The 56,604-nt window shown below is 70.4% G+C and carries 54 protein-coding genes (1 of these 54 only partly in view); 26 read left to right on the top strand and 28 right to left on the bottom strand.

The features are described 5' to 3' along the window. Together mrdA and lpdA are read left to right on the top strand one after the other, a co-directional pair. A protein-coding gene (gene mrdA / locus ABD899_RS12155; RefSeq protein ID WP_345206274.1) for a penicillin-binding protein 2 crosses the window boundary here: on the top strand, positions 1-294 show its 3' portion. 1,701 nt of this gene lie to the left of the window's left edge; only the last 294 of its 1,995 coding nucleotides appear in the window; the start codon falls outside the window, past its left edge; the stop codon is at positions 292-294. 32 nt (positions 295-326) lie between these two features. After that, entirely contained in the window at positions 327-1,724 is a 1,398-nt protein-coding gene (gene lpdA / locus ABD899_RS12150; RefSeq protein ID WP_345206271.1) for a dihydrolipoyl dehydrogenase, read from the top strand. Between the two features lie 122 nt (positions 1,725-1,846). On the opposite strand, the gene ABD899_RS12145 is transcribed toward lpdA, so the two are convergent. After that, positions 1,847-2,128 (bottom strand): type II toxin-antitoxin system Phd/YefM family antitoxin, encoded by a 282-nt coding sequence (locus tag ABD899_RS12145; protein ID WP_345206268.1) that lies wholly within the window; start codon positions 2,126-2,128, stop codon positions 1,847-1,849. An 88-nt stretch (positions 2,129-2,216) separates the two neighbouring features. Here ABD899_RS12145 and ABD899_RS12140 point away from each other — a divergent pair, with 88 nt between their 5' ends. Together ABD899_RS12140 and ABD899_RS12135 are read left to right on the top strand one after the other, a co-directional pair. Beyond that, positions 2,217-2,831 (top strand): SOUL family heme-binding protein, encoded by a 615-nt coding sequence (locus ABD899_RS12140; RefSeq protein WP_345206266.1) that lies wholly within the window; start codon positions 2,217-2,219, stop codon positions 2,829-2,831. After that, positions 2,824-3,084, top strand: a complete 261-nt coding sequence (locus ABD899_RS12135) for a hypothetical protein (RefSeq protein ID WP_345206263.1) — start codon at positions 2,824-2,826, stop codon at positions 3,082-3,084. Before ABD899_RS12140 ends, ABD899_RS12135 begins: the two co-directional genes overlap by 8 nt. A gap of 56 nt (positions 3,085-3,140) precedes the next feature. Here ABD899_RS12135 and ABD899_RS12130 read toward each other — a convergent pair whose 3' ends face one another. Continuing rightward, complete coding sequence (locus ABD899_RS12130) at positions 3,141-3,521, bottom strand: VOC family protein (RefSeq protein WP_345206261.1); 381 nt, start codon at positions 3,519-3,521, stop codon at positions 3,141-3,143. Positions 3,522-3,694: 173 nt separating this feature from the next. Between ABD899_RS12130 and ABD899_RS12125 the strand changes: the two genes are divergently transcribed. Continuing rightward, positions 3,695-4,138: a VOC family protein gene (locus ABD899_RS12125; protein WP_345206259.1), complete on the top strand. Its 444-nt coding sequence runs from the start codon at positions 3,695-3,697 to the stop codon at positions 4,136-4,138. A gap of 47 nt (positions 4,139-4,185) precedes the next feature. On the opposite strand, the gene ABD899_RS12120 is transcribed toward ABD899_RS12125, so the two are convergent. After that, complete coding sequence (locus ABD899_RS12120; RefSeq protein ID WP_345206256.1) at positions 4,186-4,689, bottom strand: SRPBCC family protein; 504 nt, start codon at positions 4,687-4,689, stop codon at positions 4,186-4,188. Between the two features lies 1 nt (position 4,690). Further along, entirely contained in the window at positions 4,691-5,020 is a 330-nt protein-coding gene (locus ABD899_RS12115) for an ArsR/SmtB family transcription factor (RefSeq protein WP_345206255.1), read from the bottom strand. Between the two features lie 230 nt (positions 5,021-5,250). Here ABD899_RS12115 and ABD899_RS12110 point away from each other — a divergent pair, with 230 nt between their 5' ends. The 7 genes from ABD899_RS12110 to ABD899_RS12080 all read left to right on the top strand — a co-directional run bounded on the left by ABD899_RS12110 (position 5,251) and on the right by ABD899_RS12080 (position 12,829). Next, a complete protein-coding gene (locus tag ABD899_RS12110) occupies positions 5,251-7,068 on the top strand; it encodes a polysaccharide biosynthesis protein (RefSeq protein WP_345206253.1) in 1,818 nt (605 codons plus the stop codon). Continuing rightward, positions 7,065-8,357: a Vi polysaccharide biosynthesis UDP-N-acetylglucosamine C-6 dehydrogenase TviB gene (gene tviB / locus ABD899_RS12105; protein WP_345206251.1), complete on the top strand. Its 1,293-nt coding sequence runs from the start codon at positions 7,065-7,067 to the stop codon at positions 8,355-8,357. The genes ABD899_RS12110 and tviB overlap by 4 nt, the downstream gene beginning before the upstream one ends. Continuing rightward, positions 8,354-9,511, top strand: a complete 1,158-nt coding sequence (locus ABD899_RS12100) for a DegT/DnrJ/EryC1/StrS family aminotransferase (protein WP_345206248.1) — start codon at positions 8,354-8,356, stop codon at positions 9,509-9,511. The genes tviB and ABD899_RS12100 overlap by 4 nt, the downstream gene beginning before the upstream one ends. Next, positions 9,498-10,130, top strand: a complete 633-nt coding sequence (locus ABD899_RS12095; RefSeq protein ID WP_345206246.1) for a sugar transferase — start codon at positions 9,498-9,500, stop codon at positions 10,128-10,130. The genes ABD899_RS12100 and ABD899_RS12095 overlap by 14 nt, the downstream gene beginning before the upstream one ends. After that, on the top strand, positions 10,127-10,795 hold the full coding sequence (locus tag ABD899_RS12090; RefSeq protein ID WP_345206243.1) for an acetyltransferase: 669 nt from the start codon (positions 10,127-10,129) through the stop codon (positions 10,793-10,795). The genes ABD899_RS12095 and ABD899_RS12090 overlap by 4 nt, the downstream gene beginning before the upstream one ends. Before the next feature lie 83 nt (positions 10,796-10,878). Then, positions 10,879-11,670: an alpha-1,2-fucosyltransferase gene (locus ABD899_RS12085; RefSeq protein ID WP_345206241.1), complete on the top strand. Its 792-nt coding sequence runs from the start codon at positions 10,879-10,881 to the stop codon at positions 11,668-11,670. A 313-nt stretch (positions 11,671-11,983) separates the two neighbouring features. Then, positions 11,984-12,829, top strand: a complete 846-nt coding sequence (locus tag ABD899_RS12080) for a glycosyltransferase family 4 protein (protein WP_345206238.1) — start codon at positions 11,984-11,986, stop codon at positions 12,827-12,829. Between the two features lie 33 nt (positions 12,830-12,862). On the opposite strand, the gene ABD899_RS12075 is transcribed toward ABD899_RS12080, so the two are convergent. Both ABD899_RS12075 and ABD899_RS12070 read right to left on the bottom strand, forming a co-directional pair. Next, positions 12,863-13,498, bottom strand: coding sequence for an alpha-1,2-fucosyltransferase (locus tag ABD899_RS12075; RefSeq protein ID WP_345206236.1), 636 nt, complete (start codon positions 13,496-13,498; stop codon positions 12,863-12,865). Positions 13,499-13,646: 148 nt separating this feature from the next. Further along, entirely contained in the window at positions 13,647-14,720 is a 1,074-nt protein-coding gene (locus tag ABD899_RS12070; RefSeq protein ID WP_345206234.1) for an IS630 family transposase, read from the bottom strand. 295 nt (positions 14,721-15,015) lie between these two features. On the opposite strand from ABD899_RS12070, the gene ABD899_RS12065 reads away from it, so the two are divergent. After that, positions 15,016-15,846 (top strand): glycosyltransferase family 2 protein, encoded by an 831-nt coding sequence (locus tag ABD899_RS12065; RefSeq protein WP_345206231.1) that lies wholly within the window; start codon positions 15,016-15,018, stop codon positions 15,844-15,846. 29 nt (positions 15,847-15,875) lie between these two features. On the opposite strand, the gene ABD899_RS12060 is transcribed toward ABD899_RS12065, so the two are convergent. The 4 genes from ABD899_RS12060 to ABD899_RS12045 form a co-directional block, all read right to left on the bottom strand. Further along, positions 15,876-17,783, bottom strand: a complete 1,908-nt coding sequence (locus tag ABD899_RS12060) for an FkbM family methyltransferase (RefSeq protein ID WP_345206228.1) — start codon at positions 17,781-17,783, stop codon at positions 15,876-15,878. A gap of 147 nt (positions 17,784-17,930) precedes the next feature. Further along, complete coding sequence (locus tag ABD899_RS12055; RefSeq protein WP_345206225.1) at positions 17,931-19,109, bottom strand: glycosyltransferase family 4 protein; 1,179 nt, start codon at positions 19,107-19,109, stop codon at positions 17,931-17,933. A gap of 3 nt (positions 19,110-19,112) precedes the next feature. After that, positions 19,113-20,636 (bottom strand): ABC transporter ATP-binding protein, encoded by a 1,524-nt coding sequence (locus ABD899_RS12050; protein ID WP_345206811.1) that lies wholly within the window; start codon positions 20,634-20,636, stop codon positions 19,113-19,115. A 305-nt stretch (positions 20,637-20,941) separates the two neighbouring features. After that, positions 20,942-23,143, bottom strand: a complete 2,202-nt coding sequence (locus tag ABD899_RS12045; protein ID WP_345206223.1) for a glycosyltransferase — start codon at positions 23,141-23,143, stop codon at positions 20,942-20,944. 208 nt (positions 23,144-23,351) lie between these two features. Between ABD899_RS12045 and ABD899_RS12040 the strand changes: the two genes are divergently transcribed. The 4 genes from ABD899_RS12040 to ABD899_RS12025 all read left to right on the top strand — a co-directional run bounded on the left by ABD899_RS12040 (position 23,352) and on the right by ABD899_RS12025 (position 27,945). Beyond that, a complete protein-coding gene (locus tag ABD899_RS12040; RefSeq protein WP_345206221.1) occupies positions 23,352-24,962 on the top strand; it encodes an AAA family ATPase in 1,611 nt (536 codons plus the stop codon). Positions 24,963-24,968: 6 nt separating this feature from the next. Continuing rightward, entirely contained in the window at positions 24,969-26,327 is a 1,359-nt protein-coding gene (locus ABD899_RS12035) for a hypothetical protein (protein WP_345206219.1), read from the top strand. Next, positions 26,302-27,126, top strand: a complete 825-nt coding sequence (locus ABD899_RS12030) for a polysaccharide deacetylase family protein (RefSeq protein WP_345206216.1) — start codon at positions 26,302-26,304, stop codon at positions 27,124-27,126. The genes ABD899_RS12035 and ABD899_RS12030 overlap by 26 nt, the downstream gene beginning before the upstream one ends. A gap of 252 nt (positions 27,127-27,378) precedes the next feature. Beyond that, positions 27,379-27,945, top strand: coding sequence for a sugar transferase (locus ABD899_RS12025; RefSeq protein WP_345206213.1), 567 nt, complete (start codon positions 27,379-27,381; stop codon positions 27,943-27,945). Positions 27,946-28,210: 265 nt separating this feature from the next. Here the strand turns inward: ABD899_RS12025 and ABD899_RS12020 are convergent, their stop codons facing one another. Next, positions 28,211-29,344, bottom strand: coding sequence for a glycosyltransferase (locus tag ABD899_RS12020; protein WP_345206211.1), 1,134 nt, complete (start codon positions 29,342-29,344; stop codon positions 28,211-28,213). An 82-nt stretch (positions 29,345-29,426) separates the two neighbouring features. Between ABD899_RS12020 and asnB the strand changes: the two genes are divergently transcribed. Both asnB and ABD899_RS12010 read left to right on the top strand, forming a co-directional pair. After that, positions 29,427-31,346, top strand: a complete 1,920-nt coding sequence (gene asnB / locus ABD899_RS12015; protein WP_345206209.1) for an asparagine synthase (glutamine-hydrolyzing) — start codon at positions 29,427-29,429, stop codon at positions 31,344-31,346. After that, positions 31,343-32,332, top strand: coding sequence for a GNAT family N-acetyltransferase (locus tag ABD899_RS12010; protein WP_345206206.1), 990 nt, complete (start codon positions 31,343-31,345; stop codon positions 32,330-32,332). Before asnB ends, ABD899_RS12010 begins: the two co-directional genes overlap by 4 nt. On the opposite strand, the gene ABD899_RS12005 is transcribed toward ABD899_RS12010, so the two are convergent. Beyond that, positions 32,285-33,304 (bottom strand): O-antigen ligase family protein, encoded by a 1,020-nt coding sequence (locus ABD899_RS12005; RefSeq protein WP_345206204.1) that lies wholly within the window; start codon positions 33,302-33,304, stop codon positions 32,285-32,287. The genes ABD899_RS12010 and ABD899_RS12005 overlap by 48 nt on opposite strands. 4 nt (positions 33,305-33,308) lie before the next feature. Then, positions 33,309-34,253: an NAD-dependent epimerase/dehydratase family protein gene (locus tag ABD899_RS12000; RefSeq protein WP_345206202.1), complete on the bottom strand. Its 945-nt coding sequence runs from the start codon at positions 34,251-34,253 to the stop codon at positions 33,309-33,311. Between the two features lie 125 nt (positions 34,254-34,378). Between ABD899_RS12000 and ABD899_RS11995 the strand changes: the two genes are divergently transcribed. The 3 genes from ABD899_RS11995 (at position 34,379) to ABD899_RS11985 (ending at position 36,212) form a co-directional block, all read left to right on the top strand. Continuing rightward, on the top strand, positions 34,379-35,281 hold the full coding sequence (locus tag ABD899_RS11995; protein ID WP_345206199.1) for a nucleotidyltransferase family protein: 903 nt from the start codon (positions 34,379-34,381) through the stop codon (positions 35,279-35,281). Then, positions 35,278-35,595 (top strand): PqqD family protein, encoded by a 318-nt coding sequence (locus ABD899_RS11990; RefSeq protein WP_345206198.1) that lies wholly within the window; start codon positions 35,278-35,280, stop codon positions 35,593-35,595. Before ABD899_RS11995 ends, ABD899_RS11990 begins: the two co-directional genes overlap by 4 nt. A 116-nt stretch (positions 35,596-35,711) precedes the next feature. Then, positions 35,712-36,212 (top strand): hypothetical protein, encoded by a 501-nt coding sequence (locus tag ABD899_RS11985; protein WP_345206195.1) that lies wholly within the window; start codon positions 35,712-35,714, stop codon positions 36,210-36,212. A gap of 10 nt (positions 36,213-36,222) precedes the next feature. On the opposite strand, the gene ABD899_RS11980 is transcribed toward ABD899_RS11985, so the two are convergent. Together ABD899_RS11980 and ABD899_RS11975 are read right to left on the bottom strand one after the other, a co-directional pair. Further along, on the bottom strand, positions 36,223-36,483 hold the full coding sequence (locus tag ABD899_RS11980; RefSeq protein WP_345206192.1) for a hypothetical protein: 261 nt from the start codon (positions 36,481-36,483) through the stop codon (positions 36,223-36,225). After that, complete coding sequence (locus ABD899_RS11975) at positions 36,480-37,256, bottom strand: hypothetical protein (RefSeq protein ID WP_345206189.1); 777 nt, start codon at positions 37,254-37,256, stop codon at positions 36,480-36,482. Before ABD899_RS11975 ends, ABD899_RS11980 begins: the two co-directional genes overlap by 4 nt. Before the next feature lie 105 nt (positions 37,257-37,361). On the opposite strand from ABD899_RS11975, the gene ABD899_RS11970 reads away from it, so the two are divergent. Continuing rightward, the gene (locus ABD899_RS11970) at positions 37,362-37,943 is read left to right on the top strand and encodes an arsenate-mycothiol transferase ArsC (RefSeq protein WP_345206187.1); all 582 of its coding nucleotides are present in this window, start codon (positions 37,362-37,364) and stop codon (positions 37,941-37,943) included. A gap of 91 nt (positions 37,944-38,034) precedes the next feature. Here the strand turns inward: ABD899_RS11970 and ABD899_RS11965 are convergent, their stop codons facing one another. The 11 genes from ABD899_RS11965 to ABD899_RS11920 form a co-directional block, all read right to left on the bottom strand. After that, positions 38,035-38,817 carry a pentapeptide repeat-containing protein gene (locus ABD899_RS11965; RefSeq protein ID WP_345206184.1) on the bottom strand — a complete coding sequence of 261 codons (783 nt, stop codon included), beginning with the start codon at positions 38,815-38,817 and terminating at the stop codon, positions 38,035-38,037. A gap of 200 nt (positions 38,818-39,017) precedes the next feature. After that, positions 39,018-39,275 (bottom strand): formate dehydrogenase subunit delta, encoded by a 258-nt coding sequence (locus ABD899_RS11960; RefSeq protein WP_345206181.1) that lies wholly within the window; start codon positions 39,273-39,275, stop codon positions 39,018-39,020. Next, on the bottom strand, positions 39,272-42,178 hold the full coding sequence (fdhF, locus tag ABD899_RS11955) for a formate dehydrogenase subunit alpha (protein ID WP_345206178.1): 2,907 nt from the start codon (positions 42,176-42,178) through the stop codon (positions 39,272-39,274). Before fdhF ends, ABD899_RS11960 begins: the two co-directional genes overlap by 4 nt. Continuing rightward, positions 42,175-43,818, bottom strand: a complete 1,644-nt coding sequence (locus ABD899_RS11950; RefSeq protein WP_345206176.1) for a formate dehydrogenase beta subunit — start codon at positions 43,816-43,818, stop codon at positions 42,175-42,177. The genes fdhF and ABD899_RS11950 overlap by 4 nt, the downstream gene beginning before the upstream one ends. Then, positions 43,815-44,312, bottom strand: a complete 498-nt coding sequence (locus ABD899_RS11945; RefSeq protein WP_345206174.1) for an NAD(P)H-dependent oxidoreductase subunit E — start codon at positions 44,310-44,312, stop codon at positions 43,815-43,817. The genes ABD899_RS11950 and ABD899_RS11945 overlap by 4 nt, the downstream gene beginning before the upstream one ends. A gap of 115 nt (positions 44,313-44,427) precedes the next feature. Continuing rightward, the gene (gene fmdA / locus ABD899_RS11940; protein ID WP_345206171.1) at positions 44,428-45,681 is read right to left on the bottom strand and encodes a formamidase; all 1,254 of its coding nucleotides are present in this window, start codon (positions 45,679-45,681) and stop codon (positions 44,428-44,430) included. Positions 45,682-45,733: 52 nt separating this feature from the next. Then, the gene (locus tag ABD899_RS11935; protein ID WP_345206169.1) at positions 45,734-46,342 is read right to left on the bottom strand and encodes an AmiS/UreI family transporter; all 609 of its coding nucleotides are present in this window, start codon (positions 46,340-46,342) and stop codon (positions 45,734-45,736) included. 44 nt (positions 46,343-46,386) lie between these two features. Further along, positions 46,387-46,677, bottom strand: a complete 291-nt coding sequence (locus ABD899_RS18945) for an FmdB family zinc ribbon protein (RefSeq protein ID WP_425474963.1) — start codon at positions 46,675-46,677, stop codon at positions 46,387-46,389. Between the two features lie 131 nt (positions 46,678-46,808). Then, positions 46,809-47,753, bottom strand: coding sequence for a metallophosphoesterase family protein (locus tag ABD899_RS11930; RefSeq protein WP_345206166.1), 945 nt, complete (start codon positions 47,751-47,753; stop codon positions 46,809-46,811). A 35-nt stretch (positions 47,754-47,788) separates the two neighbouring features. Next, positions 47,789-48,634, bottom strand: a complete 846-nt coding sequence (locus ABD899_RS11925; RefSeq protein WP_345206164.1) for a metallophosphoesterase family protein — start codon at positions 48,632-48,634, stop codon at positions 47,789-47,791. Between the two features lie 311 nt (positions 48,635-48,945). Beyond that, positions 48,946-50,565 carry a CotH kinase family protein gene (locus ABD899_RS11920; RefSeq protein ID WP_345206162.1) on the bottom strand — a complete coding sequence of 540 codons (1,620 nt, stop codon included), beginning with the start codon at positions 50,563-50,565 and terminating at the stop codon, positions 48,946-48,948. 483 nt (positions 50,566-51,048) lie between these two features. On the opposite strand from ABD899_RS11920, the gene rpsO reads away from it, so the two are divergent. Together rpsO and ABD899_RS11910 are read left to right on the top strand one after the other, a co-directional pair. Then, on the top strand, positions 51,049-51,318 hold the full coding sequence (rpsO, locus tag ABD899_RS11915) for a 30S ribosomal protein S15 (RefSeq protein WP_345206160.1): 270 nt from the start codon (positions 51,049-51,051) through the stop codon (positions 51,316-51,318). 142 nt (positions 51,319-51,460) lie between these two features. Beyond that, entirely contained in the window at positions 51,461-53,950 is a 2,490-nt protein-coding gene (locus ABD899_RS11910; RefSeq protein ID WP_345206157.1) for a polyribonucleotide nucleotidyltransferase, read from the top strand. 54 nt (positions 53,951-54,004) lie between these two features. Here ABD899_RS11910 and ABD899_RS11905 read toward each other — a convergent pair whose 3' ends face one another. Further along, on the bottom strand, positions 54,005-54,889 hold the full coding sequence (locus ABD899_RS11905; RefSeq protein ID WP_345206155.1) for an aminodeoxychorismate lyase: 885 nt from the start codon (positions 54,887-54,889) through the stop codon (positions 54,005-54,007). Between the two features lie 65 nt (positions 54,890-54,954). Here ABD899_RS11905 and ABD899_RS11900 point away from each other — a divergent pair, with 65 nt between their 5' ends. Further along, positions 54,955-55,983 carry a glycosyltransferase gene (locus ABD899_RS11900; RefSeq protein WP_345206153.1) on the top strand — a complete coding sequence of 343 codons (1,029 nt, stop codon included), beginning with the start codon at positions 54,955-54,957 and terminating at the stop codon, positions 55,981-55,983. A gap of 5 nt (positions 55,984-55,988) precedes the next feature. On the opposite strand, the gene ABD899_RS11895 is transcribed toward ABD899_RS11900, so the two are convergent. Then, positions 55,989-56,120 (bottom strand): hypothetical protein, encoded by a 132-nt coding sequence (locus tag ABD899_RS11895; protein ID WP_345206149.1) that lies wholly within the window; start codon positions 56,118-56,120, stop codon positions 55,989-55,991. Positions 56,121-56,604: the final 484 nt, after the last annotated feature.

Genomic DNA, 56,604 nt, shown 5'->3' with positions numbered 1-56,604 from the left:
CGCGCGCCGGTGCCCGAGGACGTCGGCGCCTACCTGCGCGACGCGCTGCGCACCGCGGTGGAAGACGGCAGCGTGCGCGGCCGGTTCGACCGGATGCCGGCCTGGCCGGTCGCGGGGAAGACCGGCACGGGGGAGGTGGCCGGCAAGCGGGACACGTCGTGGTTCGCGTCGTACGCGCCGGCGAACGCCCCGCGATGGGTCGTGACGGCCGTCGTCGCGCAGGGCGGCCCGGGCTCGACGACCGCTGCGTCGGTGGCAGGTGCGGTGCACGAGACCCTTCGCGGCCTGCGCTGAGCGCGCCGGGCGTCCCCCGATAAGGTGGCCGCATGGCTGACTTCGACGTCGTGGTGCTCGGTGCTGGTCCTGGTGGTTACGTCGCGGCGATCCGCGCCTCGCAGCTCGGGAAGAAGGTCGCGGTCGTCGAGAAGAAGTACTGGGGCGGGGTCTGCCTCAACGTCGGCTGCATCCCGAGCAAGGCGCTCATCAAGAACGCCGAGCTCGCGCACCTGCTCACCCACGACAAGAAGAAGTTCGGCATCGAGGGCGACGCCACGATGTCGTACGGCCCGACCCACCAGCGCTCGCGCCAGGTCTCGGCCGGCATCGTCAAGGGCGTGCACTTCCTCATGAAGAAGAACAAGATCGAGGAGATCGACGGCTGGGGGACCCTCACCGGCCCGACCTCGATGGACGTCGCGCTCAACGACGGCTCGACCCGCCAGCTGACCTTCGACCACCTCATCATCGCCGCGGGCGCCACGACCCGGATGCTGCCCGGCGTCTCCGTCTCGCAGAACGTCGTCACCTACGAGGAGCAGATCCTCGACGAGAACCTCCCCGGCTCCATCGTCATCGCCGGGTCGGGCGCGATCGGGGTCGAGTTCGCCTACGTCATGAAGAACTTCGGTGTCGACGTGACGATCGTCGAGTTCCTCGACCGGATGGTGCCGACCGAGGACGCCGACATCTCCAAGGAGCTCGCGAAGCACTACAAGAAGCTCGGAGTCAAGGTCCTCCTCGGCACGAAGGTCGAGGGCGTCGAGGACACCGGCTCCGGCGTGAAGGTGACGGTCTCGCCGGCATCCGGCGGTGAGAAGCAGGTGCTCGAGGCCGACAAGTTCCTCTCGGCGATCGGCTTCGCGGCCCGGGTCGAGGGCTACGGGCTCGAGTCGACCGGCGTCGCGGTCAGCGAGCGCGGGGCCATCGAGATCGACGAGTACTGCCGCACCAACGTGCCGAACGTCTACGCCATCGGCGACTGCACCGCGAAGCTCATGCTCGCCCACGTCGCGGAGGCGCAGGGCATCGTCGCCGCCGAGACCCTCGCCGGCGCCGACACGATGCCGGTCGACTACGACTTCGTGCCGCGCGCCACGTACTGCCACCCGCAGATCGGCTCGTTCGGCTACTCCGAGGCGCAGGCCAAGGAGAAGGGCTACGACGTCAAGACGGCCACCTTCCCCTTCACGGCGAACGGCAAGGCCATGGGGCTCGGCGACGCCGTCGGCTTCGTCAAGGTCGTCGCCGACGCGAAGCACAACGAGATCCTCGGCGCCCACATGATCGGCCCCGACGTCACCGAGCTGCTGCCGGTGCTGACGCTGGCCCAGAAGTGGGATCTCACCGCCGACGAGCTCGCGCGCAACGTCTTCGCGCACCCGACGCTGTCCGAGGCGGTCAAGGAGGCCGTCGAGGGCGTCGTCGGCCACATGATCAACTTCTGACGGCCCGGGTCTTCGGCGCCCTCCAGGTCAGGAGGGGTATCACGGATGGCAATCGCCAGAACCGTCACCGTCCGCGCACCCTCGTCAATTCGGCATAGGACGCAGCTAGTAGGCCTCTCCACTCACGCAGAGTCTCGGCGTGAGCGCATCGCTGCCTCCAGCTCCTTCCGGGTCTCGACCCGATCGGACGCCAGGTCACCTTCGGCCTCGGCCAGCTGGCGCATGAGGTCCCGGTCGCCGAGGACCGCGATGGTCTCCTCGAGCGTTGCGAGGTCGTGAGGGGAGAGCAGGACGGCCGACGGTTGTCCGTGCACCGTGACAGTGACCCGCTCATGCTGCTTGCTGACCCGACTCACGACGTCCGAGAGGTGAGCCTTCGCCGCGGCAAGCGAGATCGTCGTCATGGTCCCAAGTATGTGACCAGGGCGGTCAGGGCTGTCCACCGACAGCCCGGCGAGCCCGCCGCCGGGGGAGCGGCGTAACGTCGAGCACGTGACCGAGCAGCAGCCGTACGAGGTGCTCGAGGAGCACGACGCCTTCGAGCTGCGGCGCTACCCGCCGCACGTCGTCGCCGAGGTCGAGCTCGACGGCTCGTTCGAAGGCGTGGGCAACCGGGCGTTCGGCGCGCTCTTCGGCTACATCACGGGGCGCAACGAGGCACAGCGCTCGGTCGCGATGACGGCGCCGGTCGTGCAGGAGGCGGCCGTCTCGGCGGTGTCCGAGAAGGTGGCCATGACCGCCCCGGTCGTGCAGACCGAGGCGGCGGACGGCAGCTACCTCGTCGCGTTCGTGCTGCCGGCGTCGATGACCATCGACACGGCACCCGTGCCGACGAACCCGGACGTGCGGATCATGGCCGTGCCCGAGCGGCTCGCGGCGGCGGTGGCCTACTCGGGCCGCTGGACGCGCTCGTCGTACGAGCGCCACCTCGCCGAGCTGCTCGCAGCCGTGACCGAGGCGGGGTTCGTCCCCGTCGGCTCGCCCCGGTTCGCCCGGTTCGACCCGCCCTTCAAGCCGTGGTTCCTGCGCCGCAACGAGGTCGTGCGGGACGTCACCCTGGGGTCTGGCGCGTCGGATGCCGGTCCGGTCATGATGGAGGATGCCTGAGCGGTCCGCACTGCCGACCCGCGGTGAGGTCGTCGTCGACTCCCGTGGCGGCGACCGCGCCCTTCGGGTCTCCTGGCACCCCGAGCACGGGCTCGTCGTCCTCTCGATCTGGCGGGGGCCGACGTGCGTCGCCACGGTGCAGGTCGCCGCGGCAGAGGTGCCGCACCTCGTCGAGGTCCTCGTGCGCGGGCTGGCGGTGCCGGGCACGGCCCGTCGCACGGTCGTGACCCGCCCCCTCGAGCAGGTGGGGTGACGTCCTTCCGGGCGGCCGTCGCCTTTGTGCTCCGCCGGTAGCTACGCCACCGGTGGCTACACCCCGGTCTCGACGTTGAGGATGTTGCCGTCCGGGTCCTCGAACCATGCGCTGCGGAACTCGCCGAACGACGCCACCCCGTCGACCCAGTCGAGCTCCTCGGCCTCGAAGGTCTGGAAGTCGATGCCGTTGTCGCGCAGCGCCTGCACCTCGGCGTCGAACTGGTCGCCCGGCACCTGGAACGACAGCGCCGTCGCCCGGTTCGTGCCCGCGAACGACGAGGGGTACACGAGGAACTCGCGCGATCCCGCGGCATACAGCACGCCCTCGGCGACCTCGCGTCTCGGGGTGAAGCCGAGCACCCCCTCGTAGAACTCCCGGGCCTTGTCCAGGTCCTTCACCGCGAGCGTGGCAATGGGGTCGTGGTCGCCGAGCATGGTGTCTCCAGCGCGGACCGGGCGACCGTCGTCCGGTCGGCACTCCACGGTAGGGAGGCCGGGGTGGCCCGGTCAATGCACCGAAATGACCATCCAGGGTGCCGTGCGGCCGGCTCTCCGGATGCCGTGCGCCTGGCCGTCCCGCTGTCGGTGCCGGCCGCGACACTGTGGGGATGGACCGTTCCGCCGATCCCATCCAGGTCGTCATCGACGCCGCCGACCCCGGCGCCCTGAGCGCCTTCTGGGCGCAGGCCCTCGCAGGCCGCGGGTACGCCGTGCCAGGGCCGCCGGGTGACTTCGCGGACTGGCCCGCGTTCCTCGCCGCGAACGGCGTGCCGCCGCAGCGGTGGAACGACGCCTCGGCGATCGAGGCCGATGGCCAGCCGCGGATCTTCTTCCAGCGCGTGCCCGAACCCAAGACGGTCAAGAACCGGGTGCACCTCGACCTGCTCGCCGGCGGCGGGCCGTCGGTCCCGCTCGAGGAGCAGCGGGCGCGGGTCGCCGAAGAAGTGGCCCGGCTCGAGGGGCTGGGCGCCACGAGGGTCGAGGAGCACGCCGACCTCGGGGTCCACTGGGTCGTCATGCGTGACCCCGAGGGCAACGAGTTCTGCGTCTGAGCCCCGCACCGCCCAGCCGCTCGTGCGCGGGCTGGGCACCGGTGTGGCTACGCCGACGCCACCGGGTGGGCCGCGAGGAAGCCGTCGATCTGGTTGATCGCGGTGGTCGCGCCCTCCTCGACGCCCATGGCGAGGACGGTCTGGAGTCCCTCGGCGGTGGCGTAGACGCTGTGGTAGACCACGCGGGTGCCGCCCTCGGCGGCCTCGAAGGTGTAGGTGTTCTCGGACACGGGCATGTCGGGGTTCGGGGTGAGGTCCTCGTGCGCGAAGCCGTCGAGGAAGGTGAACCGCGTCGTGGGCTCCACGCCGGTGATGTCCCAGTACCCGGCGAACTTCTCGCCCTCGGGGGAGGTCATGTAGTAGGTCGTGCGGCTGCCCGCGCGCAGCTCGTGGTCGACGAACGTCGCCGGGTACTGCGGAGGCCCCCACACCCGCTCGAGCTGGCGTGGGTCGGCGTACAGGGCCCAGACCCGCTCGGGCGGGGCCGCGAACTGCGCGGTGATGACGATGGTGCGGTTCTCGATGTCCTTGCTGATGCCGGTGACGGGCATGTCAGTCTCCCTGGGTGAGTAGTGCGTCGATGCGAGCGACCCGGCCGCGCCATACCGCCTCGAGCTCGTCGAGCATCGTGGCCACGGAGCGGACCGCCTCCACGTCGCCGCTCGCCAGCTGCTCGCGCCCGTTGCGTCGCTTGGTCAACAGGCCAGCCCTCTCGAGCACGGCGACGTGTTTCTGGACGGCGGCGAAGCTCATGTCGTACTTCGCCGCCAGGGTCGTCACCGAGTGCTCCCCGGCGAGCACGCGGCGCAGGATGTCGCGCCGGGTGCGGTCGGAGAGTGCGTGGAACAGGGCGTCCGCCCGGCCCTCGCTGTCCTCGATCACGTCGCCAACCTACAACCAAGTGGTTGTAGGTTGTCAAGGGCCGGATGCCGGCCTGCCCCCGCGCGCGACGGGCGGCGGTGTGCTTCCAAGCCCCTGACCACGGCAAACGGTGTTTGGACAAGGGCGTCTCCGTTTCACCGTTTGGTCTGAACCGCCCCGGAACTGGCGTACCCTGTGGGAGGTTGCAGGGGCCAACAGCAGGGAGTTGGGACGTGTCGAGTAGGTCGTCAGTGGTCGTCCGGCGATCGGCTGTTGTTGGTTGGGATGCCCTGTCGTGGGTCCTTGCCGCGCTCGCCTACTTCCTCCTCCGGTTCGACCTCGTTGTCTCTGAGCGCGTTTGGCAGGGGGTGCTCGCGTACACGGCCGTCGCCATCGTGCTTCAGGTGGTGGCTGGGTTCGTCTTCCACCTCTACCTCGGCCGCAGCCGGCTCGGCAGCTTCGACGAGGTGACGCTCCTCGGCGGCATCGTCGCCGGGGTGAGCGTGCTCGCCGGGGCCGTCCTCGTCCTGACCCAACCAGTCTGGTCGCGGGGTGCCGCCATCGTCGTGCCGACCCTGGCGTTCCTCGTCATGGCGGCAGGTCGGTGGGTGTTCCGCACCGCCGTGGGTGAGAAGCAGCACCAGAGCGACGGGGCGGTCCCCGCCATCGTCTATGGCGCCGGTGATGCCGGCCACCAGGTGGCCCGTCTTCTGGCGATGGCCGAGACGCCGCCGTACAAGATCGTCGGGTTCGTCGACGACGACCCGGGCAAGCGGTACCTGCGGGTGCGAGGACAACGGGTCAGGGGCCGGGGCGCCGACGTGGTCGAGATCGCGCGGGAGACCGACGCGCAGGTCGTCATCCTGGCCGTCACCCAGGCGAGCCCGCAGCTGCTCCAGGACCTGTCCGACCGGTGCTCGGTCGCCGGGCTGAGCCTCATCGTCGTCCCCCCGGTGCGGGAGATGATCTCGGGGCAGGTCCAGCTCGAGCAGCTGCGCGAGTTCAACGTCGCCGACCTCCTGGGCCGCCGCGTGGTCGAGACCGACCTGTCCGCCATCGCCCACTACGTCACCGACCGAGTCGTCCTCGTGACCGGTGCGGGCGGGTCCATCGGCTCCGAGCTGGCCGTCCAGGTCCACGCCCTCGGCCCGGCCAAGCTGCTGCTCCTCGACCGCGACGAGTCCGCCCTTCACGCGGTTCAGCTGCGTCTCTATGGCTCTGGGCTTCTCGACACCGACGACCTTGTCCTCTGTGACATCCGGGATGCCGACGCGCTGCGCCGCGTCTTCGAGCGTCACCACCCCGACGTCGTCTTCCACGCCGCGGCCCTCAAGCACCTGCCGATGCTCGAGCGACACCCCGAGGAGGGCTGGAAGACCAACGTGCTGGGGTCGTTCAACGTCCTGCGCCTCGCCCGCGAGAGCGGGGTCGAGCACTTCGTCAACATCTCCACGGACAAGGCCGCCGACCCGACGAGCGTGCTCGGCCACACGAAGCGGCTCGCCGAGCGCCTCACGGCGTGGTACGCCCGGGAGTCCGGGCTGCCCTACCTGTCGGTGCGCTTCGGCAACGTCCTGGGCTCGCGCGGCTCGGTGCTCGACACCTTCCGCGCCCAGATCGAGCGCGGAGGCCCGGTCACCGTCACCCACCCCGACGTCACCCGCTATTTCATGACCATCCCCGAGGCCTGCGAGCTCGTCCTCCAGGCCGGCGCCATCGGCGAGCCGGGGGACGTCCTTGTCCTCGACATGGGCGAGCCGGTGCGCATCGTCGACGTCGCCCGGCGGCTCATCGACGAGTCCGGCAAGGAGCTCGATGTGCGCTTCACCGGCCTGCGGGACGGCGAGAAGCTGCACGAGGTGCTCGTGAGCGGTGCCGAGCAAGGGTCGCCCAGTGCGCACCCGCTCATCAACCACGTGTCCGTGCCCCCGCTCGACCCGGCCGCGGTCGTGGCCGACCCGCTGGAGCGCAACGAGCTCCGCGACCTGCTGCGTACCTACTCCGGTCCCCATGCCCGTGCCCGCGGGCTCCAGGGCGGGTCGGCGGCTCCCGTAGGCTCGGTCGCGTGACTGCTCTTCCCACCGTCCCCTCCGGGGTTCGCTTGGCGGTCGTCGGCCTCGGCTACGTCGGCCTGCCGCTGGCCGTCGAGTTCGGCAGGGTGGTCGACGTCGTCGGCTACGACATCGACGCCCGCCGCGTCAAGGAGCTGCGTGACGGCCATGACCACACCCTCGAGGTGAGCGGCCCCGAACTCGCGGCGGCCACGCGCCTGCGGTTCTCCGACGACGAGGCCGACCTGGTGGCAGCCAACGTCTATGTCGTCACGACGCCGACGCCGATCGACGAGCACAAGCAGCCCGACCTGACGCCCGTGCTGGCGGCCACCGAGGCCATCGCGCGCTCGCTGAGCCCGGGTGACGTCGTGGTCTACGAGTCCACGGTCTACCCGGGCGCCACCGAGGAGCGGTGCGTGCCGCTGCTCGAGGCCGTGTCGGGCCTGCAGTTCAACCGCGACTTCCACGTCGGCTACAGCCCAGAGCGCATCAACCCCGGCGACCGCGAGCACCGCCTCCCGACGATCGTCAAGGTGACCTCGGGGTCGACCCCCGACGTGGCCGACTTCGTCGACGCCCTGTACCGCACCATCATCACCGCGGGCACGCACCGCGCCCCCTCGATCAGGGTGGCCGAGGCGGCCAAGGTCATCGAGAACACCCAGCGCGACGTCAACATCGCCCTCATCAACGAGCTCGCGATGCTGTTCAACCGGCTCGGCATCGACACGGAGGACGTCCTGCGGGCCGCAGGCTCGAAGTGGAACTTCCTCGGCTTCCGCCCGGGCCTCGTCGGGGGGCACTGCATCGGCGTCGACCCGTACTACCTCACCCACAAGGCCCAGGCCGTTGGCTACCACCCCGAGGTCATCCTCGCCGGGCGCCGGCTCAACGACGGCATGGGCGCCTACGTCGCCTCCCAGCTCGTCAAGCGGATGACGAAGCAGGGCATCCAGGTCCAGGGGGCCCGCGTCCTCGTCCTCGGCCTGACCTTCAAGGAGAACACCCCCGACCTGCGCAACTCCCGGGTCGTCGACATCCTCACCGAGCTCGCCGACTACGACATCGACGTCGACGTCCTCGACCCGTGGGCCGACCCGCAGGAGGCCCGCGAGGAGTACGGCGTCGACCTCCTCGAGCAGCCCGAGACGGGGGTGTACGCCGGGGTCGTGCTCGCGGTGGGCCACCGGGAGTTCGTCGAGCTCGGGGCGGAGCGCGTCCGCGCCTTCGGTGCCCCCGGTGCGCACGTGCTCTACGACCTCAAGTACGTCCTGCCCAAGGCTGACTCGGACCTCCGGCTGTGACCGCGCGGATCTACCTCTCTTCCCCCGACGTCACCGATGCGGAGGAGCAGGCCCTCGTGCGGGCGATCCGGTCGGGCTGGGTCGCGCCGCTCGGGCCGGAGGTCGACGCGTTCGAGGCCGAGCTCGCCGACTACTGCGGCCGAGCTCACGCCGTTGCCCTCTCGTCGGGTACCGCGGCCCTGCACCTCGGTCTCTTGGTGCTCGGTGTGGGGCCAGGCGACCTCGTGGCCACGTCCACCATGACCTTCGCTGCGACGGCCAACGCGATCACGTACACGGGTGCCGAGCCGGTCTTCGTGGACTGCGACGAGAGCGGCAACATGGATGCCGGGCTGCTGATGGATGCGCTGTCGCAGGCCCGCGCCGAGGGGCGTCGTGTGACGGCCGTCGTGCCGGTCGACCTGCACGGCAAGGTCGTCGACCACGGCGCCATCGGAGCGGTCGCCGCCGAGCACCGCATCCCCGTGCTGTCCGACGCAGCCGAGTCGCTCGGCGCGAGGCGGGACGGCCGGCCGTCCGGGGCCTTCGGCGCCGCGGCGGCGGTGTCGTTCAACGGCAACAAGATCATGACGACGTCCGGGGGCGGCGCCTTGCTCACCGATGACGCGGCGCAGGCCGGCCGGGTGCGCTACCTCGCCACCCAGGCACGCCAGCCCTTCGTTCATTACGAGCACACCGAGGTCGGATACAACTACCGGCTCTCCAACATCTTGGCCGCGCTCGGGCGGGCGCAGCTGCTCCGGCTCGAGGACATGGTTGAGCGCCGCCGCCAGCACCGCCTCCGTTACCGGCAGATGTTCGCCGACGTTCCGGGCGTTCGACTGCTGGGCGAGCCCTCGGGAGCCGACGGGGGCGCGACCCGGGACAACTTCTGGCTCACGTCGATTCTCGTCGAGCCCAAGGCCGCGGGATTCACAAGCGAGGAGCTTCGCCTCGCACTCGCCGCCGCAGACATCGAGGCTCGCCCCGTGTGGAAGCCGATGCACCTCCAGCCCGTCTTCGCGACCCGACGTGCGTACGTCGACGGGACGAGCCAACGCCTGTTCGAGACTGGGCTGTCACTCCCCAGCGGGTCCGCGCTCACAGACGCGCAGATCGGACGGATCGACGCGGCCATCGCGCAGTTCCTCTCGAGGCTGAATGTCGTTGCCTGAGGCCCGCAGCTACGACGTGGCGAAGCGAGGCGTCGACGTCACGGTGAGTGCGATCGGCCTCGTCTTGACGGCTCCGTTGCAGCTTGTCACGGCCGCAGTAGTGCTGGTCGCGCATGGCCGACCGGTGCTGTTCCGCCAACCGAGGCCCGGCAAGGACGGTATCGTCTTCGAGCTCGTGAAGTTCCGCACGATGCGGCATGCCGACGCCGCCAACTACGTCACGGATGCCGAAAGGCTCACCTCTGTCGGCCGCTTCCTGCGCTCGACGAGCCTCGACGAGCTGCCAACGCTGTGGAACGTCCTCAAGGGCGACATGAGCCTCGTCGGACCCAGGCCGCTGCTCGTGGAGTACCTTCCGCGCTACAGCCCCGAGCAGTCGCGACGGCACGAGGTGCGGCCGGGGGTCACCGGCCTCGCGCAGGTGTCCGGACGCAACGGGCTCACCTGGGAGGAGAAGTTCGCGCTCGACGTCGAGTACGTCGACCGCCGGAGCCTGCGCCTGGACGTGTGGATCCTCGCTCGCACGGTGGGATCCGTCCTGAGGAGGCAGGGGATCAGTGGCGGGGGCGAGGTGACCATGAGCGTGTTCCTGGGGTCGCAGGGCGAGCAGCCCCGATGACGTCGCCTGACCGGGTCGTGGTGGTCGGAGCCTCAGGCTTCGGGCGAGAGTGTCTCGACGTGCTCGAGGCGATGGCCGTTGCGGGTTCGGCGGTCGAGGTTGTCGGCGTCGTCGACGACGGGCCGTCCGAGGTCAATCTGGAGCGACTATCTGCGCGCGGGGCGTCCTTCCTGGGGACGGTGGAGAACTGGCTGACTTCGCGTGGTGCATCGGACAAGTATGTGCTCGGAGTCGGCAGCCCGGAGGTGCGGCGGCGCCTTGTCGAGCGTCTGGGGGATGTCGGGGCGCAGGCATTCGCCGCCATCCACCCGAGTGCCACCTTTGGTGCGCGTGTGGTTCTGGGGGAGGGGGTGGTTGTGTGTGCCGGAGCAGCGATCTCGACAAACGTCCGCATGGGGCGGCACGTGCACGTCAATCCCAACGCGACGATCGGTCATGACGCCGTGTTGGGTGACTTCGTGTCCGTCAACCCGGCAGCTGTGGTCTCGGGCGAGGTCGTCATTGGCGAGGAGACCCTTGTCGGCGCCGCAGCGACTGTGCTGCAGGGGCTGGGCGTGGGAGCGAGAACCATCCTCGGCGCTGGCTCGGTCGTGACGCGAGATGTCCCCTCCGATGCCATCGTCAAGGGGATCCCGGCTCGTCGGGCCACGGGGGACGAGGCATGACCGAATCTACCTGGGCTTCGACCCGTCCCGGGGCAGACACCGTGAGAAGGCTGGGCCGTGGCGCGCAGGCTCGAGCCCGCCGAGTGGTCCGCAGGGGGAGCCGGACCGTTAGGGAGACACCCCCTGGGCTGGGCTTCGGGAACTTCCTTTACCTCTGGCTGCGGGCGGATTCAGAGCAGGCGCGGGGGCACGACCACCGGGTGGTTCGGGTGCCCGGCATGGACCCCTGGTTAGACATGTTCCCCAGCATCCGCGGGCTGCTCGTCGAGCGCAGGGACGTGCGGCCATGGGACCGCCGCGACCCCTCGTGGAACCAGCGGTTCGGCGTCGAGTTCACCAGGGAGGAACTCCAGGCCTTCATCCGTCGGCACCTCATCGGTTCCCAGCTCACTCGCTTGGGAGACGCCGACCGGCGGTCGGTGGTAGTCAACGTTCGGCGGGGGGATTACTACTCGGTGCCCCGACTTCGAGGGCAGTACTCGTTCGACATTCCCGCCTTTCTCGACGTCGCACTCGATGCGTCCGTGCGGGGCGCCGGGCCCGTCGAGCGCATCCGCGTCGTGTCCGACGACGTCGGCTGGTGCCGCGAGCGGCTCGATGGGCTCCTCCGGCGTCGTGCGGGCACCGTCGAGTATCAGGCTCTCTCGAGCACTCCTCAGGAGGACTTCCGGGCGGTTGCCACATCGCCTCGGATCATCGGCACCAACTCGACGTTCTCGTACTGGGCCGGCTACGTGAGCAGCTTCCTCCACGGCGAACAGGCGCAGGTCGTCGTGCCGGCCTTCCACGCGCGCCACGTGGACGGCGGCCGGGCGTACCAGCTCGACCCGGCCTGGACGATCGTCGAGGACATCCCAGGGGGCTGGGATGCCTGAGGGCCGCGAGGGTCGGACCCGATCCGCGGCGGACGCCGACCGGTTGTGGGTCGTCGTCGTTCTTCCGGCTTTGAGCGACCTCCCCTCGGGCGGGTACAAGGTCGCATACACGTACGCGAACCACCTCGCCGGGCGCGGCCATCGGGTCACCGTCATCCACGCGGCGCGCCTGAGCGGCGATGGGGTTCGTCACCGTCCGTGGCGGGCTCGGGCTGTGCGCGCTTGGCGAGAGGTGCGACGGACCGGGGACCGCTTCGACTACCACGTGCGCCGCGGGCACGCGCGGCCGACGTGGTTCGAGCTCGATGAGCGAGTGGAGGTTCGCAACATCGCGTACCTCCTCCCGCGTACGATCCCAAGAGCCGACGTCGTTGTGGCCACCGCCGTCACGACCGCCCGGGTCACCGCGGCCGCGTGCCGGCGGAGCGGGGCGACCGGCATCTACCTCATCCAGAGCTACGAGGACTGGCTCGCCGACCGGGAGGTCGTCGACGCGACCTGGAGGCTACCCCTCACGAACTTCGTCATCGCGGACTGGCTGGCCGACAAAGGAGCCGAGCTTGGTGTGGGGACGGTGCTCGTCCCCAACGGGATCGACCTCGAGGCATTCCCACCTGGCCCGCCCCTCGCGCAGCGGAGGAACGACGTCGTGGCTCTCGCCTCAGACGTCCCGAACAAGCGCACCGACCTGCTTGTCCTGGCGTTGCGACGAGTCGCGGAGCTCCGCGGCGGCCTGAGCGCCGTCGTCTTCGGTACCTGCGCCCGACCGGACGGCCTCCCCGAGAGTGTCGAGTACGTCCGCTCGCCCTCGCCCGACCAACTGTCCGGGCTCTACCGGTCGGCAAAGGTCTACCTGTGCACAAGCGATGCAGAGGGGTGGCACCTCCCCCCGGCCGAAGCGATGAGCAGCGCAACCGCGGTCGTGTCGACGGAGATCGGCGGCGTCATGACCTACGCGCGCGGGGTCTCCGCGACGGCGCTGGCCGGCGACGCCGCGTCGCTGGCGGCCCAAGTGGTCGGGCTCCTCGACGACCCCCAACGCTGCCAGGAGCTCGCGTCTGCCGGCTTGGACCGGATCCGCCACCACGACGAGGCGAGCGCGGCCCGGCGCTTCGGGGATGAGCTCGAGGCGGCTTGGCGGCGTGACCATTGCGGGTAGGGCTCCGCCCTACCGGGTCCGGTCGCTGGAACGTCAGGAGTTCCAACCGCCCGGGATATCCTCGACGACTGACCATCGCGGATTCAACTGCCACGCGGACCAGTCATCCTGACCGCGGCTGAAGAACCGGGGCGCCCATACGTCGGCGTGGGTGCCGGGGTACAGCACGTCGTGTACATATCCCGCCCAGTATGAGAACGTCGAGTTCGTGACGATAAGGCGCCGTGCGGTGGCCACCGTGGCGAGGTCCGCCGCTGCCCCCTGGGCCCCGGTCGCGAAGGACAGGGGGAGTTGCATCTCGGTCTCGATCCATCCGAGGCGAGCTCTGCACCAGTCGAGGCCGTCCGAAACGACATGGACCGCCGATACCGGACGTTGGGTCAAGACCCTCGGAACGGCCACGCGAAGGTAGGCGTCGACGTCGAGTGCGAAGAGACCCCTCACCGTGTGGTCGCTGTAGTGATCGCCTCGGCGAACGTTGATAACCACCCGGTCGCTGTCGACGGGCGGGAAAGCCTCGAGCAGCCGGCGTCGCACGAAGTCCTCGAGATGAGCTTCGCTGAAGTCCTCACCGAACCGCCCGTAGGAGTCGGCCACGGCGCTGCGTCGCACGTCCGTGTACCGGACTTCCTCACGACGGACGGTGAGCTCGGCGAGGGTGGGGAACATATCTAGCCACGGTCGTAGCCGTGGCGTCCTGAGAAACCGTCGATTCGTTGGGTCGAGGTCGCACCAAAGAGCGAGGTACAAGAGGTTCCCTAGGCCCATGTAGGGGCGCGTCCAGATGATCTGGCGCAGGCCGCGCCTCACAAGACCCCTAGTGGCCCGTGCTTGAAGTGTTCTGACGGTTGGCCTTCTTGAGGATCTCGTCGGCGGTCTTGGTCCACACGAAAGGGTGGGCTCGGTCGTTCCAGCCGTCGACGAAGGCGCGGATCTTGGCGTTGAGGTCTTTGACGGATCGGAAGGTTCCGCGGTGGATGGCCTGGCGTTCGATGATGCCGAACCAGACCTCGACCAGGTTCAGCCAGGATCCGGACGTCGCGGTGAAGTGGACCTGGACTCGGGGGTTGGCGGCGAGCCAGTCGCGGATCTCGACGCGCTTGTGGGCGGCGTAGTTGTCCATCACCAGGTGCAGCTGCTGGTCGGGGTAGGCGCGGGCGACCTGCTTGAGGAACGCCAGGAACTCCTGATGCCGATGGCGGGGCTTGACCGCTGCGGTGACCTGGCCGGTCGCGATCTCCAGGGCGGCGAACAAGGTGGTGGTGCCGTGCCGGACGTAGTCGTGGGTGCGCCGCTGGGGCAGCCCTGGTTGCATCGGCAGCATCGGCGCGGTCCGGTCCAGTGCCTGGATCTGGGACTTCTCATCGACGCACAACACGATCGCGTTCTCCGGTGGCGCCAGGTACAGGCCCACCACGTCGGTGACCTTGGCGACCAGCTCTGGGTCGGTGGAGAACTTGAACGTCTCGGCCTGCCACGGCTGCACCCCCGCCTGCCGCCAGATCGCGGCGATCGTGCCGTTGCTGACCCCGAGGTGCCGGCCCAGCAACCGCGAGGACCAGTGCGTGACCCCGTACTTCCTCGGCGGCGGCTCCAGCGTCGTCGACACGACCTTGCTGTAGTCCACCTCCCGTGGCCGGCCCGGGCGTGCCTCGTCCTCCAAGCCGGCGATGCCCTTGGCCCCATACCGGTGGCGCCAGCTGATCACCGTCGGACGCGACACCCCCACCCGCTCGGCGATCGCGACGTTGGTCTCCCCATCCGCGGCCAGCAGCACGATCCGCGCCCGCTGCGCCAACCCGGCCCGCACCGAGGACGAGCGGGTCAACCGGGCCAACTCCTCCCGATCACCCTCACGCAACACCAACGCCGCAGCAGCACGATTCGCCATGCCCGATCATCCCAGCCCGGCAACTGTAAATCAACTAACTACACGCTCCACTAGTTGCAGCCCGCACAGCTTGAGGCCCACGCATGGATGCAGGATATCGGGACCCGTTGCGCTGCGGCTCTCGCTCTCCCGTAGGCTCACGCTGCGTGAACGAGCAGCCGGAAAATGGCCTCATCGATATCAGGTGCCATGGAAGAGAGCCGCTGGCTTTGAGCCCCGGGACCCGGGCTGATCCGCGTCTCCGACAGCGAGACGCGTCTTCATGACCACCGGCCCGACATCGTGGCGGCCACGGGTGACGGCCATCGTCCCTGCGTACAACTCCGAGAAGTTCATCGCACAGGCGCTAGGCTGCCTGGCCTCGCAGACCTGGAACGATCTGGAGATCCTTGTCGGTGATGACGCTTCGACCGACGGCACGCTCGACGTCATCCGGCGCTTCGCGGATGGGCGCTCCAATGTCGTCGTCGTCGCTCGCGAGGTTAACGTTGGCTGGTTGGCCAACAGCAACGACCTCCTCTCACGGGCTTCTGGAGAGCTGCTCTTCTTTGCCTTTCACGACGACCTCGTGCATCCCGAGTACGTCGAACGCCTCGTGCACGCCCTCAGTCAGAACCACCGCGCTGTCCTCGCGTTCAGCGACCTGGATCTGGTCGCTCTCGACGGCGAGCGGAGTTCGTGCACCTTCCCGGACCTTGACGGCATCCATGGGCGGTTGGCTCGAGGCATTGGGATGGCCAAGAGGCCGACCAACTGGTGGGTTGCGATCCACGGCCTCGTCAGGACATCCGCCGCTCGTCAGGTCGGTGGCCTGCGCCTCAATGAGGCAGGGGAGTACGCCGCCGACTGGCCATGGATGATGCATTTGGCGCTGCTGGGGGAGTTCGTGCGGGTGCCCGAGTCCCTGTGCATTAAGACGGTGAGGGAGGGGAGCGTCAGCCGGAGTTGGGGCAGTGGAGGCGAGCTGGGGCGCGCTGCCCGGAAGGCGTGTGTTGCCGAGGTGTGGCGGAGTCCTCTGTCGTGGGCAGAGAAGCTGCTCCTCACTGCGGAGATCCGACGGTCCGTGCCTCTGCCAGCGCACATGCGTCCAGCGGCAAGAAGAACGCTCAGGCGGCTCCTGCCATGACGTCGAACGGGTGCCGTTTGGGCGACGCTTCAGTCCGATTGGACAACGGCAAAGCCGGCACGTCGCACCGAGGCAACGAAGGAGCGCTCGTCTTCTTGGGGAACGAAGCAGAAGTTGTTGGCATACGAGGATGGTCGGGCTGCGCCGTTGGCGACGGTCTCTTGATCGTCTACCGATTGATGGATCGCCGGGTCGAAGCTACGCACAGGTACCAAGCGGTCTGGACATATCGCCCATCCGGCATACCCGGCTTGCGACATCAGCGCGATGAGCTGCGCGACCGCTGCCGACCTGTGGCGGACCTCGGCTTCGATCAGCCAGGTCCGGACGACGTGGTTGGTCAGCAGTCGGGAGGCCCCGGCAAGGACCTCCAGTTCGTGACCCTCGACATCGATCTTGACCATCGCACCCGCTTCCAGCCCAAGATCATCGAGGGTGTACAGCGGCACGGATAGGCGACGACCCTCATGGAGAGCATCTCGCTCGAGGGACGCTCGCGTCCCCCGTTGCATCCCGTCCACCACGGGCACGATCAGGTCAGCCCAACCGGGCGCCGATGAGAGCGCGCCAGCCACGACGTGGACCTTCCGGCCGAAGGTGGAGCGTAAGCGCTTGGCTAGCTCAGGCAGTGGTTCCACTGCCACGACAGAGCGAGCTCGGCAGCGTAGCGCCATCGCAGTGTACAAACCAGCGTTGGCGCCAACATCGACAAACGGCACACCCCTGGCTCGGACGGCTAAGAGGCGCAACTCCGGCTCGGAGACTCGAGAGATCCTTTGCGCATATCGCTGAGCGCGAAGGGAAGACACGATGGTGATTCGAGACGCAACGTCTAACGCCGAGCGGCCTATTGCGCGGAGCCGATACCAAGGCCACCTTCTAGGTGCGGGAGGTGGAGCGCCCACCAGTAACCGGTCGATGACCATGGCTGCCACGGTATCGGGGTCATGTGCTTCGGCGACCATGATTGCGCTGGTGCGGGCATCCTCATGGCGAGGTGAACCGGCTTGCGCGGCCCACCTGTCCCACATTGCCGGGGGGGGTGAACCTGACCCGGACGTCACTTCGATAGCGCCGGGGTGAGCGGATGCGAGTTCCCTGAAGTAGGCAAGATCGCTCGCGATTGCCGGGACACCCGCGCCGAGGCATGTCACAAGAGCTCCGCTGTTGGACGTCCGTTCGTAGAGGAAGACGCCCCAGTCGGCCAGTGCCAGAAGATCGAACAATTGCTCGTCAGTGTGGCGCGTCAGGTGAAGCTCCACATTCGGAGCACCAGCAGCCGCTTCGCAAATGGCCGCCCCGTAGGCTTCGTCCACGGGCTGGCCCGCCACGATGAGCCGCCGCGGAATCCCGTTACCCCCGACATCGGCGAAGGATTCGATTGCCTCGACCACGCTCTTGGCCCGACGGAGGTTGCCGAATAGGAGGAACGTCACCGGCCCCTCTGGCCTCGGTCTACGGTGGCTTGAGTTCAGCGAGACCATCGGCAGAGGCGTGACCACGGTCTTGGACCGTAGCCGCCTCAGCGGTCGAAACTTCTCCAAGAATGCTTGTTCTGCCGACGAGGACTGGAACTGCACCGTATCTGCCAGCGCGAAGGTGACTGCCATAGCCGCGGAGAACACACGCGGGTCCGCCGATCGATCATGCGGTTCCACGTTGTGAACGGTCCACCAGATCTTTCGGCCCCTGCAGCGAGCCAGCAGGAGTAGCACAGCCAACTTGGTCAAGGTTGCGATGCTTCGCACCAGCGGCTGTGGTGTTGCCAGATGATCGAGCCAGTTCAGGTGATAGACCTCACGTTCCGCCCGCGACCGATTGGGCGCCAGTACCCAGGATCTCAGGGAGGCAGTGCGCAACACCACGCCCTGGCGGCTCATCGCCGCATAGAGCGCGGCCAGATGCGGCTCTGAGTTGGCCCACTCAGGCGTGGTCACCGTCAGTTGCGACCGCCCGGTCACGAGTGGGTCCGCCAGTGTGAGCGGTACCGGGGCGTCGTGGTCATCCATGAGGCGCGCCACCATACTCGATGGCAGATCGCAGCCCGAATTCGACGTAGGCGATGCACCCAGGCCGTTGGTGCGTCAATTTGACGACGGCGAACGAGGCCGGCCGGCCGGGGTCGTTCCTGCGGCCTCCACGCGCGCGAAGAAGCCGGCCATCTCACGACTGACGTGCTCCACGGTGAAGCGCCCCTCGAACCGGGCCCGACCGCGCCGAGCCCGTGCCTCCGCGCCCACCGCGTCGGTGAGCACCTCGACCAGGGCGCCCTCCAGCGCGCGAGGCTGTCCGACAGGGGGGACGAGACCCACGGCGTCCGGCCCTTGGCCCAGGACCTCCACCGACGTGGGGATTGCGGTGGCGACGACCGGGCACCCCACGGCAAGGGCTTCGATGAGCACCCCGCCGAACCCCTCCCGCTCCGAGGGGAAGCAGAGCACGTCTGCGGCCGCCATGAGGTCTGCGATGTCGCTGCGATGGCCGAGGAAGCGGACGTCGCCTTGCGACGCTGCGGCCTGCGCGCGCAGCCTTGGGCCCGAGCGGCCTTCTTTCCCCGCGACAAGAACAACGGTACGTGGCAGCGTCGCTTGGACCGCCGGGAGCGCGGCCAGGAGATTCTGGAGACCCTTCTGCGGTTCCAGGCGCCCGACCGCGAGCACTACCGGCGCGTCCGGGGCCAAGCGGAGTTCAGCGCGCACACGGGCCCTGACCGCGTGTGCCCGGTACGGAAACCTGCGGGGGTCGCGGCCTCTCGGGATGACTTCGACGAGCTCCCGCCGCACCCCCAGGCGAGGTGCGACGGCATCGGCGACCGACCCCGATATGGCGTGGAAACGGGTGGCCAACCGGGCCGTCGTGGCGTCCACCGCACGCGCCAGCACGAGCTTGGGCGCGGGCGACTCCGCGCGGTGCGATGCGCCGTAGGAGTCGTTCACCAGGCTCGTGGACACCGGGACTCGCCGCAGCCGGGCGGCGGCGCGTCCGGCGACATCCGCCTCGAAGAGCGTGGTGTGAACCAGGGTTGGTCGGGTCGCACGCATCGTGCCTAGGACGGCCCGCACGTTGCCCGCGCGCCCGGATGCCGCCTGGCGGGGGTGTACGACTGCGCCTCCCTCCTCGAGCCTGACGGCCAGGTCGAGCCGCGCGCCGAGCGGGAGTACGTGCAGCTCGATGCCCTGCGCGACGAGGTGCGGGGCCATCTCTGCTAGCGAGGTTTCCGCGCCGCCCGGTGCTAGCGAGTCGATGACATAGAGGAGGCGCACGGCCTAGCTCTCCGCCCCGGCGGAGATCCCCGCCACGGCCATGGCGTTCTGGTAGAAGTGGCTGTCCTTGCGCAGGATGGAGGGCGAGCTGAACGCCGTCATCCGCCCGCCCTCGATCACCATGATCCGGTCGCAGATGTCGAGCGTGGACATCCGGTGGGCGATGATGACCACGGTGACCTCACCGTGCAGGCTGCCCAGCGTGTCGCGGATGAGCGCCTCACTCCGACCGTCGAGGGCCGAGGTGGGTTCGTCCAGCACGAGCAGCTGCGGACCCCCGGCCAGAGCCCGGGCGATGGAAAGCCGTTGCCGCTGTCCCCCCGAGAGCTGGCTGCCGCGCTCGCCGAGGTGTGTCTGGAAGCCATGGGGCAGGGCCTCGATGTCCGACAGCACGTTGGCCTGCATGGCTGCCCGTCGCACCGCTTCGTCTGAGATGCCGTCCCGGAAGAAGCGGATGTTCTCGGCGACGGTGCCGGTGAAGAGCGCGGCGTCTTGCGCCACGAACGCGATCCGCTCGCTCCACCAGTCCCGGTCCACTTCACGCAGGTCTCGCCCACCGGCTCGCAGGGATCCATGCAGCGGCTCGAGCAGACCCAGGAGCAGTTGCGCGAGGGTCGACTTACCGGCCCCTGACGGGCCGATCACCCCGACGATGTCGCCGGTGTCGATCCGGAAGCTGACACCGGACAGGGCCGGGCGGCCGGGGAGGTACTCGAAGTTGAGATCGCGCGCCTCCAAGGGCGTCACGGCTGCCGGGATCACGTCGCCCGTCGCTGCGGGTGAGGCTTGGTAGCGCTTCACCGTCGCGTGAATGCGGTCGAGGAACGGTGCGTTGGCGGCGATCGAGCCGGCCGCGGACGCCAACTGCTGACCGTAGCTCAGGGATCGCAACATCAGCAGGATGACGGCTCCGATGACCGCGAGGTCGCCGGAACCGACGATCGTCAGGACGGCCACGCCGACCAGCACCGCCGCGTAGGCCAGGGCGATGTAGATCGGGCCTAGCGAGCCGGTGAGGGTCTGGACCCTGCGCTGGGTTTCGGTCGTCTCGTGGTTGAGCTCGTCGATGCGGTCGGCAAATCGCTGCCGGACCCCGAAGGTCTGCATCTCCAGCCCCAGCGCTCCAAGCTCGGACACCGAGGTGGCGAAGTCGAGGCTGGCACCGGCCGAGGCCCACGACCTCTGACGAATCCGGCGTCTCAAGGGCACGAGGATCGTGCCGACCACGGCAAGGGCGACGAGGACCGCACCCGTGGCGGCTGCGTCGACGGCCAGCCCCGTACCCAGGAAGGCCACGAGGCTGAGGAGGGCGACGACTCCGATCGTGAAGGTCGAGACGGCGTTGGTGGCCGCGGCGACGAACCCGGTGAGCAGCGTCTGCAGCTGCCCCGTCGGCTCAGCCTGCTGGGTCGCCCAGCTGGCCCGCAGGTAGGCGGTGGAGAGGATGTGGCGCTGGTCGGCGGTCACGTCCGCCGTCAAGTGGGCCGAGATCCGCACCCCGAGCAGGTTGACGGCAAGGCGGACCATCAGGAGCACGCCCCCGAGCGCCAGGGACGTGCGGATGCCGACCGAGTGCCCGAGGATGGGACCCACCCTGTCCTCACCGGCCACCAGGGCCATCGCGACGCCCGTGATCATCACGAGGAACAGGGCCTCGAGGAGGGCTCCGACGAACGAGGTGCCCGCAAGAAGGGCCACCCGACCCCGGTACCGCGAGAGCAGGTCTCGCAGGACCCGTGATCCGCCGGACACCCCTGCGGACCGCATGCCAGGCATCCTCATGCAGAACGACTCGATTCCCGGACCACGGGGTAGACGATACCGTCCGGCGGTCAGCCACTGGTCCGCGGCGCCAGCTCCGCGACGAGGCCGCGCCAGCGTCGGGCGGTGGCGTCCAGCGAGAACTCGGCCTCGCAGCGCGCGCGCGCGGCGCTGCCCAGCGAGCTGCGGAGTCCTGCGTCCGCCAGCAGGTCAGCAACCCGATCGGCGAGGTGCTCGGGGGCGTCAGTTGCGGCCACGACGCCCGTCCGGCCGTCGTCCACCACGTCGGTGACGCCGGCGGCGCGCGTCGAGACGACCGCGAGGCCACTCAGCCCAGCCTCGATGAGCACTCCCGGCATCCCCTCCGTGTCGGACCCACTCGTCATGACGAGCAGCGAGGCTCGCCGGAGCAGGTCCGGCACATCGGAGCGCACGCCCAGCATCTCGACGCCCAGCCTCGCGGCCCGGCCCTCCATCGCCGCGCGCAGGGGGCCGTCGCCGACGACGGCGGCGTCGAACGACAGCCCCCGGGAGCGAAGGGCCTCGATCACGTCGAGGAACAGACCCGGCCTTTTACCGGGCTCGAGCTGGCCGACGAACAGCACGAGGGGCGGCTCGGCCCGGCTCTCCCCACCACCTGGTGGGTGGTACGTCATCGGGTCGCGTCCGTTGGGGATCGCGAGCAGCCTCGACCTCGGCACGCCGAGGACGTCCTGCGCCTGGTCGACGATGGCCTCGGAGACCCCCACCACCCGGCTGGATCGCCCGGCGAGGAACCGGTACAGGCGCCGACTCAAGGGTCGCGACAGCTCTGTCGAGGACAGCCCGACCTTGTAGTACACCACCGGGCGTCCACCAGAGGTCGCGACCACGTACTTCAGCGGCTCGCCGCCATGGGCCACGACCACGTCCGCCCGCGTGTCTCGAACGGTCCGGCGCAGCGCGCGCACCGCCCGGGGGTCGAGCCCCGCACGACGGAGCACCCCCGAGGGGACGTCCAGCCGTATGTCGGGCCGCAGCGCCGCCTCGGGCGCCTCGAAGAGCGACACGACGAGGTGCCGCTGGTCCGAGTCGTCCGCGAGCAGGTCACGCAGCTGACCGGCATACACCTGCGCGCCTCTGCCCTGGTCGGCAGGCAGCACGTGGAGCACCGTCGTTCGGACATCCTCCGCGACCCCGACCGACCGTCGGGGCGACCGTCTCTTGCGCCGAATCACCGCGTCGTAGGTCTCCAGGGAGGCCCGAGCCACCTGCCGCTGGTCGAACGCCGTGAGCGCGCGCTCACGGGCGGCGCGGCCCAATCGGGCGCGCAGTTCGGGGTCGTCGAGGAGCCGTCGGATGCCGCTGGCGAGGGCATGCCCGTCGTGCGGGGGGACGAGCAGGAGGTGGGTGCCGTCGTCGCCCACCTCACGGCATCCTCGGATGTCCGTGAGCACCATCGGTACCCCGCACGCGGCCGCCTCTATGGCGGCCCGCGAGAACCCTTCGCGGTGGGAGGCCAGGACGAACACGTCGAGCGCGGAGTAGACAGCGGGCATGTCGGTGCGTTCCTCGACGAACCGGATGCCGTCAGTCGTCGCCGACGCGGCGTCGGGATCGGTGTCGTCGCGTGGCCCGACCCATACGAACGTGGCCCTGTCAGCCAGCTGCGTGGCGGCGATCCCGAACTCGGCGAGGCCCTTCTCCCGAACCCTGCGGCCCACGCTTCCGACGAGGAGCTCGCTCTCGGCGACACCCAGCTCGCCGCGCACGCGGTGTCGGCCGTCGAGGTCGGGAGCGAAACGGTCGAGGTCGACGCCGTTGCCCACGACCCGCGAACGCCCCCGCTTCAGCGCCCACCGGAGCGTGCGGCGGTCCTCGGCGTTCTGGAAGAGCTCGTAGTCCGAGAACCGAGCGGCGAAACCTTCGAGGCCGTGGACGAACGCCCTCCGGGGGAGCGGGTCCTCGGGCCGGGCCCACAGCCCGTGGCAGGTGTTGACGACGACCGGAACCCTGGCCACCCGGCCGGCGATCCGACCCATGACGCCGGTCTTGGGGTTGTGGGTGTGCAGGACGTCGAGCTCGAGCCTGCGGATCTCCAAGAGCAGCTCCCTGAAGGCCGAGAGGTCGCGGACCGGGTTCCATGACCTGGTGAGCGCGCGGACTGGCACGTGGGTGACTCCGAGGGCCTCCACCCGTTGGACGTACGGACCTGGCGCACTGATGCCGAACACCTCGTGGCCCGCCTCGACGTCCACTGCCAGCTCGGTGGCCAGCAGCAGGGCAAGGCTCATGTCCACGGTCGTGAGGTGCGCCACCCGGAGCCCTCCCGACACAGGCCGTTCCGGATGCAGCGTCACGACCCGGGATCCTGTCAGGGCCCGGCGACGAACGCCAAACTCCTCCCCGTTTCGTCGGCTAGACTCGGCAGCCGACCAGTCCAGCCCCCACTGACTGCTCTCACAGCGCGACGGGGCACTTCACTCGAGCGGGGACTACAGGATGACCTTGCGTGACTACCTCACGATCGCGCGGCGGCGGTGGCCGGTCATCATCGCGTGCGCGGTGGTCGCGGCCGCCGTGACATGGGTCATCACGCCCGCTCAGAGCAGCGCGGCGAAGGCGGCCCCGTCCTACACGGCCACCGCGACGCTCCTCGTGGGTGGCGGGACGGCCGAGCAGAGCGTTTCCCTGGATCGAGTGGCCCTCTACGTCAAGACCGGCGAGATCCCCACCCGCGCCGCGGCAACCCTGGGTTACGAGGGCAACCCGGCCGTATTGGCCAGCCAGGTCGCGGTGGTTTCTGACCCGGCCGCCGGAGCGCTGACCATCTCTGCGTCGTCGGCCGACGGCGAGCAGGCAGCGGCGACTGCCAACGCCTTCGCCGACGAGGCCGTCACGTACTTCAGCAAGACCCGGCCCGGCACCGGGCGCGCCAAGCTCACCATGCTCCAGGAGGCCACCCCCATCCCGGACGCGATCGGCGGCGGTTTCGTCGTGCCCCCCTCGCGGGCACTGCGCACCGCGCTGGCCGCACTGGTCGGGCTCCTGCTCGGCTTCGCCCTCGCACTGGTCCTGCAGCGGGTCGACTCCCGCCTGAGCACCCGCGACGAGGTGCACGCGGCCCTGGGCCTGCCGATCATCGCCGAGGTGCCGAAGCTCCGTCAGGCACAGCGACGCAATGGCGAGATCACCGTGGCCGCGGACCCCTTGAGCCATTACTCCGACGCCTACCGAGCGGCCCGAACTGCGCTCATGCACACGGTGAGCCGTCAGTCGTCCAGCGAGTACACGGCGCGGCGCGCAGCCAGCCCGGAGCGCCGGGTCGAAGCCTCCGGTGCCAGGCTGATCCTCGTCACCTCCGCCAATGCCGCAGAGGGCAAGACGACCACCGTGGCCAACCTCGCTGCGAGCTTTGCCGAGACCGGCCAGCGCGTTCTCGTGCTCGACGCGGACCTGCGGTCGCCGGACACCCACAACCTCTTCGACGTCCCGCAAGGTGCGGGGATCTCCGACTACATCAGCGACCCCGGAGACGTCACGCTGGAGGCGCTGGTCCGCCCGACGAGCGTGCCGGGCGTGAGGATCATCACAGCGGGCACCCGGCTGGCCCACCCCGCCTCCTTGGCGAGCCGGATGGGCCACCTGCTCGCCGAGGTACGTGGCATGGCCGACGTCGTGATCATCGACTCCGCGCCCCTGCTCGCGGCCAGTGACGTCTTCGACGTCCTCCCGATCGTCGACACCGTCCTCCTCGTCGTCCGCAGCGGTCGGCTCACGGATGTTGCGGCCCGCCGGGTGGCGGAGCTCCTGGGCCGCTTCCAGGTGCCGATCAGCGGGGTCGTGCTCGTGGGCGCCCGCGGACGTCGCGCCGACGGCTATGGGTACGGCTACGGGTACGGGCACGGGGAGAAGAAGAAGCGCAAGCGCGGGCGGCCGGCTCGCGTCGCTGACGATCGACAACCGGAGGACTTCATCGCACCCCCGCCGACGCGCGCGGAGCAGCCGGTCGACCTCGTCGAGGACGGCTGGCCGTTCCCCTCACAGCCGGATGCCGGGCACGAGGAGGCGCCTCCAAGCCGGCGAGCGCGCCGCACCTCGTCCTCCGCCTGACTCTCCGTGCGGCTCTCCACCTCGGTGCGCCCGTGGGCCGTCGGTGTCGCCATGGCGACAGGCGCCGCCTACGCGCTGGCCTGGGCCTGGGCCATCGGGCTGCAGTCGTACAACGTGTGGGGGGCGCTGCTCGTCCTGCCGGCGGTCATCGGCGTCAATGCCGTGCTCGTCTGGCGGGCGGCGGTGCGTGAGCCGAGCCCGTGGTTCGGCCGGCTGCTCGCGTTCGCGTTCGTCGCGAAGATGGTCGGGATCCTCGTGCGGTACTACGTCGCCTACGTGGTCTACGACGGGGCGACCGACGCTGAGCGGTACAACCTCGCCGCCGCGTTCCAGTACCGCAGCTGGCGGGGCGGATCCATCACCTGGGACTTCGCCACCACCCGCGGCACCCAGTATATGGAGCTCATCACGACCGCCGTCTACACGGTGATCGGCCCTACGACGCTTGCCGCCTTCTTCGTCTACGGCAGCTTCGCCTTCTGGGGGGTCTACCTGCTCTACCGCGCGTTCCGGGTGGCCCTGCCGGACGGTGACCACCGGCGGTACGCCCTGCTCGTGTTCCTCCTGCCGTCGATGCTGTACTGGCCGTCCTCCATCGGCAAGGAGTCGTGGCTCATGCTCTTCGTCGGCGCCACCGCCTTGGGTGCCGCGAAGTTCTTCAACGGCCAGCGCGGGGCGCTGCTTTTGCTGGGGGCCGGGGCCTTCGGCACGGCGCTCATCCGACCGCACATCGCTGTCCTGCTGTTCGCGGCCCTGCTCCTGGCCCAGCTGTTCCGTCCGGCCTCCACGAAGGTCACCGGTGTGCTCAGCAAGGCCGCCGGCGTCCTTGTGATGGGGGTCGCTGCTTGGGTGCTCGCCACACAGTCCGCGGAGTTGCTCGGAACCGACGACCTCAACTGGGAAGCTGTGACCCAGTCCCTCGAGATGGCCGGCGGGCGGACGACGCAGGGCGGGTCGGAGTTCACTCCGGTCCCCGTCGACTCGCCAGTGGCTTTGCCTGCCGCAGCGGCGACCGTGCTCTTCCGTCCGTTGCCTTGGGAAGCGAACAACGCTCAGATGCTCGTGCAGAGCCTCGAGGGGCTGTTCCTCCTCGTGCTCACCTTGCGGTCGTGGCCACGCCTTCGTCGGTTGCCCGGACTTCTCAGGCGCAACGCATACGTGGTGTTCGCCCTCGTCTACACAACCTCGTTCATCGTGGCATTCTCCGGTTTCGCGAACTTCGGAATCCTGGCCCGGCAGCGGGTCCTCATGCTGCCGTTCTTCCTCGTCCTGCTCGCCCTACCCAAGCCCCGATCCGTCGACGATTCCGACATCGACGAACGAGAGGAGGTACTGAGCATTGGCGGCGGAGCGACGAGGCGCTGAACGCCCGAGTGCGCGGACGCGTCTCAAGTCCGGGCTGGCCGCCATCGGCCGCGATACCCCTGCGCAGGGGGCGACCCTCCTCATCTACCACCGCATCGGCGGTGGCACGCGGGATGAGCTGGACCTGCCCACCGCAGCCTTCGCCAGGCAGGTCGAGCAGCTCGACGGCCACGAGGTGGTGTCGCTCGACACGGCGCTCGACCGGCTGGATGCCGGCGACCCGAGCCCGAGCGTCGTGCTCACCTTCGACGACGGTTTCGAGGATGTTCATGCCAATGCCTGGCCACTGCTCCGGCAGCGGCAGCTGCCCTTCACCGTCTACCTGGCCTCCGGCTACGTCGCGCAGACGATGGTCTGGGAGGCCTCGACGGCCAAAGGGGCCGCCGGCAGGGGCATGTCGTGGGCACAGCTCGCCGAGATGGTCGACTCGGGCCTGTGCACCGTGGGGAATCACACGCACCACCACGTCCCGCCGGAGCGCCTGACCGAGGACGAGCTGGACGCATGCACCTCGGCCGTCGAGCGGCACCTCGGACTGACGCCGAGGCACTTCACCTATCCGTGGGGCATCCCCGTCCCGACGATGGAGACCGCGCTTGGATCACGGTTTCGGAGCGCTTCGTCTGGCGAGCTCGGGCGCAATTTGCCGGGCGCCGACCCCCTGCGGCTCAGGCGGGTCCCGGTGCGGCAGTCTGACCCCGATGTGTTCTTCGCAACAAAGTTGGTTGGGAGGCTCGGCCCAGAACGGGCGTACGCCGGGCTCGTGCGGCTGGGAAAGGCCGCTGGCCTCCGCGGTTAGGGCCTTTACACCACATCGATTCGATCAGAGAGTGATTGGCAAGAATCAGGTCCATTCGGTCCGGTTCTCGAACAGGAGTTGGTCGCGTGACTCGCTGGCCCTAGGATCCCAACTGGTCCGAAGGTCACCCCCGGCTCGGACTCGGCCAACGAAGGGCGAACAAACTCCGCGGGGGAGCGCGCTGCAAGGGGGACAAAGGTGGGTCGGTCGTCGGTCCAAGGCACAGACGCCCGAACCACCCGTTTTCTCCGAATGAAGCGTGTCATCGACATTGCACTCTGCTCGGGTGCGCTCGCCGCGTTGTCGCCCGTCATGGCATTCACGGCGGCCGCGATCAGGCTCGACTCGCCTGGCCCGGTGATCTTCCGCCAGCAGCGCCTCGGCCTCGGAGGCCGTCCCTTCACGATGTGCAAGTTCCGCACGATGTACGTCGGTGCGGAGGCGAGTGGCGTGTACGAGGCGACTGGCGATGTGCGGGTCACGCGCCTGGGACGCGTCTTGCGTCGCACGAGCCTTGACGAGCTGCCCCAGCTGGTGAACATCCCCCGAACTTCGCCGTCGGGCGACGTCTTCTATCACGCTGATTCTGACGTGCACCCAGTCGTCGCCTACCTGCCGCAGAACCCCAAGGGTGTCCTGGTTGAGGTCCCGGTGATCAACCTGCCGCTGTGGCAGGCGCCCGACTACTCCACTGCTCGGCTGTTCAACGCCCATCGGCTTCAGTCCAACCCTGGAGGCATCGTGATCGACGGCCATCGCACTTGGCGCTCCGCCAGCAGGCCGCGGTTTGTCAGGTCGGCTAAGAACGTGCCAACCTGATCCTCGATCTCGGCGGGCGGGCGCGCCACAAGCTGTGCAACCTCATCCACCACGCTCCCGCCTTCCGAGGCGACGATCCAGATCATGCGGGCGGTACCCTTGAGCAGCACGGTCTGGCCGTCCGGGACAACCGTGAGATAGAGCTCCTCGGCCATCCCGAAGTCTGCACCATCGACCCAGGCGATGTTGCCCGGAACTTGGTATGTCGGATTATGTGGCTGCCGTTCCACCGGCCCAGTATCGCTGGCGCCGGGCCCTTCCTCACTCACGCGGGCACCAGCGTCGCGTAGAACCGTTCCTGCGCTTCAACTGCGGTTCGGATGTCGTAGATCGTGCTGCGTTGGCGGGCTGCTGCGGCCATCCGGTCCCGCAGCAGCCGATTCCGTGCGAGGGCAACCATCGCCTCCGCAAGGGCCTTCGGGTCGTGCGCTCGTACGAGAAGGCCCGTCTCACCCTCGGTGACGGCCTCCGGGACCCCGCCGACGGCGGTGGCGACGACGGGAAGCCCGGCTGTCATCGCCTCCATGATCGAGACGGGCAGCCCCTCCGACGATGACGCCAGGACGAACAGGTCGCTGGCCGCCAGCAGGTCGGGAACGTCGGTGCGGTAGCCGAGCAGCCTGACGCTATCGCCGAGAGTCAGCTGCCGGTGCAGGTCCTCGACCTCGTCCGCCAGCGGCCCCTGGCCCACCGCGAGCACCACCAGGCTCGGCTCCTCGCGAAGCGCCAACTGCGCCGCGTGCAGCAGGTTCGGGTAGTCCTTCTCCCGTCGCAGGTTGGCCACCGTGATGGCCACAACGGCATCCTCAGAGACACCCAGCTCGCGCCGAACCCGCTCCCGGGTACCTGCGGGGGGCTGGGTGTCGCTCTGCACGATGCCGTGGACAAGCACCTCAGCTCCTCCCTGGCGGCTGCGCCACATAGAGCTGCGCACCTCGTTCGAGACCGCCCAACGGTGCCGATCCAGACCGGCTGTCATGGCGTTGAGCAGGCGAGTGGACCGCGAGAAGTTGCCCCACACGTTGTGCTCGGTCGACACCGTCACCGGGCGTTCACGCGCGGGGATCGTCCGGGCCACCAGCCGGGCCACCCCGGCCAGCAGCGGGGAGTGCGCGTGCACGGTGTCCACCTCCCGCATCAGAGCGCGCAGGCGCCACGGCCACCAGAGCTGCCCGCGCGGCCCGGCCCCGATCAGCGTGGCCGGCACCCCCCACTCGGCCAGCCGGGGGACCAGCTGGTCCTTGTCCGGGCGAACGTAGGCCACCCGGTAGGAGAAGCGGGTGTGGTCGGCCACCCGCGCCGATGACACGAGCAGCTGCTCGGCACCGCCGGGCCCCAGCCCCTTGATCAGCCACAGCACCCGGATGGGAGCATTCGGAGGGACCTCGTGGGGGGGCATGGCCCGATTCTGCCCCAGCCCGGAACGTATACTCAGCGGCCGGCCCAGGGTGCGGGCCACCCAGCGACACGAGGGGACGCTCATGTGCGGTCTGGTCGGCCTGCTCGCACCAGTGGGTCGCGACCTCGGCGACGACCTGGACGCCCTGTCGGCCGCCGTCGCCCACCGCGGGCCCGACGACCACGGGCGCTGGCTCGACGAAGGCGCCGGTGTCGCCCTGGGGCACCGCCGACTGTCGATCGTCGACCTCTCCGCGGCCGGTCATCAGCCGATGACCTCCGCGGACGGCCGGTGGGTGCTCGTGCTCAACGGCGAGATCTACGACCACGCCCACCACCGTCGCCGGCTCCAGGGTGAGGGGGTCGCGTTCCGCGGGCACTCCGACACCGAGGTGCTCCTCGAGCTGATCGCCCGAACCGGGCCCGAGGCCGCCGTAGCCGCCGTCGACGGGATGTTCGCCCTGGCCGCCTGGGACCGCCGCGACCGCGTGCTCGTGCTCGCCCGCGACCGATTGGGGGAGAAGCCGCTCTACTACGGCCGGGTGGGCGACGCGTTCGCGGTCGCCTCCGAGCTCGGCGCGATCCGGCGACTGCCGCAGGTCGGCACCACCCCCGACCCACAGGCGCTGGCCGAGTACCTGCGCCACGGCTTCGTGCCAGCGCCGCTCTCGATCCTCCCCGGCATCCGCAAGCTGCCGGCCGGCTGCACCGTGCGGGTCACCGGCCCGACCTCGGTGCCAGAGCCCGTCCCGTACTGGTCACTGGCCGGCGTCGCGGCCTCGGGCCTGGCCGACCCCCTCGAGCTGGACGACCGCGAGCTCGTGCGGCTGGCCGACACGGCCCTGCGCGAGTCCGTGCACCGACGGCTCGAGGCGGACGTGCCGGTCGGCACCTTCCTGTCCGGGGGAGTTGACTCCTCCACCATCGTCGCCCTCGCCCAGGCCGTGAGCACCCAGCCCGTGCGCACCTTCACCGTCGCCGTGGGTGGCGAGGGCGACGAGTCCGTCGCCGCAGCCGCTGTCGCGCGCCACCTGGGCACCGAGCACACCACGCTGCCCCTGGCCGACCTCGACCCCCTCGACCTCGCGTCGCGGGCGGCGCGCCTCTACGACGAGCCGTTCGCCGACCCCTCGGGCGTGCCGACCGCCCTGCTCTGCGCCGCCGCACGCCAGCACGTGACGGTCTGCCTCAGCGGCGACGGCGCCGATGAGCTGCTCGGCGGCTACAACCGCTACAAGGTGGCGCAGGGCGGCCTCTCCCGGCTGCTCACGCTGCCGGGGCCGGTGCGGCGCGGCGCCGCTCACGCCCTCACGACGACGAGCCCTGCCGGCTGGGACCGGCTCGCCCGCGCCGTCCCCGGACGGACCCCCGCGGTGGGCACCAAGGCGCACAAGCTCGCCGGGGTGCTCGCCGCAGACGACCCGATGGGTGCCTACGCCGTGCTCGCCACCCAGTGGGACCCGGCGACGCTTATGACCGACCCGCCGCCGCCCTCCGCGCCGCCCTCCGCGCCCCCCGAGGCCGGGCTCGTCGGCGCTACGCCGCTGGCCCGGATGATGCTCGCCGACCAGCAGCGCACCCTGCCCGACGACATGCTCGTCAAGGTCGACCGCGCCAGCATGGCCGTCGCCCTCGAGGTGCGCGTGCCCTTCCTCGACCACCGGTTCGTCGAGCTCACGTGGCGGATGCCGGAGCGCGCCAAGGTGCGTGACGGACAGGGCAAGTGGCTGGTGCGCCAAGTGCTCGGTCAGTACGTGCCCCCAGAGCTGTGGGACCGACCCAAGGTCGGCTTCGACCCACCGCTCGCCGACTGGCTGCGCGGCCCGCTGCGGCAGTGGTCTCACGACCTGCTCGCCCCCGACCGGCTGCGACGGCAAGGCCTGCTCCGCCCCGAGCCGATCACCCGGGCCCTGGCGGAGCACGACTCGGGCCAGCGCAACCACGACTACGCGCTGTGGACGGTGCTCATGCTCCAGGCCTGGCTGGACGGAACCACCTCGTGAGCACCCCGACACCCAGGGCCCGCCTCGACCTCGAGATCCGCCCGGCGCGCCCGGACGACGAACCCGCCGTCCTGCACCTGTTCCGGGCCACCCTCGGGTGGCACGACGAGGACCCCAACGAGGAGTTCTTCCGCTGGAAGCATCATGAGAACGCGTTCGGGGTGTCGCCGGCGTGGATGGCGCTGCACGAGGGAGCCCTGGTCGGCTACCGCACCTTCCTGCGCTGGAGGTTCCTCGACGACACCGGCCGGGTGGTGCGCGCGGTGCGCGCCGTCGACACCGCCACCGACCCGGCATACCAGGGCCAGGGCATCTTCCGCACCCTCACCCTGCGCGGCGTCGCCGAGCTGACCCTGGCCGGCGATGGAATCGTGTTCAACACCCCCAACGACCAGAGCCGCCCCGGCTACCTGAAGATGGGCTGGAGCCTCGCTCGGCGGCTCCCGGTGGGGGTGCTGCCCGCCGGCCCCCGCTCGGCCCAGCGGATGCTCACCTCGAGGGTTCCCGCCGACCTGTGGTCGCAGCCGACGCACGCCGGGCTCGACGCGGGGGAGGCGCTTGCCGACTGGGCCGTCGCCGCGGCGCTGCTCGAGCACGCGCCGAGCACGGGGTTCCGCACCGACCGCACCCCCGAGTACCTCGCCTGGCGAACGTCCTTCGCGCCGCTGCACTACCGGCTGATGCTGGCCTCGCACCACGACCCCGCGCAGGGCGGCATCGTCTTCCGGCTCCGGCGCCGCGGGGATGCCGTGGAGGCCGCGGTCGTCGAGCAGCTCGTCCCCGACCGCCGCACCGGCATCGCCCTGGTGCGCCGGATGCTCAAGGAGACCGGCGCCGACTACGCGATCGGGCTGCGCACCGGCCCTTCGGCGGGGCTGCTGCCCCTGCCGGGTCAGGGGCCGCTGCTTACGACGCGAGCGCTCGCGGCATCCCCGCCGTCACCCGGGGACTGGACGCTCACCCTCGGAGACGTCGAGCTCTTCTGAACGGCTCGCGCCGGCCCACCCGAGCGCCATCCCCGCGGCGATGACGATCGGCGCGTACTCGAGCAGGTGGTCGCCGAGGGAATGCAGGCCGAGCGCGGTCCAGGCGGCGGCGCCCACCACGGTATACGGAGCGGCCCCCCGAGCGGCGATGGCGAGGCCGGTCAGGGTGAGCAGGCCGAGCAGCACGGCGCCCACGATGCCTGTCTCGGAGCCGACCTGCAGGAGGGAGGAGTGGGCGGCCACCGTGTCGGCGTCCTTGGCGAGCGCACTGTAGTCCTCGAACGACCCGGGCCCGCCCCCGGTGACCGGGTGCTGTCGCCACAGGTTCAGCGCGTCGTGCCAGAGCTGGTTGCGGGTGGGGTCCAGCCCTCTCGACACCGGGGCGGGCCAGGAGGGGCGGGACGCGAGGACGAGGATGCACCCCGCTGCCACGAGCATCGAGACCGCCCCCAGGGCCAGCGCCCAGGCGCGCCGGCGAGCCGGGTGCCACGCCATCAGGGCGATCGCGGCCAGCAGCGGCACCGCGACGACGAAGGCAGCGCGAGAGGCGTTGGCGTCGATGACCGCGACCGCCCCGGCCGCAGTGAGCCAGAGGACGACGCGCCGGGTGCGGTCGGCCCCGAGCATCGCCAGCCCGGCGAGGCCGATGACCTGCACGGCCACCGCGGCGTTCGCGTTCGCGTAGGCGGTGGGGCGCTTGGCGGGCCCGTCGGTCCAGATGACCCCGAGGTAGAGCACCGTCGTCACGACGACCAGGGCGGCCACGACGTGCTCGCTCCGGGCGCGCGTGGCGACGAGCCGGCCCAGCCCGACGCCGCCCGCGAGCACCACGGGGGCGAGCACGTAGGGCGAGGTGAGTGACGGCATCCGGCCGGCGAGCAGCGAGGCGATGACTGACCACGCGATGGACGCCAGGACGAGGACGACACCGACCCGCTCGGCGATGTCCAGGTGGGGGAGCGTCCGCCGCACGGGCCTAGGCCTGGTAGTCGGGCAGGGTGCGGAACCAGTCGACGGTCTGGCGCAGACCCACGTGCAGCGGCACCGGCTCGACGTCGGGGAAGTGGTGGCGCAGGCGGGTGCTGTCGGCCTGCGAGTCACGGACGTCGCCGGCCCGCGGGTCGACGTGCTCGACCTCCGGCATGAAGCCGAGGGTGTCGGCGAGCTCGGCGACCAGGGCGTTGAGCGAGGTGCGGGTGCCGAAGGCGAGGTTCACCGGATCGAGGTCGGTCACGGTGCGGGTCACGGCGTCGGCGAGCACGCGGGTGACGGTGCCGACGTTGGTGAAGTCGCGGGTCTGCTCGCCGTCACCGTGGATGGTGAGGGGCACTCCACGCAGCGCTGCGTCGACGAAGTTGGGGATCACCGCCGCATACGCGTGGCCGGCGGCCTGGAGCGGACCGTAGACGTTGAAGAAGCGGAAGGCGAGGGTGGGCAGGCCGTAGGTGTGGCCGAAGGACATCGCGTAGGCCTCGGTGGCCTGCTTGCTCACCGCGTAGGGGGAGATGGGGGCGGTGCGCATGGCCTCGCGCTTGGGCAGCTCACGGTTCGCGCCGTACACCGACGACGACGACGCGACGACGACGTGGAGGTTGCCGGCGCGACGCGCTGCCTGGAGCACCTCGAGGGTGCCGGTGGCGTTGGCGTGGTGCGACGCGACGGGGTCGATCACCGAGCGCGGGACGGAGGGGAGGGCGGCGAGGTGCACGATCGCGTCGGCCCCCTCGCAGGCCTCGTCGAGGGCGGCGGGGTCGAGGATGGTGCCCTCGTGCAGCCGGATGCCGGTGCCATCGAGATTCGCGCAGTGCCCCGTGGAGAGGTTGTCGAGGGCGACGACCTCGTCGACGTCGGGCCTGGCGAGCAGCTCACGGCCGAGGTTGGAGCCGATGAACCCGGCCCCACCGGTGACGACGACCTTCACGTGCGGTTCCCCCATGCCGAGGCGAGTGGTGCGCCCTCCCGGGCATGACGCCCGCACGCTATCACCGCGAGGTTGCGGCACTCCGGGTGCGGGGCGACGGCCGGCGCGCCCGATACTGTCGTGCCGTGGAGACGATCACGATGCCGTCGTCAGTAGGCATCCGGTTTGCGCACGCGGCGCTCCAGGTTCTGGCGGAGGAGTACGGCATCGACCTGCTCCACATCAAGGGGCCCGCCGTCGACAACAGCCTGCTGCAGGCCAGCGAGGTGGCCGACTCGCCGGTCGCGCGAAGGAGTATCGACGCCGACGTGCTCGTCCGACCCGAACACGTCGACCGACTCTTCGCCGCGATGCGCCAGCACGGCTGGTCGATGAAGTACCGGTTCGAGGACGGCTCCGCCTTCGAGCACGCGGCGACGATGGTCCACCCCGTGCTCGCACCCGTCGACGTCCACCGGCGGTTCCCAGGGCTGGGGATCGACGAAGATGCCGCGTTCGACCGGCTCTGGGCCGAGCGGCACACGATCGACATCGCCGGGGTGCCGTGCCCTGTGCCGTCGGTCACGGCCCAGCGCCTCATGCTCATCGTGCATGCGGCGCGCGGAGGCGCCCTGGACCACCCTGACATCCGGCGCAGCTGGACGGCAGCCAGCGAGGCTGAACGCCACGCGGTGCAGGCGCTGGCGGCCGACCTCGGCTCCGAGGTGGCCCTGGCCGCGGGCACGGGCCGGCTCCACGAGTACGTGGGCGCGCCGGGGTACGAGCTGTGGCTGGCGCTCTCGACCGGCGAAATCTCCCTCGTGCGCATCTGGGCGGCCCGGGTGCGGGCGGCGCCTTCCCGGCGGGCCGCGCTGCGCACTGCTGTGCGCCTCCTCGTGCCGAACGCCCGCCGGATGGAGACGGCCCTAGGCAGGCGGCCCACGGCGCGCGAGCTGTCGCGGGCCTACCTGGCTCGGACGCGGTGGGGAGTGCGCGAGATTCGGAAGACCCTGCGGGCCAGGCGGGCACGGGTCGGGGCCGGGCGTTGACGGGCTACCGGATTCCGGCGCGGCTGGCGCACGTCGTGCCCGACGGGGCGCCTGACCCGCCGAGCACGGTGTTCATCATGCAGTTGCCTGACGGCGTACCCGCCGTCCTTCGTGACTCAGGAGCGTGGATCTGGACGGTCGCGGCAGGCGGTGAAGAGGATGTGGCCGGCGCCATCGCGGAACTCGTCGGGCTCACCCGCGAGGCCGTGGCGGACGACGTCAGCGCCTACCTCGACGACCTCGTGGGGCGTGGCCTGCTGGAGGTTGACGCGCCTTCGCGGAATGGCGGTCCGGTGAGGGTTGACCAGTGCTAATCTCGCCGGACTACCACGACGCCGTGGCGGGAATCACGTTCGGGCAACGATGCACGGATTGGTCCCCGCGCGGTGCTATCTTGGGCCCGGAATCGTTCACGAGCAGGGAGTTTGCCATGACAGAGGAGCGCGAGCAGAGGCGCGTGTCTCGCCGCACCATCGCCAAGGGTGCCGCTTGGGCGGTTCCGGCCGTTCCGCTTGCGGTTGCTACGCCTGCGTACGCGCAGAGCGGGTGCGTGCCCACGCTTCGCTTCGATCCTGGCAGCTGCCGCTGCACCGGTGAGGGGCAGAACGACAAGGACTACTTCGTCAGGATCTGCAACACCGGCACCCAGTGCCCGGACACCGACGGCACCCTGTACGTCAGCATTCGGGCGGCCACCGGTCAGAACGAGAAGCTGTATGACACCGCCATTGCAGTTCCCGTAGGTGGGTGCAGCGCGGTGGTGAAGTTCCAAAGCGACAACAGCTCAAGCAACCTGCGCTTCTACTACGGGGCAACGGCCGCGGAGGCCAACGCTCTCGACAACCCGAACTACGTTACTGTGGACGCCCCCAACGACTGCAACAAGCCCCCCGAGGGCGTGACCCCGCTGGGCACTTGCATCCAGGGCTGACGGCCGGCAACTAGCCTGCGTACATGAGGACGCCGTGGTGGACGAGGTCCGCCACGGCGTCCTTCGTCGCGTCCAAGGAGGAGCGGTCCGTCGGGCCGCCGAAGCGGGCCTCCAGGTCGCGTGCGATCTGTTCCAGTTCGGTGGGCTGTTGAGTGAGGGCATAGATCGCGGCGCTGAGCTCGCTGAGCTTCACGATTCGGTTGCCCAAGAGGACAACAGTCTCGCCGTCCCGCTCCAACACATCGATCGCTTCCCGCCGCTGCAGCCTCATCTGGTGCCTCCAATGATGTGGGCCAGATCGTTCTCGATTTCCGCAGACTCGGCGTAACGCACGCGCAAGACCGGACCGCAGGTGTCAATCAGATCACCCAGCCGGTGCAGCGGCCGGTCCAGGCGGGGGAGAGATGAGGACTGCTCGGTGAGCGCGAACAAGGCATCCATAAAGAGGACCTCCTCTACTTCCGGCTGGACCCATTCGGGTCGGCGGTCGAGGAGCACCACGCGTGCGACATGGGGTTGTGGGGGTGCGAGCTCTAGCCTGAGCGTGTCGGGGGACACCTCGTCCTTGGGCCCCAGGCCGTCTGGCCGTCGCACCGAGAGCGGCTTGGGGTAGGGAAGGATCGTTAGCGCCTCGTCGACCCCCACGGTCTCGTCGGTGAGATAGCCGAACCGTTGTCCCAGCCGTCGAGTCAGCGTCGTCTTGCCCGTTCCTCCAGCCGCCACATAGACAAGGCTCTGCCCCGTCAAGGGGTTGCTCACCGCGCCGGCGTGCAGCATCAGCAAGCTGCCGATCTGCGCGCTGATGAGCGCTCGGGTGATGTCCTGGGTCGTCAGCATGAGCCGGCGATCGAGGTCGCCCGGATCGTCGAGCCGAGCCTCGACAGGTTCGGCCTCTGCGGGTGCCGGTTGCTGCGTGTCGTCGTCTGTGTCAAGGCAGCGGGACCACGCGAGCCGCATCGAGGACGCGAGCAGGTCCCTAGAGTCCCCGGTGCAGCGCACCTCGAGGCGGGTGCCGAGCGCAACCAAACGCAGGACGTGGGTCATGAGGGTGGAGTTCTCCCGCGGCTCGTTGTGCGTCCCTCACGGGACCGGCGATGCAAGGCGAACCCTATCCAACGGCCCGGCCCGGGCGGCATCCGTGGATAGCCTGTGGTGGTGCCCCGTGACCGAAAGCCCGAGGAGGCTCCGCTACGGGTCCTCTTCGTGTGCACGGCGAACATCGCCCGCTCGCCCTACGCCGAGCGTCGCGCCAGCCAGCTCCTGCCCGACCACGCACCCGAAGGTCGGGGGGTCTGGCTCGCGAGTGCCGGCATGCCCGGATACCCCGGTCGCGACATGGATCCTGAGATGGCAGCCCAGCTCCGAGCCCGAGGGGGTGAGCCGAACGGTCACGTGAGTCGTGCCGTGACCCACGAGTTGCTGGTCGAGAGCGACCTCGTGCTCACCTTCGAGTTCGCGCAGCGACTGCGGATCATCGATGAATGGCCGGACCAGGCGCTCAAGGTGTTCGGCGTGCGCCAGTTCACCCATGCGCTGGAACGGATCCCGGCCCCAGCCCACGGCCTCGAGCTGCTCGATCAGGCCTACACTGCGCGCCTCCCCGACGGGATGAACCTGGACGTTGTCGACCCGCACCGGCGGGGCGCCGCTGCCGCGCGAGCATGCGCGGACGAGATCGATGCGATGCTCGCGGCCATCGTTCCGGCCCTGTCGGCGCCCGGGTCCCGGTAGTGCCAGTCCCTGCCCGCGGGTCCGAGCGCGTCGACCGCTTCCCTGCTCCGCGGTCCTGCCGCAGACTCGGCCGGGGGGAGCAGAGACTGGCTCAGCCCGGCCGGGTCTCGGCGAGGGCGCGGTGGAAGCGGTTCGTGAAGTCCGGCATCAGGGGGTCGTCCCACCGCAGCCAGGCCACGGACTGGACTGCGTTGTCATCGTTCGTGAGCCCCCACCACCGGGCGCTCTCGTGCAGCTCGCGCTCGAGCGGGTCGTCGGCCCCGGTGGTGCGCTCGAGGATGGCCGCAACCCGCTCGGGGATGCGGTCGACGACCGCGCAGTGCGGTCCCCCCGGCCAGAGCTGGTCGCGCACCTGAACCTCGGCGTGCAGCCCGAGCCCGCGCAGGTCGGCGCCCCGGAAGTCGTTGCCACGGATCTCGTTGGGCCGCGACCGGGGCCTGATGACGGCGGCGAGGGGGACGTGCCGGCCCCAGATCGTCAGCGACTCGACGACGCCCACGAAGACGTTGTCGACGAGGTCGACCGCGTCGAGCGGCTCGCGCCACTGGCAGCGCTCGAAGGTGCAGCCCTCGATACGCCCAAAGGCGAGGGAGGTGTCCCGCAGGTCGCACCCGACGACCCGGCATCCGAGCAGGTGTGCGGCGTCCTCCTGCCGCTCGTGGTGGCTGCCCCACGCCCACTGGAGGTCGCAGCCGTCGAAGGTGCAGCCGACGAACACGACACGACGAAACGCCATCCACTCCGCGGCATCCCGCAGCCCGCGGAACGTCACGCCCTCGATCCGCCGGTCCCGGAACTCCCACGTCGTGCCGTCGGCCGGCCGGTGCTCGACGACGGTGCCGGGTGGCAGGTCCGGTCCGGGGATCGTGGTCACGGGCTCACCCTAGGGAGGGTGGGGGCGGAGCGCCGCTCAGGATGGTCGGGGTCAGTCGAACGGCAGGAGCGCGGGGCGGTGCCTCCAGGCCCAGACCCCGGCCGCCACGCCTGTGGCGATCAGGAGCACGACGCCCGCCCGGCGCACCACACGTCCGGGCCTGCCCCTCATCGCCATCACGCACCTCCGACCGGGAAGGGTCAGCCCCCGGACGGCTCCCTCACCTCGGCCCGGTCGACGTCGCCGTCGACGAGGTCCTCGGCGGCCCGCACGAGCAGCGGGTGCAGGCTCGTGTCGCCCCAGCGGATCCGGGCGAGCAGCTCCTGGCGCATCCGCGGCTCCCAGAACTTGCGGATGTGCGTGGCCAGCTCGACGGCGGCCTTCTCGGGCGGCAGCGCCTCGAAGTTGCGCACGAGGTCGTGCCCGAGCCGCACGACGGGCGGGACGCCCCCGCTCACGAGCGGCCTGCCGTCGGCACCGGCTCACCGACGGGCTCACCGCTCGGCTCACCAACCGGCTCACCCACGGGATCACCAAGCTCACCCATGGGCTCGCCGAGCGACGCGGCCGCCCGCGCCGCCTGGGTCACGACCTCGACCTGTACGGCCGTCACCTTGTACTCCGGGCAGTTCGTCGCCCAGTCCGAGTTCTCCGTCGTCACGACGTTCGCGCCGGTCACCGGGTGGTGGAACGTCGTGTAGACGACGCCGGCCGGCATCCGCTCGGAGACGAGCGCGGTGAGCCTAGTCGCCCCCACCCGGGACGACAGCTCGACGACGTCGCCGGAGGCGATGCCGCGCAGCTCGGCGTCCGAGGGGTGGATCTCGAGGATGTCCTCGGGGTGCCACGTCGAGTTCGGGGTGCGCCGGGTCTGGGCGCCGACGTTGTACTGGCTGAGGATGCGCCCGGTCGTGAGGATGAGCGGGAAGTGGCGGTTGGCCCGCTCCGTCGTCGGCACGTAGACGGTCGGCGTCAGCTGCCCCAGCCCGCGCACGAACGACCCGACGTGCATCGTCGGCGTGCCGTGGGGCGCCGCCTCGGTGACCGGCCACTGCATCGACCCCTCGGCGTCGAGCCGGGCGAACGACACCCCCGCGAAGGTCGGGGTCGTCGCCGCGATCTCGTCCATGATCTCGGCCGCCGAGCCGTACGACATCGGGTAGCCCATGGCCGTCGCGATCTCGCACACGACCTGCCACTCGTCCTTGCCGACCCGCGACGGCATGACCGGGCGCACCCGGTTGACCCGGCGCTCGGCGTTGGTGAAGGTGCCGTCCTTCTCGAGGAACGACGCCCCCGGCAGGAAGACGTGCGCGAAGCGTGCCGTCTCGTTGAGGAAGAGGTCGTGCACGACGACGAGCTCCATCGACCGCAGGGCCGCCTCGACGTGCTGCGTGTTCGGGTCGGACTGCGCGATGTCCTCGCCCTGCACGTACAGCCCCTTGAACGACCCGCCGATCGCCGAGTCGAACATGTTGGGGATGCGCAGCCCCGGCTCCGGCTGGATCGTCACGCCCCACAGCGATTCGTAGACCTCGCGCACCTCGGGCCGCGACACGTGCCGGTAGCCGGGCAGCTCGTGCGGGAACGAGCCCATGTCGCACGACCCCTGCACGTTGTTCTGCCCGCGCAGCGGGTTGACGCCCACGCCCTCGCGCCCCAGGTTGCCGGTGAGCATCGCGAGGTTGGCCATGCCCATGACCATCGTCGAGCCCTGGCTGTGCTCGGTGACCCCGAGCCCGTAGTAGATGGCCGAGTTCGGGCCGCGGGCGTAGAGCCGCGCGGCAGAGCGCAGCTCGGATGCCGGGATGCCGGTCTCGCGCTCCGTCGCCTCGGGCGAGTGCTCGGGCCGGGCGATGAAGGCGAGGTAGCCATCGACGCCCTCGCACCGGGCGCGGACGAACTCCTCGTCCCACAGCCCCTCGGTGACGACGACGTGGCACATCGCGTTGACGAACGCGACGTTCGTGCCCGGCTGCACCGGCAGGTGGTGCTGCGCCTGCACGTGCGGTGAGCGGACGAGGTCGATGCGCCGCGGGTCGGCGACGATGAGCCGCGCACCCGCCCGCAGGCGCCGCTTCATCCGCGACGCGAACACCGGGTGGGCGTCCGTGGGGTTCGCCCCGATGACGAGCAGCACGTCGGCGAGGTCGACCGACGCGAAGTCCTGGGTGCCCGCCGAGGTGCCGAACGCGTGGTTGAGCCCGTAGCCGGTGGGGGAGTGGCACACCCGGGCGCAGGTGTCGATGTTGTTGTTGCCGAACGCCGTCCGCACCATCTTCTGGACGACGTAGACCTCCTCGTTCGTGCACCGCGACGAGGAGATGCCGCCGATCGCGCCGACCCCGTGCTTCTCGCGCAGCGCGAGGAACCCCGTCGCCACCCGGTCGATGGCCTCCGCCCACGACACGACCCGCCACTCGTCGTCGATCGAGTCGCGGACCATCGGGCTGAGCTGGCGGTCCCTGTGCGCGGTGTACCCGTACGCGAAGCGGCCCTTGACGCACGAGTGCCCCTCGTTGGCCCCGCCGTTCTTCCACGGCACCATGCGCACGACGCGGGTGTCGTCACCGGAGCCCTGGACCTCGGCCTTGAACGAGCAGCCGACCCCGCAGTAGGCGCACGTCGTGACGACGGTGCGCGACGGCATCCCCAGCTCGACGAGCGACTTCTCGGCGAGCGCGTCGGTCGGGCAGGCCTGGACGCACGCCCCGCACGACACGCACTCGGAGGACAGGAAGTCGGTGCCGCCGGGCGTGATCCGCGAGTCGAAGCCGCGGCCGGCCACGGTCAGGGCGAAGGTGCCCTGCACCTCGGCGCAGGCCCGCACGCAGCGCGAGCACACGATGCACGCCGCGGGGTCGTAGTCGAAGTAGGGGTTGGAGGCGTCGGTCGGCTCGGTGAGGTGGGAGGCGCCGGTGAGGCCGTATCGGACCTCGGCGACGTCGGTCTCGCGGGCGAGGCGCTGCATCTCGCAGTTGCCGCGGGCGCAGCCGTCGCAGTCGGCGGGGTGGTCGGACAGGTAGAGCTCCATGACGCCGTGGCGCAGCTGCTGCACCTGCTCGGTGCGGGTCGAGACGACCATCCCGTCGGCGCACGGGGTGGTGCACGAGGCCGGCGTGCCCTTCATGCCCTCGACCTCGACGAGGCACAGCCGGCACGACCCGAACGCCTTGAGGCTGTCGGTGGCGCACAGCCTCGGGACGTCGACGCCCGCGAGGGACGCGGCCCGCATGACCGAGGTGCCCGGCGGCACCGCGACCTCGCGCCCGTCGACCGTCACGGTGGCGGTGGGCTCGCCGGCGACCGGTGGGGTGCCGCGGTCGGGCGTCTCCAGGGCGGTCTCGTCGACGAGCGTCATGGCCGTGCTCCCTGTGTGGTCTCGGTGGCTGACTCTCCGGGGGGAACCCCGTCCTTGCGGGGGAAGTGTTGTCCAGCGGAGTGGGGGTTTATCGGGTCACCCGATAAACCGGGGGCCGCGGGGGGCGCGGGGAGGCCGAAGTCGCCCGGGAAGTGCTCGAGCGCGCTGCGCACCGGCATCGGCGTGAGCCCGCCCATCGCGCACAGCGAGCCCTTGGTCATCGTCGTGCACAGGTCGTCGAGCAGCGCGAGCTGGGTGCGCCGCACACCGTCGTCGCCCGCCGCGCGCACCCGGTCGATGACCTCGACCCCTCGCACCGACCCGATCCGGCACGGGGTGCACTTCCCGCACGACTCCTTGGCGCAGAACTCCATCGCGAACCGCGCCATGAGCGAGGCGTCCATCGTGTCGTCCCACACGACGAGGCCGCCGTGCCCGACCATCGCGCCGGCATCCACGAAGGCCTCGTAGTCCATCGGCAGGTCGAAGCGGGTGACCGGCAGGTAGGCCCCGAGCGGCCCGCCGACCTGCACCGCCTTGACCGGCCGGCCGGATGCCGTGCCGCCGCCGAACCCGTCGACGAGCTCGCCGAGCGAGACGCCGAACGCGGTCTCGACGATGCCGCCGCGCGCGACGTTGCCGGCGAGCTGGAAGACCTGGGTGCCGCGCGAGCGACCCGTGCCGAGCGCGGCGTACGCCTCGCCCCCGTCGGCGAGCACCATCGGCACGGCACCGAGCGTGAGCACGTTGTTGACGACGGTCGGCCGCCCGAAGAGCCCTTCGAGGGCCGGGATCGGCGGCTTGGCGCGCACCTCGCCCCGCTTGCCCTCGAGCGACTCGAGCATCGAGGTCTCCTCGCCGCAGATGTACGCCCCGGCCCCGACGCGCACGTCGAGGTCGAAGCGCCGCCCGCTGCCGAGCACCGACTCGCCGACCACCCCGTGGGCGTAGGCGATGTCGACGGCCCGGCGCAGCGTGCGCACCGCGTGCGGGTACTCGCTGCGCAGGTAGACGAACCCCTCGGTGGCACCGACGGCGAGGGCCGCGATCGCCATGCCCTCGATGAGCGTGAACGGGTCGCCCTCGATGAGCATGCGATCGGCGAAGGTGCCGCTGTCGCCCTCGTCGGCGTTGCAGCACACGAACTTCACGTCGGCGGATGCCGTGCGCACCGTCTCCCACTTGATGCCCGCCGGGAAGCCCGCACCGCCACGGCCCCGCAGGCCGGACGCCGTGACCTCGGCGACGACCTCCTCCGGTGCCAGGGCGAGGGCGCGCTGGAGGCCGGCGAGGCCGCCGTGCTCGCGGTACGCGGCGAGGTCGGTCGGCTCGATGAGACCCACCCGGGCGAAGGACACCCGGTGCTGGCGGACGAGCCACTCGTGCTCGTCGACGACGCCGACGCAGCGCTCGGTCTCGTCGAGCCGGCCGTCGAGCAGGGCGGGGACGTCGGATGCCGTGACGTTGCCGTAGCCGACCCGCCCCCGCTCGGTCTCGACCTCGACGAGCGGTTCCAGCCAGAGCATCCCCCGAGACCCGTTGCGCCGCACGGTCACACCGGATGCCGTGAGCACGTCGGCGACGTGGTCCGCCCCGAGGGCGACGGCCGCGGCGTCGCACGGCACCCAGGCGGTCGTCACGGCGACCACCCGCTCGTCGCGGCGTCGAGGCGCTGCGGCGTCAACCCCGCGTGGAGGGTGCCGTCGACGGTGCCCGCCGGGCCGACCGCGCACAGCCCGAGGCAGAACACCTCGCCGACCTCGACGTCGGCCGAGCCCGACCACCGGTCGGCCGCCACGGCGTGGACGGTCTCGGCGCCCCGGGCCTGGCAGGCCTCGCCGCGGCACAGCGCGACGCGGTGCGCAGGCGGGGGAGTGCGGCGGAAGTCGTGGTAGAAGGTGACCGCCCCGTGGACGTCGGCCCGGCTGAGGTTGAGCACGTCGGCGACGACCACGACGTCGTCGTCGTGGACGTACCCGTGCGCCGCGACGACCTCGTGGAGGATCGGCAGGAGGGGCCCCCGGATGCCGGCCAGCTGCTCGGCGATGGCCCGCACCGAGGCCGCCCGCTGCGGGTCCGCGGGGGCGGGCGGCGATGCCGGGGTGGGGACCCTGCCCCGACCGCTCTGACGCACGCTGTCGACTCCTTCGCGGTGAGTGTGACCTGGGTCGCAATGCTACGCCGTCCCCGTGAGGCGGCAGCCGTCCGCACCCCCCGGCATCCGGAGGGTGCGGAGACGGCTCAGCAGGTCAGAACGACGACTTCGGCACGCCCATGCCGGGGTCGACCTGGTGGGGACCGCTGGCCGACGGGCGCACGTCGAAGTCGAAGATCGACGTCGGGATGTAGACCGTCGAGCACGAGTTCGGGATGTCGACCACGCCGGACAGGCGGCCCTCGATCGGCGCGGCCCCGAGGATCATGTAGGCCTGCTCGGGGGAGTAGCCGAACTTCGTGAGGTAGTCGATCGCGTGCAGGCAGGCCCGCTGGTAGGACAGGTGCGAGTCGAGGTAGCGCTGCTCGCCGTCGAGGGTGACCGAGGTGCCCGAGAAGGCGAGCCACTCGCTGAACCGGGGGTCGGTCGTGCCCGGCATGAAGATGGCGTTCTCGGAGACCCCGTAGGTGTCCATGCCGCCCTTGATGAGGTCGACGCGCAGGTCGATGAACCCGCCCATCTCGATCGCGCCGCAGAAGGTGATCTCGCCGTCGCCCTGGGAGAAGTGCAGGTCGCCCATCGACAGGTTGGCCCCGTCGACGAACACCGGGTAGAAGACCCGGGATCCCTTCGTGAAGTTCTTGATGTCCTGGTTGCCGCCGTTCTCGCGCGGCGGGGCGGTGCGCGCGGCCTCGGCGGCGACGCGGGCGTACTCGGACTCCGGGAGGGTGCCGAGGATGGCGTGCTCCGGCTCGGGCGGGAGGGCCAGGGGCGGCACGCGGTCCGGGTCGGTGGCGATGAGGGCCGCCTCGCGGGCGTTCCAGCGGGCCAGCAGGTCGGCGGAGGGCGCCGTGCCCATGAGGCCGGGGTGGACGATGCCGACGAAGGACACCCCGGGGACGTGCCGCGAGGTGGCCACCCCGCCGGTGAAGTCCCAGATGACCTTGTACGCGTCGGGGAACTGCTCGGTCAGGAAGCCGCCACCGTTCTGGGTGGCGAAGATGCCCGTGTAGCCCCAGCCCTGGCCCGCGAGCGGACCGCTGTCCTCCTGGGGGATCGGCCCGACGTCGAGGATGTCGACGACGAGCAGGTCACCGGGTTGGGCCCCCTCGACGGCCACCGGCCCGGACAGGACGTGGACGGTCTTCAGCGGTGCGTTGAGGATGTCGTCGGCCGAGTCGTCGTTGACGATCGCACCGTCGAACCACTCGCGGCAGTGCATCCGGAACGAGTCACCCGGCTTGACGTGGACGTTGGCCGGGACCTCGGGGTGCCAGCGGTTGTGGCCGAGGTACTTCTGGTCGGTGAACTTCTTGGTCGAGTCCAGCGGGAAGATCAGCTCGGGCATGTCGTGTCTCTCCTACGGGTCGGCGGCGGGGTCGCCGCGCACGGGGTGGGGGTCAGGCCATGGCCGCGGCGCGGGCGCCGAGGCGGGATCGGGCGACGACGAAGCCGCCGAGCGTGAGGACGGCGACGATGGCCGCCCAGGCGGCGTTGGGAACGGCATCCCACCAGCTCGTGAGGAGGAGGAAGGCCGGGATGGCCGCGGTGGTCCAGCCCTCGATCGCCGCGACGGCGCCGGTCCACGCGGTCAGGCCCTCCCGGTCGCGACCGAGCAGCTGGAAGAACAGCCACCACAGGTAGGCCCACAGCAGCCAGATGACGCCGAAGGCGTAGTTCTCGTACTCGATGACGTTGACCGCTGCGTACGCGACCGCTGCGATGGCCACGAAGAGGGAGAAGAAGCCCAGGCCGGTCCCGTCGAACCCCCAGATCGTGTTCATCGCGACGTAGAGGTAGGTGAACCCGAAGAGGTACAGGCCGGAGGCGTTGAAGATGGCGTTCGTGTCACCGTTCGCCGTGAAGATGAGGAACGTGGGGGTGAGCACCTGGAGCAGCCCGACGAAGATGTTGAGCGGGACGGCTCCGTTGCCGCGCACCCAGCCCAGCAGGGCGCAGCCGTTGATGAACAGGACGGCGCCGACGTAGAGCAGACCGACGTTGCCCATGGACCTCCGATCCACCTGAGCGGTTCGGTACCCCGATGCTCAGGTCAGGGTGCGGGAAGGCGTGCCGTCCGCGGGTCCGCGAGTGGGCGCGCCCCGGACCGTCGCACGGGGGCGCCGGTCGGTGATCGGACCACGGCAGGCTCGTGGGCGGTCGCTGTGGTCGCCTCGATGAGGCGGCGTGCCGCGGCATCCCCGAGTGCGAGACCGGGTGCCGTGTACCGGCGGCGAGCGGGCTCACCGCAGGACGGGCAGGGGATCGTGGAGGTGACCTCCGCCATGGGCACCGAGACCGTCAGGACACCGTGTTCGGCGCAGTTGAACTCGTACGTGGCCATGACGTCCTCTGTGTGTCGTCCGTCACAGCACCATAACGACGGAGGGCGGGCGGCGCCACCCGAGGCCGGCGCCTCCCCGGCGCGACGGCGGTTGCCAGCCCGGCGGGGGGCGCGACGGCGCCACGCAGCGGTCAGCGGGTGAGGGTGATGACGTCCGCGACCGTCGAGCCGCCGTCGACCGGCTGGTGGTACTCGAGCAGGAGGGTGGCCGGGGTCGAGGTGAGGCGCAGGGCGCCCGGGCCGTCGACGCACCGGCGGCTGCCGTCGACGAGCGTGTCGGGGCACGGTCGGGCGATCTCGCTCGCCCCGACACCGGCCGTCACGTGGTGCAGCCCGTCGACGACGACGTCCTCGTAGAGGTGCTGGTGGCCCGCGAGGACGATGTCGGCGCCCCACCCGCGGTAGTCCCACCCCGCGGCTTCGCTCATCGGCTCGAACGGGCCGTGCGAGCCGGAGGAGTGCGCCGGCCGGTGGAACACGACGACGTTCCACGTGCGCGGCTCGGCGGACCGCGCCGTGGCCAGGGCGCCCCGCAGCCAGGTGCGCTGGGCGGCGAGGTCGGCCTCGGAGGCCTCGCTGTCGAGCACGAAGACGTGGACCGGGCCGAGCTGCTGGTCGTACCAGCGGCGCTGCGGGTCGTCGTCGGCGCTGAGGTAGTCGAAGTACGCCAGGTAGGCCGCCAGCCCGGCGCCCTTGTTCTCGTGGTCGTGGTTGCCGAGGGCCGGCCAGAACCGTGGGCCTGCGGGGTCACGGACGTACTCGCCGTAGTAGTCGTCGACGGAGTCGGTGTACGGCGTGCAGCCCTCGGTGCCCTGGGTGTTGTCACCGGCCGTGACGATCGCCTCCGGGGCCCAGCCGTCGACCATGTCGGCGACCCGGGCCGAGCCCTCGTCGCAGTTCCCGACGTCGGTGACCACCGCGAGGGTGGTCGGCGCAACCGGGGATGCCGGGAGCGTCGCGCCAGGCGTCGGCAGGGTCTCGGCGGCGGCGGCGCAGCCGGCGAGCGCGGCGACGAGGACGAGGGGGAGGAGCGCCCGCCGGGCCCGGGACGGCATCCGGTGTGGGCGGGACGGCATCCGGTGTGGGCGGTACGGCATCCGGTGTGGGCTGTTCACCGGGTCAGCCCGATCGTGTCGAGCACGGTGCCGGACCCGTCACCCGGTTGGCGGTACTCCAGGGTCAGCGAGGCCGCGGTCGCCACGATGCGCAGGGCACCCTCGACGCCCTCGCGGCACAGCCGGCTGCCGGTCGTGAGCTCGGCGTCGCAGCCGCCGCGCTCGAGGCCGTTCGTCGCGATGCCGGCGGTCACGTAGTGCATGCCGTCGACGACAACGTCCTCGTAGACGTGCTGGTGGCCGGCGATGACGATGTCGGCACCCCAGCCGCGGTAGTCCCAGCCGGCGTCGGGCCGCATCGCGACCTCGTCCGGGTGGGACGCGGACGTGAACGCCGGCCGGTGGAAGACGACGACGTTCCAGGTCGTGGGGTCCGCGGCGCGTGAGGCCGCGAGGCGCTCGCGCAGCCAGGTGCGCTGGGCGGCCAGGTCGGCGTCGGGTGCGTCGTTGTCGAGGACGAAGAGGTGGATGCCGCCCACCGTCACGTCGTACCAGCGCTGCTGGGCGTCGGCCTCGGTGCTGAGGTAGGTGAAGTAGTCGCGGTACTTGGCGAGGCCGGCGTTGGGGTCCTCGTAGTCGTGGTTGCCGAGCGCCGGCCAGAAGCGCGGCCCGTCGGGGTCGTTGACGTAGGAGTCGTAGTAGTCGCCCACCGACTCGGTGAAGGGCGTACAGCCCGGGTCGTCGTCGTAGGTGTTGTCGCCGGCCGTGGCGACCGCGTCGACGGCCCATGCGTCGACCATCGTGGCGACCCGCGCCGCGCCGGGGCCGCAGTTGCCGAAGTCGGCGATGAGCGCGAGGGTCGTCGGCGCGACCCGTGTTGTTTCCGGCGGGGTCTTCACCATGGGTGAGCCGACGGGGGAGGCCAGGACCGCCCAGCCGGTCAGGGCGCCTGCAACGCCCAAGGCCAACACCGCTTCGGGGACGAACCGAAGAACGTTGGACCGTCCGTTCGTGCGTCGTGTCCAAGAACGCACCCGGCCCGTGCTGCCGCCCAATTCGCGTTACTCCCGGTCTTCGGCCATTCCTGGTGGTTGGCCGTGCGTTGTCAGCTCACCGCTCCTCATGGACCGCACCGGCGCCGAGAGCCCTCTCATCGAGCCTCGTCGCCGGTGCGGCGTCACACGGTCGTGCGGCGTGTCACACGGTCATGGCCTCACGGAGTGGGGGCCACGGGGGTCGGCGAGGTCTTCTCGAGGATACGCACCTGCACAGCCTCGACGCGCTTGGCCTGCCCGGTCGTGCCGGCCGTCGCGCCGTTGGTGACCCAGGGCTGCCAGCCGATGCCCTGCACGTGGGCCCGGTAGGAGATGTTGTACCTCGTGGCGAGGCCGCTGGTGAGTCGCAGCTGGAAGGCCTCGAGGCGGAGCCCTCGTCCTGTGGTGCCGACGAGGTCCGTGCTGCGCCACGAGCTCGACCACCCGATGCTCTGGACGTGTGACTTGGCCTGGATGCTTCCCGCCGCGGGCGAGGTGAGCTTGGCGAGGGAGAACGCCTCGAGTCGCCGCGCCTGTCCCACGGTCCCGGCGATCTGCCCGGTGTTCACCCTGTGGAGCCAACCCAGGCTCTGGACATGCGCCCTGTACTGGAGCACGGGGACGTCACCGTATGCCTTGCGCAGGTGTGACTGGCGGGAGGCCACCCAGCTCCTGAGGTCGCTCACCTCCGTGCTGTAGCTGGACGCGTAGGTGCCCCCGCTGCTGCCGAGGAGGCTCGGGGTGCCCAGGATGGACCAGCGCTTGAAGTTGTTGGCCGCCGAGAGGGCCACCGTCGCCTTGTAGTCGTCGATCTTCGAGGGCAGCTTGCTCGCGTGGTAGGCGACGTCCTCAGTCCACACCGCGTTCGCCTGCTTGACGAAGTCCGGGTTCCGGAAGAGGTCGTCCCACAGCGGGCTCGCCGTGCTGCGCAGCACGTCGAGGTTCTTGACGAACTCGGACTTCGTGTCCGAGCCCTCGCCGCGGCTGTAGTTGCCGAGGGTGATGTCGAAGTCCCACACGGGTCCGGCGTGCAGCTTGTCGCTCGTCCCGTTCTTGTACAAGTACAGGCTCGAGTTGGCAGCGTCGATGTTCATGGTGAGCTCTTGGACGAGGTACATCTTCACGAACGACTCCACGTCGATGAGGTCGCTGATCGCCGCCCAGTCCGGCGTCGACTGGTCCAGGAGCGCGTCGAGGGTGTTGATGTCCTTCTTGATGTCATCCCACCCGACCTTGGTGGCCTGTGTCTTGGCCGACTCGTTCCAGTCTCCGACCGTCGAGGGCACTGCGCCTTTCTGGTCCTTGAGGGTGTACACCGTCTTGCTGGCCGTGCTGCGGAAGTAGTAGTCCTCGGCGGTGCCATAGTTGTTGTCCAGCTCGGCGATGACAGCCGAGGGATCGGAGAGGTCCACGCGGTTGGCCTTGACCTCCACCTTCTCGGTCAGGAGGTAGTTGCCCATGTAGTCGCCGTTGATTCGCAGGTCGACCCACTTGGACTGCGGGGAGAAGGGCATGCCGATGTCGCCAGCAAGGTCGAAGGCGATCTTGTTGCGCATCAGTGAGGCGTCGGCGTGGTTCGCGAGCAGGATCCAGGTCTTGGCAGAGTCCATGCCCAGAAGCGGCGCAGCATCCTTGAGCTTGATCTGATAGGGCTTCTTCTTCAGCGTCCAGGTGAAGTTGCCCCTGCCCTTGATCTCTCCGCCACCCAAGGCCGGGTAGTCGAGGTTGTCGTCGGGGGAGTCCACGGCGATCGTCACACCGGTGGTCTCCGGGTCCTTGGCGATCTCTGCCGCGGTCACACCCTGAGGCAGCGTGATGTCCACAGTCGGCGTGTCAGGGGTAACGAGCCCGGTGGACGCGAAGGCGGCGCTCACGGCGGCAGGCGCGGCCGACGCCGAAGCGACCCCGCTCGTCAGGACACCGATCGGAAGCAGGAGCGACCCGGCGACCGCAGCCGCCAACGCTCCTCGTCTGGTCGGACTCATGTGACTCTCCTCGGTTCTTGTCTCGCGACTCTCGGCAGGTCATCTCAAGGTGGCCCCAACCGGCAGAGTAGACCGCGCATCGCGGCACCGCCCGGCCCTGCGGACTATTCGGGCGAAATCGGGCCGTTCGGCCCATGCGACCGACCTAGAACGCCGCCGCTCACGCGATTATGGGGGCAGGGCGCCCGCTGGTAGCCTTGAGCACTGCCGTGAGAACCGGCCGCGGATCCAGAGAGCCCCGGTGAACCAGCCCGGGAGCGCCGCGCAGCGAAACCAAAGGAAGAGAGTCGTCGCCCCATGCCCCTGAGCACGGACGTCAAGAAGCAGATCATGGCCGAGTACGCCACCACCGAGGGCGACACCGGCTCTCCCGAGGTGCAGGTCGCGCTGCTCACCCAGCGGATCAAGGACCTCACCGAGCACTCGCGCCAGCACAAGCACGACCACCACAGCCGCCGCGGCCTGCTGCTGCTCGTCGGCCAGCGCCGCCGGCTCCTGCGCTACCTCGAGAGCGTCGACGTCGAGCGCTACCGCTCGCTCATCAAGCGCCTCGGCCTGCGCCGATAACACTTCCGCGAGGGGCGGCCTTCACTGCGAGGGCCGCCTCTTTCGCGTGAGGGGTGGATGCCGTCCCGGCACCGCCCGTTGGACAAGCCCGTGCACAACGACGATGCACGAGGGCTTTCGGAACAAGAGAAAAGGAGGACCCATGGAGGGTCCTGAGATCACCAGCGCCGAGGCCGTCATCGACAACGGCCGCTTCGGCACCCGCACCGTCCGGTTCGAGACCGGCCGGCTCGCGAAGCAGGCCGGCGGCGCCGTCGCGGCCTACCTGGACGAGGACACGATGCTCCTGTCCACGACCACCGCCGGCAAGAGCCCGCGCGAGGGTTTCGACTTCTTCCCGCTGACCGTCGACGTCGAGGAGCGGATGTACGCCGCGGGCAAGATCCCCGGCTCGTTCTTCCGTCGCGAGGGCCGCCCGTCGACCGACGCGATCCTCACCTGCCGCCTCATCGACCGCCCGCTGCGCCCGACCTTCACCAAGGGCCTGCGCAACGAGGTCCAGGTCGTCATCACCGTCCTGGCGCTCAACCCCGACCACCAGTACGACGTGCTCGCGATCAACGCCGCGAGCGCCTCGACGCAGATCTCGGGGCTGCCGTTCTCCGGCCCGATCGGTGGCGTCCGGGTCGCCCTCATCGACGACCAGTGGGTCGCCTTCCCGAACTTCTCGGATGCCGAGCGCTCCACCTTCGACATGGTCGTCGCCGGCCGGATCGCCGGTGACGACGTCGCGATCATGATGGTCGAGGCCGAGTCCACCGAGCAGACGTGGGACCTCGTCAAGACCGCGGGCAAGACCGCCCCGACCGAGGAGGTCGTGGCCCAGGGCCTCGAGGCCTCGAAGGCGTTCATCCGGGTGCTGTGCGAGGCGCAGCAGCAGCTCGCCGCCACCGCCGCCAAGCCGGTCCAGGAGTTCCCCGTCTTCCTCGACTACGAGGACGACGTCTACGCCGCGGTCGAGGCCGAGACGGCCTCCGACCTCGCCGAAGCTCTCCAGATCCCGGGCAAGACCGAGCGCGAGGACCGCCTCGACGAGATCAAGTCGGCCGTGCACCTCAAGCTCGTCGGCGACAGCGACGGCATCCACGACGCCGGCATCGTCGGCGAGTTCCACGGCCGCCAGAAGGAGGTCTCCGCCGCCTTCCGTGCCGTGCAGAAGAAGCTCATCCGCCAGCGCATCCTCAAGGACAAGGTGCGCATCGACGGCCGTGGCCTCGCGGATATCCGCGCCCTCTCGGCCGAGGTCGAGGTGCTGCCGCGCGTGCACGGATCCGCGATCTTCGAGCGTGGCGAGACCCAGATCATGGGGGTGACGACGCTCAACATGCTCCGCATGGAGCAGCAGCTCGACACCCTGAGCCCGGTCACCCGCAAGCGCTACATGCACAACTACAACTTCCCGCCCTACTCGACCGGTGAGACCGGCCGCGTCGGTTCGCCGAAGCGTCGCGAGATCGGCCACGGTGCGCTCGCCGAGCGCGCCCTCATGCCGGTGCTCCCGACCCGCGAGGAGTTCCCCTACGCGATCCGCCAGGTGTCCGAGGCCCTCGGCTCCAACGGCTCGACCTCGATGGGCTCGGTCTGCGCGTCCACGCTGTCGATGCTCAACGCCGGTGTGCCGCTGCGCGCCCCGGTCGCCGGCATCGCGATGGGTCTGGTGTCGGCCGAGGTCGACGGCAGGACCGAGTACGCCGCCCTCACCGACATCCTCGGTGCCGAGGACGCGTTCGGCGACATGGACTTCAAGGTCGCCGGCACCCGTGAGTTCGTCACGGCCATCCAGCTCGACACCAAGCTCGACGGCATCCCCGCCGACGTGCTGGCCAGCGCGCTGACCCAGGCCCGCGACGCGCGACTGCACATCCTCGACGTCATGAACGAGGCCATCGACGCGCCCGACGAGATGAGCCCGTACGCTCCTCGCGTCATCGCGGTCACGGTCCCGGTCGACAAGATCGGCGAGGTCATCGGCCCGAAGGGCAAGATGATCAACCAGATCCAGGACGAGACCGGCGCGCAGATCTCGATCGAGGACGACGGCACCGTGTACATCGGCGCCACCGACGGCCCGTCGGCCGAGGCGGCGCGCGCGATGGTCAACGCCATCGCCAACCCGCAGATGCCGGAGATCGGCGAGCGCTTCCTCGGGACCGTCGTGAAGACGACGACCTTCGGCGCGTTCATCTCGCTCCTGCCCGGCAAGGACGGCCTCCTGCACATCTCCGAGGTGCGCAAGCTCGTCGGCGGCAAGCGGATCGACAACGTCGACGACGTGCTCGCGGTCGGCCAGAAGGTGCAGGTCGAGCTCAAGGAGATCGACCCGCGCGGCAAGCTGTCGCTGGCCGCCGTGCTCGCCGAGGGCGAGACCGGCGAGGAGCACGCCCCGGCGGCTGCCGCGCCGGCGGCTGCCGCCCCGGCACCGACCGCCGACGCCGACCACTCCGACGGTGCGGGCGAGGCCCGTGGCGACGGGGATGAGCACGCGGAGCGCGGCGAGCGTGGAGAGCGCGGCGAGCGTCGCCCGCGCAACCGCCGCCGTGGTGGCAACCGCGGCCGTGGCGAGCGCTCCGGCGACGGCTCGGGCGAGGCCTCGGGTGAGGCCTCCGGCGAGAGCGTTCCCGCCGACGCCTGATCCGGCCGACATCGACGAGGGGCCCGCACCACCCGGTGCGGGCCCCTCGCCGTGTCAGAACCCGGCGTAGCGCGACACCTTGGCCGCGAGGTCGTCGTCGACGCGCAGGGCCCGGCCGTCGAGCACCGTGACGAGCACCGGGCCGCGCCCGGACGACACGAGCCACACGGCATCCGCGGTGTAGAGGTCGGGGACGGGGACGAGGTCGTACGCGGCGCCCAGCCCGTCGCCGCGGGCGGCCTCGAGGATCGCGGCCACCGTGACCGACTCGAGGATGCCGGTGGCACCCGTCGGCGTGCTCGTGAGGACCCCGTCGCGGGCCACGACGAGCCCGGAGGTCGGGCCGTCGAGGGCGAAGCCGTCGGTCGTCGTGAAGATGACGTCGTCGGCGCCGCGCCGCCGTGCCTCGCGGGTGGCGGCGGCGTTGACGGCGTACGACAGGGTCTTGATGCCGCCCAGCAGCCAGGGCGCGTCGGTGAAGGCGTCGGAGGGGTGGCCCCGGCTCAGGGTCACCGCCGTGATGCTGCGCGGCGGGGTGTGCGCGCCGCCGCGCGTGGTCGGGAGCGCGGGCCCGCGGTGGGTGATCGTGACGATGGCGGTCGAGCCGCTCGGCCGCCACTCGCGCCCGCGGGTGAGCAGCAGCTTGAGCACGGCCTCGCCCGGCGTCGACCAGGCGGCCAGGGCCTGGGTGACGAGGTGCCGCCACTGCTCGTGGGTCGGGGGGTCGATGGCCATCGCGGCGGCGGAGGCCGCGAGCCGCGCGAGGTGTTCGTCGAGGTCGACGACCCGGGCCGCGCCCGACGGCGCCGTGACGACCCGGGCGGAGTCGAAGCAGCCGTCGCCCCGGGTCAGGCCGAGGTCGTCGGCGGTGAGCACGGGGTCGGCGGCGTCGACGACGCCCCGCCCGAGCACGGCGACGACGGGCACGACCTCACTCACGACCACAGGCTCCCACCGACGGGCGGGTTCGCGCACGGCATACTGCATCCGGTGGAGGAGGTGCCGTGGACGCCAGGCGGGTGAAGCGGGTCATGCTCGGGCGCGGGGGCGCCCCGCTGCGGCTCGCATACCGCGGGGCCACGGCCGCCGCCGTCCGGGGGGTGCGCGCCCTCGACCGGGTCACCGGGGAGCGCTCCGACCCCTCCACGAGGGCCGAGACCGCGCGCACCGTGACGATGGCCGTCAAGACCTTCCAGCGCCCGGACATCGCGAGGCGCCTCGTGCGGTCGGCGCGCACCGTCTTCGACGGCCGGATCGTCGTCGCCGACGACTCCGCCACGCCGATGACGTTCCCCGAGCCCGGGGTCGACGTCATCGCGCTGCCGTTCAACTCGGGGGTGTCGGTGGGCCGCAACGCCGCGCTCGACGCTGTCGGCACCGAGTTCGTGCTCGTGACCGACGACGACATCGTCTTCACCCGGGCGACCGACGTGGATGCCGCGCGCCGGCGCCTGCAGTCGTGTCCCGAGATCGACGTGGTCGGGTTCCTGCGGGTCGAGCTGCCGCGGTGGATGGCCCACGACTTCGACGCCGACGCGCTCTTCGCGGGCCACCGGGAGCCGCTGCGACCGTGGGGCGAGCTCGTCTGCGGCCTGCCGGTGCGGTACAAGATCGAGCAGGTCTACCTCGCGCGCACCGAGGCCGTCGGGAGGGTCCGGTGGGACCCACGCATCCGGATGGTCGACCACGCCGACTTCTTCAGCCGCGCTGCCGGGGAGCTCGTCGTCGTCCTCGACACCTCGATCCGCGCCTACCACGCGCAGACCCCCTTCGACGCCGAGTACGCGCGGTACCGGCAGGACGTCGCCGCCGACCTGCGGTACCTGTCCCGGGTGTGGGGTGCGAGGGCGGCGGGCCGGACCGACGAGGGCTCGCTCCCCACGAGCGAGGGGCCGGCTCCCACGGCCGAGGGTTGGGGTCCCGCGAACGAGGGCCCAGTGGCCGCGAACGAGGGGCCGGTTCCCACGACCGAGGGCCCGGTCCCCATGAACGAGGGCCCGCCCCCCACGGGTGCGGGCCCTCGTCGGGCGTGACGCGCTCAGGCCGGACGGCGCCTGATCACGGGTGGGGCGCTCCAGCGCATCTCCATGCGCACGCGGCCGTTCGTCGCGACCGGGACCCAGCGCATCGCCAGGCCGGTCCGGGTCGTGGGCGGGGCTGCCTTCTTCATCGGGCCCTCCTCTCGGTCGTTCACCGTTCGTTCACCTCAAGGGTAACCCACGGTGGACGGAAGATGAACGGAAGGTGAACAACCCAGGCGCGTCGCGGCATCCGCGGTGTTCCACGTGGGTCGAACGGTAGATGCGCGGCATCCGGTGCGTTATCACCTCGACCCCGGGGGGTCCTGGTGGGTCGACCGGTGGGTGCGCGGCTTCCGGTGCGGTTTCACCTCGACCCGGCGAGGGTGCTCGTGGGTCGACCGGTGGGTGCGCGGCATCCGGTGCAGTTTCACCTCGCCCCCGGGGGGGTCCTGGTGGGTCGACCGGTGGGTGCGCGGCATCCGGTGCGGTTTCACCTCGACCCGGCGAGGTTCCTCGTGGGTCGACCGGTGGGTGCGCGGCATCCTGTCAAGGGACAGTGGGACTTCCCTTTGTGCGGACAGTAGGTCTCCTTGGTGGCGGACAGTTGATCTCCCTGTCCGCGGTCGGCTGATC

Origin of the sequence: Fodinibacter luteus (genome assembly GCF_039541575.1) — a bacterium.
Taxonomy (GTDB): Bacteria; Actinomycetota; Actinomycetes; order Actinomycetales; family Dermatophilaceae; genus Fodinibacter; species Fodinibacter luteus.
Note: the sequence above shows the minus strand (reverse complement) of the source record. Positions and strands in the feature narration are given on the sequence as shown.

Excerpts from the sequence above, each read along its gene's own strand:
- ABD899_RS12145 (WP_345206268.1), bottom strand. The coding sequence starts at position 2,128 with ATGACGACGATCTCGCTTGCCGCGGCGAAGGCTCACCTCTCGGACGTC.
- asnB (WP_345206209.1), top strand. The coding sequence starts at position 29,427 with ATGTGCGGTCTGGTCGGCCTGCTCGCACCAGTGGGTCGCGACCTCGGC.
- ABD899_RS12070 (WP_345206234.1), bottom strand. The coding sequence starts at position 14,720 with ATGGCGAATCGTGCTGCTGCGGCGTTGGTGTTGCGTGAGGGTGATCGG.
- ABD899_RS12130 (WP_345206261.1), bottom strand. The coding sequence starts at position 3,521 with ATGCTCGGCGACCACGACCCCATTGCCACGCTCGCGGTGAAGGACCTG.
- ABD899_RS11910 (WP_345206157.1), top strand. The coding sequence starts at position 51,461 with ATGGAGGGTCCTGAGATCACCAGCGCCGAGGCCGTCATCGACAACGGC.
- ABD899_RS12075 (WP_345206236.1), bottom strand. The coding sequence starts at position 13,498 with ATGTTCCCCACCCTCGCCGAGCTCACCGTCCGTCGTGAGGAAGTCCGG.
- ABD899_RS12020 (WP_345206211.1), bottom strand. The coding sequence starts at position 29,344 with ATGCCCCCCCACGAGGTCCCTCCGAATGCTCCCATCCGGGTGCTGTGG.
- ABD899_RS12135 (WP_345206263.1), top strand. The coding sequence starts at position 2,824 with ATGCCTGAGCGGTCCGCACTGCCGACCCGCGGTGAGGTCGTCGTCGAC.
- ABD899_RS12040 (WP_345206221.1), top strand. The coding sequence starts at position 23,352 with ATGACCTTGCGTGACTACCTCACGATCGCGCGGCGGCGGTGGCCGGTC.
- ABD899_RS12050 (WP_345206811.1), bottom strand. The coding sequence starts at position 20,636 with ATGGTCCGCCTTGCCGTCAACCTGCTCGGGGTGCGGATCTCGGCCCAC.
- fmdA (WP_345206171.1), bottom strand. The coding sequence starts at position 45,681 with ATGCCCGAGCTGATCTTCCCGCTGGACTCGACCAAGAAGTTCACCGAC.
- ABD899_RS18945 (WP_425474963.1), bottom strand. The coding sequence starts at position 46,677 with ATGGCCACGTACGAGTTCAACTGCGCCGAACACGGTGTCCTGACGGTC.
- ABD899_RS11975 (WP_345206189.1), bottom strand. The coding sequence starts at position 37,256 with ATGACCCACGTCCTGCGTTTGGTTGCGCTCGGCACCCGCCTCGAGGTG.
- ABD899_RS11930 (WP_345206166.1), bottom strand. The coding sequence starts at position 47,753 with ATGCCGTCCCGCCCACACCGGATGCCGTCCCGGGCCCGGCGGGCGCTC.
- ABD899_RS12095 (WP_345206246.1), top strand. The coding sequence starts at position 9,498 with ATGTCGTTGCCTGAGGCCCGCAGCTACGACGTGGCGAAGCGAGGCGTC.
- ABD899_RS11985 (WP_345206195.1), top strand. The coding sequence starts at position 35,712 with ATGACAGAGGAGCGCGAGCAGAGGCGCGTGTCTCGCCGCACCATCGCC.
- ABD899_RS11935 (WP_345206169.1), bottom strand. The coding sequence starts at position 46,342 with ATGGGCAACGTCGGTCTGCTCTACGTCGGCGCCGTCCTGTTCATCAAC.
- ABD899_RS11895 (WP_345206149.1), bottom strand. The coding sequence starts at position 56,120 with ATGAAGAAGGCAGCCCCGCCCACGACCCGGACCGGCCTGGCGATGCGC.
- ABD899_RS12125 (WP_345206259.1), top strand. The coding sequence starts at position 3,695 with ATGGACCGTTCCGCCGATCCCATCCAGGTCGTCATCGACGCCGCCGAC.
- ABD899_RS12025 (WP_345206213.1), top strand. The coding sequence starts at position 27,379 with ATGAAGCGTGTCATCGACATTGCACTCTGCTCGGGTGCGCTCGCCGCG.
- ABD899_RS11980 (WP_345206192.1), bottom strand. The coding sequence starts at position 36,483 with ATGAGGCTGCAGCGGCGGGAAGCGATCGATGTGTTGGAGCGGGACGGC.
- fdhF (WP_345206178.1), bottom strand. The coding sequence starts at position 42,178 with ATGACGCTCGTCGACGAGACCGCCCTGGAGACGCCCGACCGCGGCACC.
- rpsO (WP_345206160.1), top strand. The coding sequence starts at position 51,049 with ATGCCCCTGAGCACGGACGTCAAGAAGCAGATCATGGCCGAGTACGCC.
- ABD899_RS11925 (WP_345206164.1), bottom strand. The coding sequence starts at position 48,634 with ATGGTGAAGACCCCGCCGGAAACAACACGGGTCGCGCCGACGACCCTC.
- ABD899_RS12045 (WP_345206223.1), bottom strand. The coding sequence starts at position 23,143 with ATGAGCCTTGCCCTGCTGCTGGCCACCGAGCTGGCAGTGGACGTCGAG.
- ABD899_RS12090 (WP_345206243.1), top strand. The coding sequence starts at position 10,127 with ATGACGTCGCCTGACCGGGTCGTGGTGGTCGGAGCCTCAGGCTTCGGG.
- lpdA (WP_345206271.1), top strand. The coding sequence starts at position 327 with ATGGCTGACTTCGACGTCGTGGTGCTCGGTGCTGGTCCTGGTGGTTAC.
- ABD899_RS12120 (WP_345206256.1), bottom strand. The coding sequence starts at position 4,689 with ATGCCCGTCACCGGCATCAGCAAGGACATCGAGAACCGCACCATCGTC.